The following is a 57,671-nucleotide window of genomic DNA, read 5'->3' as shown; positions in this document are numbered from 1 at the left end:
GTTTGTCATGGGGCTCGAATCCGGGCTTGAAATGGACTGCATCAATTGTCGAAATTGCGGGCACCCGCATCTTGATATTGGTGAGTTCGGGCGAAATCCTCACAGTAAGCATTTGTGCGGCAATTGTGGTCGAGACAACACTTGGAGCCGCGGCCCTATAGTTTCGACACCTCTCAAACCGCTTCACGATAGATCCAGTCACGAGACAGGCTTCATAGATGCCGCCGGAGTATTCAACCTTGACGATCAGGAGGGCTTTGATTTCGAGATCAGACCGACAGTACCGGCGATCGTGTGGACTGCGAGGCGACCGCAAGAACGTGGTGTGCATGTTCGGCTCTTCCATGGCAACGAGAGGATTATTGATAAAGTATTCAATGCAGTGATCTTTCGCGGTCGAATTCTTCAACGGGCCGCTTTACTGCATGAAATGGTATCTCGCACGATAGTCTAAGCTGGATCTCCTGCATCCACCGATAGATCCCGATATGTCGGGTCCATATTGCTGGTTTCGAGCCAGATGAGATGCTGAAACACTTTCCCGGAATCAGCCTGCTACTGATCATGCGCGCCCATAAGTCCCGCCTGAATGTAAGGCGGGTTCTGACGGACGAAACTGAGTCAGGGAAAGGCAGCTATGTTGGCGAGCGCCGCCGTTGCCTTATCGCGCGAGCGGCGGAAGCGCGTGGGATCGTCAATCGCGCTGCGGAAGCTGAGCGCGGCGATCGGGCCGATGCCCAGGATCGCCATGAAGCGGCGACACAGTTCGTCGCGCATCGCAATCTGGGTGACGAGCTTGTGCAGCATCAGGTATTCCGCCCACAGCGCCGCGCGTGCGCGCAGCATGCAGTCCATCAGCCCCGCGGTCATCGGATCGGCGGCGATCGCCTCGCGCACGGCCTTCTCCATCCCGCCCCGGCCGACCTTGCCGAGGCGGATGCCGAACACCTTCAAGGAATGCCGGATCGCGTTTTCGAGGTCGAGGAACTTGCGCTTCAAATTGCGCCGCTGGACCAGCAGCAAACGCAGCCGGTAGCAGTTTTCCGACTTGATATGTGCCTCGCGGAACCAGCCCGTGCGCATGATGTGCGCGATCCCCAGCGCGTCGGCGGCGTCGGTCTTGTTGCGCTGGGCCGACAGCGCCGCGCGCACATGGCGCGTTTCCAGGCATACCGCCGGAACGCCCAGTTCGCGCAGGCCGGGGTGCAGCCAGGGCGAGAGCGATGCCGCCTCGTGACCCACACGGCGCAACCGCCCGGCATAGCGCTCAAGCGCAGTGGCGATCGCGGCGGGATTGGTTTCCACGGCGGTTTCCAGCACCACCTTGCCGTCGTCACCGACCACGCAGATGGCGGTTTCCTCGATCGAGACGTCCAGGCCGGCAAAATACTCCATCACACGACTCCTGCGCTTGCGTTTGATGGAAGCGAGCGTCGCGCCGGATGCCGGCTCGCCGCAAGGCAGGGGATTTGCGTCAGCGGAACGCACCGCCGATGCAGGCCGCAAGTGCTCGCCAAATACAGCGGCACCTGATACCCAGCCCCATCCCAGCGACGACGGCACCGCCATTTCACCCGCAAAATCAACGCCATGACGCGCGAACGGCACCGCCTCACCCGAGGCAGTGCCGTCCAAAACGCCATAATACGATGTGCAGACAAGGGGTTATGGCAGCAGCGGTGCCATAGCTTCTATCTTGCTATTGCTTCGTTCGAGGACCGCTTGACCGACTATCTCTTGTTGTCACGTTGCGTCGCCGTTTAGCGAAAGCCCACGTCAGCAAAAACGATGCAGCTAAAGCAACGAAAAAATAAGCCACCCCAAACTGGCCTACATAAACGCAAAATGCCAATAATGCTAAGCTGAGCAGGAATCCTGGAGTCCTGCTCTCGGTTATTTTGGACATATAGGCCTCGATGAGCTGAGTAAGCGAGTGTCTGGTTTGCTGGCATAAGCACCAAGGCCAGGTCCCACCGCAGCAGTTCCGCCGCCTCCTCCAGAGTTCCCCGAAACACTCGCGCCTACTCGTTCAACACCAGTAGGCACTGAGACCCCATATGATGTCCCTAAGAAAGCACCCATGGAAGTATAAGCGCCGCCGGAAACGCCCACGAACCCGCCAGCGCCTATTGCCTTAGATGTTGAGATAACCCAACCGGAATCACCGGTAGACTCAATGTTGAAATGATACCAAGAAACACCACCGCCGAGACCAACAACGGCTTCCATGGACGGACCTTCGAAGGTCACAGGGCCGGCGGTAAGCGGAATGCAATCAGTTTTTTTCGCGGGCTGCTGCGTCTTTTGCGGCAACTATCCTTTATTTCCTCGTTTGGGCGGGGGTGATCTTCTTAAATAAACCCTCAATCCTACTAACAACGTCAATACCCAACAAAAGGCTGACACCGCGACGATTTGTTTGACCTTATCAGTGGGGGCGAATGCAAGAGACGCTGTCGCCGTCATAGAGATTACTGCCATTGCTATGGATTTCACGATTGCGCTTCTCATTGACAACCCTGCGTATGAGAGAGTTCTTGGCCGGTTGCTACGCCAGCACCACCCGCAGCCGATGCGGCTTGTACGACGGTCGTGCCCTCGCCAAATAGGCCGCCCGTCACACTGGAAAATGCTATAGTTGCCAAGTCCCAAAACGTGCCCGACCAGTCAATTTTCATCTTAGGGGGATTCCAAGCTGGGTTATTGATTGGGGCCGTAGAGAGTGGAGCTCCAGCCTTTCGAATGAATCTATTCTGTCCAGGGTCAGCTGAAACATAGCCCTTTGGAATTGGTAGGCTCGTTGGCTTCGTAGTTGGACAAATTGTCGGTTTATCTGGCTTCTTTTGTGGTTTATCGATCGCCTCTTTCGGGGCCGAGCCGCCACTGCCACCACATGGCGACATTGGAACGGAACCGCATCCTCCAGATCCGCCACCGTTTTGAGTATATTCTTGAAATTCCGTGTGTGAAATGCAGGTTCCGTTGACGAGTACATCGTCAAAATTGCGGCATGCGTCTACTTCGATTTCTTCAAGCCCGAGCGGATCGACGCCGTTGATGGGATCTGATCCGACATAGTTATACCAGTTCATGCCGTCGCCGTAGCCGATGGGATCGGTCTGCATAAACCGTCCCAGCGTGGGCGAATAGATGCGAGCCTTATAGTCGTACATGCCAAGCTCCGGCAGCCAGGTCTGGCCGGTATACTGGAACCGCCCGACATTGGTCGAGCCCGGAATGCCGTATTCGTCATAGGTGTTGATGCCGTTGGCGACGGGCGATCCGCTGGCGTTGGTCACCGCGATCACCGAACCGCGCTCGTCGGTGAGCAGCCAGCGCCGGTCGCCGGTGCCCGAGCCTTCATACCACACCACCGGTGCGCCCATGCCGGGGCCGGGAACATAGCGCCTCAGCAACGTGCCCGAACTGTTATATTCACCGATCAGATTGACCCCGTCATAGAGGAACCGTGTCGCGCTCGTACTGCTGCTCGACGTCTGGTAGAGCCGCAGCAGCGGATCGTAGCTCAGCGCAGCACCGCCGGGACCGGTTTTGAGCAGATTCTCCGAACTGTAGCTGTAGCTGTCGCTGCCTGAGGTGGTCAGGTTGCCGCGTGCATCATAGCCCAGCGCCGTGCTGCCCGAACTGGTATATTGATTGAGGGCATTGCGCGCATAGTTACGATTGACGCTCGCATAGCCTGTCCAGGCATAGGCATCGTTCGAACTCGTCCGGCTCTTGATCTGACCCGCCGGGTTATAGGTGAAACTGCGCGTCAGATCGTAGCTCGACCCGGCAAGGTTCTGCACCAGCTGCGACAGCCGCGAGACCGCGTCATAGCTGAGGCTGGTGGTGACCCCGTTGCCGCGCGTGATGCTGGCTTGCTGTCCCAGACTGTCATAGCCGTAGCTCGCCAGCACGCCGACGCCCGAGGTCGCACCGTTCTCGCGGATCTTCGACACCTCCCCGGTGACCAGATAATCGTAATCGACATAGAAGCCGTCGGGCCAGGTCATCTTCGTGCGGCGACCGGCGGCATCATAGCTGTTATGCACCGTACCCAGCGGGCTAGTCTGCGTCAGATTGCGCCCCAGCGCGTCATAGGTGAACGACAAGGCGTTCCCGCTCTGGCTCGCGCTCAGCATATTGCCGGTCAGGTCATAGCTGTAGCTGACATCCGGCTCGCTGCCCGGAAGGTTCTTCGCCGTCACCCGGTTGAGATGGTCATAGCTGTAATCAATCGTCTGCCCGTCGCGCAGCCGCCGGCTCGTCACATTGCCGTTATTGTCATAGCCGAGCTGCTCATAATCGCTCGTCGAGCTCGAACCCGATCCTACCGAACCGGTCGGATATTGCGTCTTCACCAGACGGTCGAACCCGTCATAGCTGTAGGTCGTCTTGTTGCCGCTGCCGTCGGTCAGCGAGGCAGTCTTTCCGTTCGGCGTATAGGTGGTATATTCAAATGTCGGTGCGCTGGTGCCGACCCCGCGCGTGATGCTGAACACATGGCCGGCCGGGTCGTATTGCGTCTTGGTAATCCGGTCGGGTCCGTCGCTGCCTGCCGACTGCGCGGTGCAAGCATCGGTTACCGTGCCCCAGGCGGAACTGTTCATCCGAACGGCGGTGCATTCCGGGCGGCCGTTCGCATCATAGCTATAGTCCGTAACGCCATAGGTGGTGCTGCCGCCCTTCAGCACGGTGCGCGACTTGCGGCCGCTGGCATCATAGCAGTCTATTTATCTTTTTTCTATAATTTCAAGCAATCCATACATGACAAGCAGTTCCAAGAAGCAGCCGATGAATGCAATAATTATCATTCCATGGATATGGTTATTCAGATGTACTCTATAAATCGCGAAGCATTGAATAACAAATGATAGAAATATAATAGCCCAACTCGCTATCGAATGCTTCTTTCCTCTTCGAAAATATATCACGCCAGCAAATGCATATGACAAAATATAGGCAAATGCACCCTTTTGAGGATTGGATATGGCTAATACTAATAGGAAAACGGGGAGCAGGGCGACGCCGATTATAAAATAAGTACGCTCTTCACCAGATGCGCGTGTCATATGCTCTTACTCGCCACGTCTACAGGCATTGTACGATCTAACGGTCATAATGCCGTCGTAAACAGAGGACACTAGCAAGGTACCAACGCTCGCAAATCTGGCAAATTTCCCAACCGTAGACCCTTCTTTGAGGAGGCGTCCCCCAACGTCTCCATAGTAGCCAGCCACTGCGAGACTTCCCGGGGCAAAGTCACCATGGGCTGCCGCATTACCCACTGCGGCAGTCCCGAGGATTCCCGCTGCCAAATTTGAAGCGGCAGAGGCCTCCGGCAGTGCAACTGTGGCTACAGCCGCTGACACATCGAGCAAATCTGAAACGCCATTCTCTTTAGCAGTGACAGCGAGGCAATGAAACACCGATTTGTTTTTCTTTTTTGAATCTCTCTTTGCGACGACAACAATGTCTGTGGAGGGGTCTGGTAATCTTGTATAAGCACCTTGATCAAAATTATGCTGGTATTGGCGAGTGAGATCGGAATAATCCAGCTCCACAAATAAGCGTGTTGAAACAACAAGCAAGTCGGCCACGGACAGCCCGAGCGGATCGACGCCGTTGATGGGATCTGATCCGACATAGTTATACCAGTTCATGCCGTCGCCGTAGCCGATGGGATCGGTCTGCATAAACCGTCCCAGCGTGGGCGAATAGATGCGAGCCTTATAGTCGTACATGCCAAGCTCCGGCAGCCAGGTCTGGCCGGTATACTGGAACCGCCCGACATTGGTCGAGCCCGGAATGCCGTATTCGTCATAGGTGTTGATGCCGTTGGCGACGGGCGATCCGCTGGCGTTGGTCACCGCGATCACCGAACCGCGCTCGTCGGTGAGCAGCCAGCGCCGGTCGCCGGTGCCCGAGCCTTCATACCACACCACCGGTGCGCCCATGCCGGGGCCGGGAACATAGCGCCTCAGCAACGTGCCCGAACTGTTATATTCACCGATCAGATTGACCCCGTCATAGAGGAACCGTGTCGCGCTCGTACTGCTGCTCGACGTCTGGTAGAGCCGCAGCAGCGGATCGTAGCTCAGCGCAGCACCGCCGGGACCGGTTTTGAGCAGATTCTCCGAACTGTAGCTGTAGCTGTCGCTGCCTGAGGTGGTCAGGTTGCCGCGTGCATCATAGCCCAGCGCCGTGCTGCCCGAACTGGTATATTGATTGAGGGCATTGCGCGCATAGTTACGATTGACGCTCGCATAGCCTGTCCAGGCATAGGCATCGTTCGAACTCGTCCGGCTCTTGATCTGACCCGCCGGGTTATAGGTGAAACTGCGCGTCAGATCGTAGCTCGACCCGGCAAGGTTCTGCACCAGCTGCGACAGCCGCGAGACCGCGTCATAGCTGAGGCTGGTGGTGACCCCGTTGCCGCGCGTGATGCTGGCTTGCTGTCCCAGACTGTCATAGCCGTAGCTCGCCAGCACGCCGACGCCCGAGGTCGCACCGTTCTCGCGGATCTTCGACACCTCCCCGGTGACCAGATAATCGTAATCGACATAGAAGCCGTCGGGCCAGGTCATCTTCGTGCGGCGACCGGCGGCATCATAGCTGTTATGCACCGTACCCAGCGGGCTAGTCTGCGTCAGATTGCGCCCCAGCGCGTCATAGGTGAACGACAAGGCGTTCCCGCTCTGGCTCGCGCTCAGCATATTGCCGGTCAGGTCATAGCTGTAGCTGACATCCGGCTCGCTGCCCGGAAGGTTCTTCGCCGTCACCCGGTTGAGATGGTCATAGCTGTAATCAATCGTCTGCCCGTCGCGCAGCCGCCGGCTCGTCACATTGCCGTTATTGTCATAGCCGAGCTGCTCATAATCGCTCGTCGAGCTCGAACCCGATCCTACCGAACCGGTCGGATATTGCGTCTTCACCAGACGGTCGAACCCGTCATAGCTGTAGGTCGTCTTGTTGCCGCTGCCGTCGGTCAGCGAGGCAGTCTTTCCGTTCGGCGTATAGGTGGTATATTCAAATGTCGGTGCGCTGGTGCCGACCCCGCGCGTGATGCTGAACACATGGCCGGCCGGGTCGTATTGCGTCTTGGTAATCCGGTCGGGTCCGTCGCTGCCTGCCGACTGCGCGGTGCAAGCATCGGTTACCGTGCCCCAGGCGGAACTGTTCATCCGAACGGCGGTGCATTCCGGGCGGCCGTTCGCATCATAGCTATAGTCCGTAACGCCATAGGTGGTGCTGCCGCCCTTCAGCACGGTGCGCGACTTGCGGCCGCTGGCATCATAGCTGATATCCTGGGACTGATCAGAGCTGAAGTTGGAAAAGGCAGTCGCGCTTTGCCCGGCGGTCGTTCCCAGTTCTACTTTGGTCACATGCCCGTCGCCATTATAGGTCAGGCGTGTTGCCCGGTTGGGAAGGCTGCCCGACCCGTCGGGATCGGGTGAGATCGTGCCAGTTACTTCGCGGTCGCCGTCATAGAACATCACGGTGGTGTCGGCAGTACCCGAAAGCGGGCCGTCGATACTGGTGACATTGCCGATAGCGTCATAGCCATAGCTGGTCGTCGCGCTGACCGATCCGTCACCCGCTTTTTTGGTAACGGATATAGGCAGCAAGTTGTTCGCCGTGCCGTTTTGCGGCCCGTAGCTGATCACCGTCTTGTCTTCGTTGGCACCGCCCGAACAGCTTGACCCCGAACGGCATTGCGAGATGGCGGTCAGCAGCGATACCGGCGTGCTCGACTTGACGACCGATCCCGACGCGTTCTTGTAATAGGCGTAAAGCGAGGAATAGGTGTAGCGGGTTTGTGGGCGAACGCCGCTGGTATCGGCGGGCTTGGTGACGCTTGAAAGCTCGCCGTTCGCCGAATTCCAGGCATAGTTGGTGACATTACCGTTCGCGTCGGTGGTGCTGGTGGGAAGGTTGCAGGTCACCGTATTGCTGCACGAGGAGGGGTAGCTTGCCGATGTGGTGAGCGTGGAGCCCGATGCGGTATGCTTGACCGTCGAGGTTCGATTGCCGCGCGCGTCGTAGGTGTAGGTGACGTAGTTTCCTGCCGGCAAGGTGGTTTTGGTCAGGCGCCCATAGCTGTCATAGCTGTAGGAGGTGACGTTGCCGTTTTCGTCGGTGACTTTGGTCGGCAGGCCGACATCGGTGTCGGAAACCACGGTGCGATGCGTGTTGTCGGGATTGGTGATCGTCACCGTCATTGTCGTGCCCGACTGCGAGAACTGATAGCTCCAGGTACGACCGTTCTTGTCGATGGATGCTACGCGATAATTGGAATCCAGAGTGATGACGGTGTCTGGAGAAGATGAGTCCGGACGGGTGATGTCAATCTTTGTAGGCGTCCCGGTGACATAGGTTATGGATGTATGTCTGCCAGCCGTGTCGGTATACCCGTCGCCTGTCCAACTGCCGTAAATGGTGGGCCAGCTTTGGCTATAGCTACAACTTAACGCCGTGGGATCGCAGGCTTCGTTTGCCATGTTCAGCAAGGTGACGGAATCAAGGGTATCCCATTTGTTCCCTTGCGTGTTAACCGTCATGTTATTCGACGCGTAGTTATACCGAATCTGGTACCCGTAATCGTTTGTGATGCTTTGCAGGCGCACCTTGGTGATGTATGTGCCATTATAGCAGTTATCGAGATTATTGCTGCAATAGGTACCGCTATTGTAATGTAATAGATCGTGCCGCCCGTCGGCGTATTGGATTTCGCTGAGCCTTGCGACGACGAAATAGCTGTCCGCCGTTGCTTTCGCGTTGTACCCATAAGTGTAAACGGAACCGTCTGATGTCGTAAGTGTGTACGTGCTGCCGTTCTGTACGAGACTTGCTCCGTCTCCCAGCGTGGATGTAAACGTCGACCCTGATTTGGTGAACTTTTCTGTAGTGCTTTTCGTGTCGGAAGGAACGACGACCGACCAGGTGCTGCCGGAGTAGGAAACGGTGGCGCCACGACGTTGTAAAGAACCACCGATTGCAATGAGCGACATTTTCCCCTGGCCGGCACCGATGGATCCCAGCAAATGCGTTTTTTGCCAATTGCCGGTCGCCAGGTTGACACTGTTCGAATCTAGAACATAGCGGGAAGGGGGCGGAGGCGCATCCTCGCTTTGAGCATGGGCACTCGAAAGTGCGCCGCTGGCTAACAACGCAGTGGCACTTGCGGCAAGCAGCGCACGTCGACGCTTGAGCATCCTGTTCATGGTTCCCCCAAAATTAAATATCAGATGATGTGAATGCTCAGTTGAGCGAACCGCCATCGACGCAGTTGGCAACGGTACCGGTGGATTGAACGGTCAATTGCCCGGTCGCGGTTTTTCCTGCGCTGTCGGCCACCGTGTAGGTGAAATAAGAATAGCCCTTGTCGAGCGCATTCACCTGAACCGAGGTGCTGCTGATCTTCGTCGCGGTGGATGAGCCGCTGGTGCGGGTGATCGACTGGAGCACCAGCGGTGTATTGCCAGCAGGGTCGCTGTCATTGGAAAGCAGATTGACATTGCTGCTGGTGTTGCAGGGAATACTGACCGAGTCGTCCTGCGTAACCGGTCCCTGACTGCTCGTCGGTGTCGGTGTTGGGGAGGGCGTCGGAGTTGGAGAGGGCGAAGGACTGGGGGAAGGCGTGGGCGCCGGAGCGACGCTTGGACAGCCTGGAGGCGTTCCCGATCCCATATAATAATTGGTCCGGTTGTCGGCATGATCGAAACAACTGCGGGATTTCCACCCGCTCGACGGTCCGCCCGAGACGGTGCTTTGCACCAGTCTTCCAAACGCATCATAGCTGTAGGTGGTGGTTTCCGAGGCCGGCAATGTCGTCGACATGCCGGCAATACCGACGACTGCAACGCCCGCCAGCAAACGCGTGGATAATCGCATGATGCGCCCCCGTTTTTCGGGGCTTGTGACTACCCCTTTATGGGTAGAAGCTGCGTGATGGTATAGCATCCTGTCAAGCCGAATTACGGGTTTCCACGCATTGGTCTTGAAGGAGATTGGGAGTGCGTTGTGCTATAACATCTTGAATTGAAATCACTTTTTAGCGCTGATTTAAAGTCATGCTCTCTCAGGGATTTTGTATCCATTCTGGAACTGAATTTAAGACAAGCCTGTTCCAGGCCTGCGATTGCAATTAAAATATGGCGCTATTTCATGATGTTGGCTTATGTCTGCTGATCGTCGTCACCAGTTCGTTCGAGGCAGGACTGCGGCAAAGCCCTTTACGGACGCCAAAAATGTGGCGTACCTATTTGGGGTGAGTCATTATCGCTGCCGGGGGGCATTGTGCATCGTTCAGGCGTAAATCAGGCAAGCCGCTACGCATCGGTGGCTGCCGCTTTTCTCTATTCCGCGGCAGCCCATGCCCAGGACCAGTTCGGCGATCCGGCGGGTTCGGGACCCATTGTAGCTGCCGTCCACTGGCTGCAGGGCACTTTGCTCGGCACGATTGCGACGGTCGTTGCGGTGATCGCGGTGGCGGCGGTCGGGTTTATGATGCTGACCGGGCGCATCAACTGGCGCTATGGCGCCACCGTCATTCTCGGCTGCTTCATTCTGTTCGGTGCCGCCAGCATCGTCGCCGGGATCCAGTCCACCGCTCAGCTCGGCGGCTGAGCGGTGAGTGTGGTCGAGCGCGATTCTCTGTTCGTGGCGCTGACACGCCCGCAAATGTTCGCAGGTGTGACCTATAGCTATTTCGTTGCCAACGCCGTGGTTGCTACCGAACTGTTCCTGATTTTCCGCAGCATCTGGGTGCTGGCGATCGCAGGTATCATCCACCTGGCGGGCATGGTGCTGTGCGTGCGCGAACCGCGTTTCTTCGATCTGTGGCTGACCCGGGTAGGGCGTTGTCCGCGCGTGAAAAACTATGCGATCTGGCAATGCAACTCCTACCGCCCGTAAGCACCGATCGAAAGACCGTCGCACGCGAACGTCCGGTCGGCACGCATCTTCCCTTTGCCCGACATGTAGACGGCCATACGATCGCAACGCGTGACGGCTTGCTGATGCAGATGATCCATCTGCGCGGCCTGTTGTTCGAAACCGCCGATACCGACGAGCTTAATTATCGCAAACGCCTGCGCGATGCGATGCTGCAGGCGATCGGCACCTCGCGTTTCGCACTCTACCATCACATCATCCGCAGGCGGATCGATGCGGATGTATCCGGCGATTTTCCCGATCGCTTCTCGCAGCGGCTCGATCGCGCCTGGCAGGCACGGCTTGCGAGCCGCAAGCTCTATATCAACGATCTCTATCTGACGCTGGTGCGCCGGCCGCTGCAGGGCAGGCTCGGCATGCTCGACCGGGTACGCGACTGGTTCGGCAAGAGCGGTGACACGCCGGATGCGATGCTTGGCCATGAGGTCCGGCAACTCGATGTCGCACGCGATGGCCTGCTCGCCGCACTCGGCAGTTATGCGCCGCGCTTGCTGTCGGTCTATGACAGTCCGCACGGGGTATGTTCCGAACCGCTCGAATTTCTCTCCAATCTCCTGAACGGCGAGATGCGTCCTGTCCTGTTGCCGACCCAGGATATCGGTGCTTATCTCCCCTACAGGCGGATCAGCTTCGGCCAGGAAACGGTCGAGCTTGGTCCGGCGGGACCGACGCCGCGCGGATTTCTGGCGCTGGTATCGATCAAGGATTATCCCGGCCAGACCAGTCCCGGCATGTTCGATGAGCTGCTCAGGCTGCCCTTCGAACTGGTGCTGTCGCAATCCTTCGGCTTTGTCGAACGTCAGGCGGCACTGGGGCGAATGAATCTGGCCCTGCGCCGGATGCGCTCGGCCGAAGACGAGGCGGTAAGCCTGCGCGCCGATCTGGTGCAGGCCAAGGACGACGTTGCGGCGGGCCGGGCAGGGTTCGGCGAGCATCACATGACCATCGGTGTGCGCGGCGATACGCCGGAGGAGGTGGATGCAGGCGCCGCGGAGGTGCAGGCGACGCTGGCGGATCTGGGCGTGATTTCGGTGCGCGAGGAAATTGCGTTGGAGCCGGCCTTCTGGGCGCAGTTTCCCGGTAACTTCAAATATATCGCCCGGCGCGGCATGGTTTCGACCGCCAATTTCGCAGGGCTGGCGAGCGGCCATAATTTCCCGATCGGCAAAGCCGCCGACAATCACTGGGGTGAGGCGGTAACGCTGCTCGAAACAACGGCGGCGGGCCCGTATTTCTTCAATTTCCATCAGGGCGATCTAGGCAACTTCACGGTGATCGGGCCATCGGGCTCGGGCAAGACGGTGGTGCTGAACTTCCTGCTCGCCCAGGCACGCAAATTCGATCCGCGCATTATCTTTTTCGACAAGGATCGCGGCGCCGAACTCTTCATTCGCGCAATCGGCGGCAGCTATGATGTGCTGCGTCCCGGCGAACCATCGGGCCTCAATCCGTTGCAGCTTGTCGATACGCCTGCCAATCGCCAGTTTCTCATCGACTGGCTGGCGCTGCTGGCGGACAGCAAGGATGTCGAGGAACTCGCTGCAATGCGCGATGCGGTCGATGCCAATTTCCAGCAGCCGCCCGAATATCGCCGCTTGCGCCATCTGGTCGAACTGTTCCGGGGAGAGCGTCGTCCCCGCGCCGATGATCTGTGGGCACGGCTGCGGCCCTGGTGGGGTGACGGCGAGCGGGCCTGGCTGTTCGACAATCCCACCGACCGTACCGATCTTGCCGCGCGTGCGGTCGGGTTCGACATGACCCAGATCCTCGACGATGCAGCGCTGCGCACGCCGGCGATGATGTATCTGTTCCATCGCGTCGAAGAGCGGCTCGACGGATCGCCCTCGATCATTGTCGTCGATGAAGGCTGGAAAGCGCTCGATGACGCAGTCTTTGTTCGCCGGATCAAGGACTGGGAAAAGACCATCCGCAAGCGCAACGGCATTGTCGGTTTTGCTACCCAAAGCGCGCAGGATGCGCTCGAAAGTCGGATTGCCAGCGCGATCATCGAACAGGCCGCCACCCAGATCTTTATGGCCAACCCAAAAGCGCGCGCTGCCGACTATATGGATGGCTTCGGGCTGACCGCGCATGAGTTCGAGCTGGTGCGCACGCTGCCCGACAGCGCGCATTGTTTCCTGGTCAAACATGGTGCCGAAAGCGTCGTGGCCCGGCTCAATCTGACCGGCGAACGCGATCTGCTGACGATTCTGTCGGGGCGCGAACATACGGTGCGGATGCTCGATGCGCTACGCGCGGAACATGGCGACGACCCCGAACACTGGCTCGAGCCCTTGCTGGAGCGGGCATGATGCAGATGCTTTGCAATGCGCCTGTCGATGTCGACCGGTTCGCACCCGGCGTGATCGGCTATCTCGATTGTCAGGCGCAAACGCTGGGTGCACAAGGCTATCAGGCGCTGGCGGCACCGGGATCGAGCGTATCGATCCTTTTGACCGGCCTGTTGACGCTGTTCATCGCCTTTATCGGCTATCGCATGCTGTTCGCACAGATGCCGACCGTCCGCGAAGGCGTTCTGGCATTCGTGAAGATCGGCATCGTGCTGGCCTTTGCCACAAGCTGGCCTGCCTATCAGCGCGTGCTTTACGACGTCACGCTACGCGAGCCTGCCAGTCTGGTTTCAGAAATCGGTGCGCCTGCGGGGCTGCCGGGTAGTAATGGCGGGCTGGTGGCGCATCTGGATTCAGTCGATGGCGCCTTTGCGGCACTTGCGGTCTATGGGGTGGGGCCGATCGGCGATGTGCGCGATCCGCGTCAGGTGGCACCGCCGATATTTGCGGGCTTTGACGCGTTTGCGATCGGCGGATCACGGGTATTGTTCCTGGCAAGCGCAATCGGCGCCTTTGCTCTCGTTCGGATTGCGGCGGGGCTGTTGCTGGCGCTGGGACCGTTGTTCCTGGCCTTTTTGCTGTTCGAAGGCACGCGCGGCTTGTTCGAAGGCTGGCTGCGGGGGCTGATCGCGGCCGCATTGGGGGCACTTGCAACCGCGATCGTGCTTGGTATCGAGCTGGCGCTGATCGAACCCTGGTTGTCGCAGCTTCTGGCGCAGCGCGCGGCAAATCTCGCAATCGGCGGGGCTCCGGCCCAGCTTCTCGCAACGACAGCGGTGTTCGCGGTCGTGCTGGCGGCGATGCTGCTGGTCATGGCGCGCATTGCGTTCAGCTGGAAATTGCCGGTTTCCTGGCCGCAGGCATTTGGCGGATCGGATCGGGAGGGCCGGGGGAGCGGGGCGGTTGTTCCGCACAACCGTCCTGCCGTGCCGATTGAAAACCGGTCGCGCGCTGCGGTCATCGCCGAGGCGGTATCGGCAAATGCACGGCGCGACGCTGCACCGCCGAACAGCGGCGCCACCGCGCCACCGCGTCTGCCTGCCGATGCCGGGCGAATGCGCGATCATGATCGGCCAATGGCTGCGTCGACGCCGCTTGGGCACCATTTTGCACGTCGGGTGGGATCGCGCGTTTCGGCGCGTGCCACCGCGCGGGATCGTCTTGCATGAAGAATGAATCGAAACAGGCGCTCGACGCCTATTATGCCGAAGCCGACAGCTGGGCGAAGGATCGTCAGGATGCGTTGCGCTCCTCACGCCGGATCGCCTGGATCGTTGCCGGAGCGGCTGCTGCGATTGCCTTGTTCGAGGCACTGGCGCTGGTGTTTCTGATGCCGCTGAAGACTGCGGTGCCCTATACGCTGATGGTCGATCGCCAGACGGGCTATGTGCAGGAACTGAGGCCGCTCGATCCGCAACTGGTATCGAGCCGCTCGGCGCTTACCCAATCCTTTCTCGTCCAATATGTGATTGCACGCGAAGGGTATAATGCCGACGCCTTGCAATCCGACTATCGCAAGGTTGCCTTATGGTCCGCAGGCCGTGCTCGGCAGCGCTATATCGCGTCGATGCAGGCCTCCAACCCGGCGAGCCCGCTGGCGCGTTATCCGCGCTCGAGTGTGGTCGGTGTGCAGGTGACCAGCGTGACGCCGATGGGCAACAATGTCGCGATGGTGCGCTTCCAGACCCGGCGGCACGACGCAGGCGGTCATATCGGCGCGCCGCGCACCTGGGTGGCGGTGATCCGCTATACCTTCTCGAACAAGCCGCTCAGCGTCGAGGATCGCTATTTCAACCCGCTCGGGTTTGAGGTCACCCGCTACAACCGCAGCGCCGAAACGCTGCCCAGACCGGATCCGCAAGGCGCTGCGCCTGAAGCTGGGCCTGCCGATACCAATGCGGCGGCGCCACAATGAGACAGTGGCTGGGTTTTGCGCTTGCTGCCGGGGTGGTGGCCATCTCTCCGCTGACAGCCCAGGTGATGCCGGGGCCCGGTAATGGCGATCCGCATATCCAGACGGTACGCTATCAGGCCGATCAGGTTGTTCAGCTTGAATCCGCACCCGGCTATCAGCTGACCGTCGCTCTGGCCGCAGACGATCATATCGAGAGCGTTGCGGTAGGAGACAGTTCGGCCTGGCAGGTGAGTTCCGGCCGTGCCGGCAACCACCTTTTTCTCAAGCCGCTCAGGGGCGGTGTGCGCACCAATATGACCGTGGTCACCAGCACCAGGGTCTATGCTTTCGATCTGGTGTCGCTGTCGTCTGCGTCGGCATCCATGCCCTATATGGTGCAGTTTCTGTATCCCGCGGCACAGGCGAAGGATGCAGACACGGATGCCTCAACCTCGCTCAACGCCGTGGTTGGTCGCTACAAGCTGCATGGCGATCACGCGCTTTATCCGTCCGCGATCAGCGATGACGGGACGCATGTCTACATTCGCTGGCCTGAAAAAGTTGCTTTGCCCGCGACCTATTTTCGCGACGACAAGGGTGCCGAAACGCTCGCCAACGGCCATATGCGAGACGGCTTGTATGTACTCGACAATGTGCATGACCGGCTGATCTTCCGGATCAACCATCATGATGCCCATGCTGACCGGTTCGTGCAGGGCGAGGCGCAGTGATGACCGGAACTGCCGAGGATCCGCGCACCGATCCTGCAATCGTTGCCGAACGCGATATCAGGCCGGTCGTCCAGCGTGCGCGTGGCGCTCCCTCCGGGCTCGTCATCGCGATCGGTTTGCTGGTCGCGGCGCTGCTGTTGTTCTGGATCCTCGACGCGCATCGGCGTGCGCTGACCGCGCCGGCGAGCCTGCCGCAACCGGGCGTTGCCGCTCAGGACACCACAGCACCGCCGCTCTATGTGCCGCCTGCACCGCCACCGTCACCGGCGGTCGTGCCGACGCCGCAACCGACGCCGACGCCCACACCAGCGCCGCCTCCGGCCCCTGCGCCGCAGCCGCAAATTGTCTATGTCCCGTCGTCCCCGGCAACGCCGCCAGCGCAGCCCGGGCCGCCGCGCAATCTCGCCGCTCCGGCGCTCGTCGTCGATAATGGCGCGCCGGTATCGAGCGCGGCATCTCCCACGCCGCCACCGTCGTCGAAAAAGACCGGGAACGACACAAAGGACGCGGTTGTCAGCAATACGGATCGTGCGCATGCTGCGATGTTCTCCGATCCGGCGACGACCGTGCCGCAAGGCACGCTCATTCCCGTCATTCTCGAAACCGCGCTCGATTCAAGTCATGCCGGCTTTGCCCGTGCGCTCGTCCAGCGCGATATTCGCGGGTTCGACGGATCGAAAATCCTGATCCCGCGCGGCAGCAGGCTGATCGGGCAATATTCCGGCGACGTGGCGCAGGGACAGAAACGCGCGCTCATCATCTGGTCGCGGCTGATCCGCCCTGATGGCGTCACCATCGCGCTTGGATCGCCTGCCGCCGATACGATGGGAAGAAGCGGCGTCAAGGCGCATGTGAATAGCCATTTTTTTGCACGCTTCTCGGGCGCCATCCTTCAATCGGTGCTCGATCTGGGCGTCAATCTCGCCTCCCGTTCGGCAGACTCGCCGGTGGTGGTTGCCTTGCCGGGATCGCTGCAGGGGATCCGGGGTTCGGTGACGCAACCGGATAAAATCACCCCGACACTCAAGGTCAAACCCGGCACCAGCGTCAGCGTGTTCGTCGCGCGCGATCTCGACTTTGCCGGAGCCGGGCCGACAGGGCAGATGCCGTGAGCGTCGCTGCGATCGGGGACTGGGTATATCTGCGCTCCTATCTGGAGCCTTTTGCCGGCGTGCTGGAGCGTGAGGATGTCACCGACATCTATGTCAATCGTCCCGGCGAACTCTGGGTCGAGACCGTCACCGGGCTTGTCGAACGACAGGATGCGCCGGAACTGACGTCGCTCAGCCTGGCGCGGCTTGCCCGACAGGTTGCAGCCCTTTCCAGCCAAGGCATCAATCGGGAACATCCGCTGTTATCGGCGGTCCTGCCCGATGGCGCGCGCATACAGGTGATCGCACCGCCGGCAACACGAGCACATCTCGCGATCGCGATCCGCAAACATGTCGCTTCCGATCTCTCACTTGCGGATTATGTGGCAGGCGGCGCCTTCGCTGAAACGCGCACCGGTGATGCAACCGGGCGATCCGATGTGGATCGCGAACTGGCGGAGCGGCTTGCTTCGGGCGATATTGCAGGCACTTTGTCGGCTGCGGTGCGGGCGCGGCGCAATATCCTGGTTTCCGGCGGAACCTCGACCGGCAAGACCACCTTTCTTAATGCCTTGCTGCACGAGATTCCTGCGGAAGAGCGACTGATCTTCATTGAGGATACGCCTGAACTGCGTATCCGCCATGACAATGCGATCGGGTTGCTGGCGGCGCGCAGCGCACTGGGGGAAGCCGATGTCTCTGCCGACGATCTGGTCTCTGCGTCGCTGCGCATGCGACCCGACCGGATCATCCTTGGCGAGTTGCGCGGCAGCGAGGCTTATGCCTTTTTACGTGCGGTCAATACCGGGCATCCCGGATCGATGACGACCATCCATGCTGACAGCACTGACGGCGCAGTCGAGCAACTGGTGTTGCTGGCACTGCAAAGCGGTACCAGGCTTAATCGTGACGATGTGGCGCATTATGTGCGCTCGACCATCGGGGTGTTCGTGCAACTTGCGCGCAGCGGCGGACGGCGCTTCGTCGCAGAAGTGGTACTCAAATGATCGTCCTGCTTTCGGGAGCTTATCTAAGCGATCCGTCGCGACCGTCGCCGCTTCTTGCGGCAATGGCGTGGGTGGAAGGAACGGTGCTGGGCACCGTTGCCACCACGGTCGCGATCCTGTGTGTGGCGATGGTCGGATTGCTGATGCTCGGCGGCAGGCTCGATATCCGCCGGGGACTCACGGTCGTGCTGGGATGTTTTGTGCTGTTCGGTGCGTCAACGATCGTTTCCGGGTTCAGAGGCGCGATCGGCAGCGTGCAACGTACCAGTATTCCCTCATCGCACGTTACTTCTGAACTGCCCGCGCCGATACCGTCCGCGTCGCCGCCTGCCTATGACCCCTATGCCGGAGCCTCGGTGATCCACAGATAAACATCCGGAATGGATGTGTTGTGAGAAATGCCTTGCCAGGCGGGAAGGGCTACCCCATCGTGGGTAGTACGTAATGCGTATTGGGGAATACGTATCAACGGGGGCCTTGATGAAAGTGAAACGACGTTTTGTGCGCCTTTTCGGCGTATCTCTGCTGGCGTTATCCGTTGGGGTGAGTTCGGCTTCGGAAACCACCAGCTACAGCTATGATGTGCTCGGACGACTGACCCAGAGCAGCATCTCGGGCGGGCCATCGAGCGGATGGAAAACGCGTAGCTGCTTCGACCATGCCGACAACCGGACCAACTATTATATGGGCTCGGGAACACCTCCGGCATGTTCGGCCGTTACGCCTTCGCCAAGTCCCACACCGGTGCCAAGTCCGTCGCCGTCACCTTCCCCCACGCCGACTCCAGCCCCGACACCTACGCCTACCTCCAATCAGGCGCCGGTCACCCAGAATGACTCCATTACACTGCCGTGTGGCAATGTCGGGCAGATCAATCTCATCGCCAATGACAGCGACCCCGATGGGAACACGCCGTTGACGTTGAAGTCGATTGTCAAAACGAGCGGCATTTCCACTGCGAGCGTCAGCAATAGCTCAACCGCGCAGGTTGTCGCTGGCAATAGCCAAAGCATTTCAAAGTTCACCTACACGGTCGCCGATAGTCTCGGCAAAACCGCCACAGGAACCCTGACCGTCACGGCAACCTGCTCGGGTGGAATCAATTTGAACTGAATAGAAATATTTCGCGTGTCAGCGAAAATTGAGCCGCATTTAATCAATAGGTTTAACGATATTATAGTCTGTTTTGAGATTCTCGGATGAGCGTTTCTGGCGACAAGGGATGGATGATGTTCATGGATAAGATTTTTTCTTATACCGCGGTAATAATAAAGAACGTATGCATGTTATTTATTGCTGTTAATATCATTTGGCCACACGCATCATTTGCGCAGGAAATTGACGTCACCAATGCGCGGTCAACTGACGTGGTAAGTCCACATGGTGTCAGCTATCTAATGGGATCTTTTGTTTACGATGTTCCCTTGTTTGAAATTGGTTATGGGGAATGGCCAAGCAAGATTACGGCTTCTCTCCATTATGATAGTTCATCCCAAGTGGACAATAAAACTGGATGGAGCTTTTCAACTAATTCTGGAAATGCGGGCATAGTCACTTATGCAGAATACGACGAAACCACGCAGTATGATGAGTGTAATTGCGCTCCTATTTATAAAAATTGGCAGTATGGCGCCTTCCTTTCTATTGGGGGGAATTTAAGCCTGTTCGAAATAAAAAATGCCAATCTCGATCTCGAGAAGTTTGAACCCTCGACTTTTAACGGCAGCACGTTGACGTGGGTTTCTGATCAGCCGGGAGGGTATAATGCGAATGCCGGATCTGATTCGCCGGGTACCTTTACATTGACGGAGCGCAGCGGAAACGTGCTTAAATTGGGGGCGTTAATCAATAACGGAGTTTTGAAGTTTTTGTCAGATTCGCAAATTTCGACAAGAAACGGCTTTCATGTAAACGAGCATATTCCGTTTCCTGAAGTCACAAACGCTTCTCATTCCGATACTTCTGCTGGATTTATGATTTTTCGTGAACCAGCATCTCAGGGAATCCAAAGAATATGCGCTTACAATCTAGTTTACGTTGATAAAAGTACAATAATTGATTGCTCAAAATCTAATGTTATCGCAACTATAACCTATAATCAGGGAGGTGAGTTGTCTTCTGTTACTTTGCCGGATGGACGGAGATATACATTCGGATATACAAGATACTCTGGCATACGAGGATATAATTACAATGATATGGGAAGTATTACTTCACCAATTGGTAGGGATCATCTCACGTGTGTGACCACTCCCGGTAACTTAGGATGCACAATTGCCAATACGTATGACGCCTGTGATGGATACAGGGGATGGGACGGGGCTAACGCATATGATGATGCTACCTGGAACGGCAGCCGTGATCGTGTAATCAAGCAGGTCCTTGCTGACGGGACCTCAGAGACTTTTTCATATTCGGACCCCAAAGTTGCTGGAGACCCCTGCCGTGACGTGCAGTCTGTCTCTTTAACTAGGCAATCCTCCATATATGCGTTTGAAATATCGCGTGCGGGTAATGAGCCGGTCAACAGAACTTATTTTATTAAAAACGCAGGTCATGTTTCCAGCGTAACCGATCCCTTGGGGAGGCGGAGTGAGTTCGTGTGGGGCGGTGCAAACGCCAATGCGTCGTATTTGAAACGTGATGATCTTTTGGAGCAGATCACGAACCCTGATGGCAGCATTGTCCAATACACATATGATGGTCGCGGAAATGTGACGAGCATGAGGATGAAGGCAAAGCCGGGGTCTGGTCTTTCGGATCTGGTTACGACGGCAACATTCCCGTCATCCTGTAGCAATATCAAAACATGCAATCGCCCAAACGCCGTTACGGATGCGGCTGGCCACGTAACAAACTACGAATATGATGGCGCGACGGGACTGGTAACCAAGGTTACGGAGCCTGCTGTCAATGGCGTGCGACCGCAAATGCGATATCACTACCAACAGCTATATGGCTGGTTCAAGAGCGGTAACGGCTATGCTCGCACGGATTCTCCGGTATGGCTTTTGGCTTCGGAAGAATATTGCAGGACGAGTTCTGCTGACGCCAACGGCAACTGCGCGGCGGGAACAGCTGATAAAGTCGTAAAGAGCTACCAATATCAACAGGGCAATGCATCGCATGGAAGCAATCTGCTGCTGACGGGTACGGCGACAACCGCCAACGGGCAGACGCTACGGACCTGTTACGTATATGATGAATTGGGCAACCGGATCAGCGAGACCAGTCCGCGTGCGGGGCTGGCGACATGTTCGTGAGGGGGCGAGCGATGGGGATGAGATGGTTTCCTGCACTGACAGGTGCTGCGGCTGCGGTGCCGATGCTGCTGGCAACGCCGGTTTCTGCTCAGACGTCGGACTATACGAAGCATAGCTATTATGATGCGATGCGCCGGGTGGTCGGTGCAGTCAGTTCGGACCCGGACGGGGCGGGCGCGCTGAGGCATCCGGCAGTGCGTAATACGTATGATGCTCGCGGCAATCTCATCAAGGTTGAAAAGGGGTATATTGCAACGGTACCTGCAGCGGGAAGTGCGCCATCGGGCTGGAGCCTCAGCGTCAACCAGACGCTGTCGATGACCTACGACGCAATGGGGCGCAAGCTTACTGAGACGGTTAAAAGCGGCAGCACCAGCTATCAGTTGAAGCAATACAGCTATGACAGCATGGGACGGCTTCAATGCACGGCCGTGCGGATGAATCCTTCGGCTTATGGCTCGCTGCCGGCTAGTGCATGCACGCTGGGAACGCAGGGCAGCAACGGCCCCGACCGGATCACGAAGAATGTCTATGATGCCGCCGGGCAACTGACCCAGGTCCGTAAGGGTGTCGGGACGAGCCTCGAACAGGCCTATGCGACCTATACGTACAGCGCCAACGGCAAGCGGACGAGCGTCATCGATGCCAATGGCAACAAGGCGAGCATGACCTATGACGGGTTCGACCGTCAGACCAAATGGAACTTCCCGTCGAAGACGAGTCCGGGAAGCGTATCGTCAAGCGATTATGAGCAATATGGCTATGACGCCAATGGCAACCGGACGTCGCTGAGAAAGCGCGACGGAAGAACGATAACCTACAACTATGACGCGTTGAACCGGCTGGTTTCGAAATACATCCCCAACGGGTGCGCGCCGATCCAGGTAGGGGCGTGCTCACCTTCAGGGACAACGCGTAACGTTTATTACGGCTATGACCTGCAAGGTCATCAGACCTACACCCGGTTCAACGACCCGACAACAGGTCAGGGGCTGACCAATGTCTATGACGGGTTTGGGCGGCTGACTTCGGCCACCACCAATCAGGCTGGCCATACGCGCACGCTGAGCTATCAATATGATGCAGACGGCAATCGTACGCGGCTGACCTTTCCCGATAATGTTTACTTCACCTATGTCTATGACGGTCTCGACAGGCTGACCGCGATCAAACAGAGCGGTTCGACCACCGTTGCGACGGTCAGCTACGACAATCAGGGTAGGGTTTCAGGCGATACGCGTGGTGCGGTCAGCAGCAGCTATGGCTATGACGGCATCTCGCGGCTCGCGAGCCTGAACGACAATCTGGCGGGCACCGCAAAGGATGTCACCAGCACCTTCGGCTATAATCCGGCCAGCCAGATCATCAGCCGCACACGCAGCAACGATGCTTATGCCTTTCCGGGCTATGTGAGCGTCAACCGCAATTACACGACGAACGGGCTGAACCAGTATACCGCCGCCGGATCGGCAAGCTTCAGCTATGATGCCAATGGCAATCTGATCAATGACGGCTCGACTGCCTATGTCTACGATGCCGAGAACCGATTGGTGGCGGCAAGCGGAGCGACGACGGCGACCCTGGTCTATGATCCGAACGGGCGGCTGTTCCAGACTTCGGGCAGTCAGGAAGGGATTATTCAATATCTCTATGACGGCGATCAACTGGTGGCCGAGTATAACAGCGCGGGCACCATGGTGGCGCGCTATATTCATGGCCCGAACGATGACGATCCGCTGGTTTGGTACAACGGCTCGGGCCTGTCGGACCGGCGCAGCCTGCAGGTGGATCATCAAGGCTCTGTGGTCTCGATCGCCGACAGCAGCGGTAATGCGATCGCGATCAACAGCTATGATGAATATGGCATTCCGCGCAACAGCACGACGACGAGTATCAAGCCCTATGGACGGTTCGCCTATACCGGGCAGACCTGGCTGAAGAATCTCGGCATGTATTATTACAAAGCCCGGATCTACTCGCCCACTCTCGGCCGATTCCTCCAGACCGATCCCGTCGGCTACAAGGATCAGGTCAACCTCTATGCCTATGTCAATAACGATCCGGTGAACGGCACAGACCCGACGGGGATGGATACGATCGTTCAACTCCAGTATTATCCAATTAGCGGCGGCATGGGTTTCGAACATCAATATATCGTGATCCGTGACACCGAAACGGGCGTCACAATGGTCTCCCGTGGCGGGCCAAACCCAGAATATAAGGGTGGGTTTTCCGGCGCTGCGAGCGACCGGGCTGCGCCAATCTCTCCTAACAGCTCTCAGAATTCCAAATTGGTCACAACATTCGGACCAGCTTCAAAGTCCTATGACACTAAGCAACCCGGAGGCGCGGTTGTTGAGGGAAGTCGCGTTGTCGTTCCTGGCAAATTTTCAGATACCCAGAGTAAGCTGACCAACTTCAACAAGGCCGTTGATGACGCAAAGCTCGACTACACGCCTCGCTCTGATAATTCTAACGCTTACGCTGGAACAGCTTACAACGTAATCACTGGTGACAAAGCTCCTACGAGCGTCCTTCGCCCCGGATCAGGCAACGATCTGAAGCCCAAAATTCCCACATGTCAAAGCAGCCCTGAAGTGTGTGGAGGGTCGAAATGATGAGGATTTTTCACGCTCTCTGCCTAGTTCTTCTGACAGCTTGCGGCCCAACGCATAATTCGGATGCCGGGCAAATTGACCGGGGAAATAGCATGATTATTGCCAACGACGGGGAGGTTCCCTTCGACAAGCAATACAATCTATCGATTAAGCTCCCCATGCGAGAAGATGCTTTCCTCGGACTGTTGAAGAAGCTGCACCTAGATTACACCCTTTCCGGTGACCTAACTAAAGGTTTGGAAATCCCTAAACCCCGTTTGTCGAACCGAATAAAAGAGGGCGATATTGTTCGCATGTATCAAGTCTATGGCGGAGTTGACAAAGCGAACCGTTTTGGACGCATTTACAGGGTCTTCGTCGATAAGTCAGGCGATGTAGTCTATATCGAAAATGCATTTGAGTATCCGGGAATGTGATGGTGGTGTGCCGTAGGAAAATAGCAAGATAAAAGGACTGGCTCCCCCTGTGGGTTAAGCCATTGTCTGCACATCGTTTTTTAGGGAGACAGACGGCACTGGTGGGGAGACTCACGGTGCCGTAGCCGCTTGCCCTTGCGCGCGTCCGCGCGCATGATGCCACCTGATCTTTGAAGGCCGCTCGCGCGGTCATGAAAAACCGCCTCAAGGGCGAATCCGGCCTCCCGCCCGATCCGCGTCCCGCGTGTGCGCGTAAACCGCTGCACCGCCTCGGGAAAACCGCACCGCTATGGCAGCGCCGCCTCAAGCGGATCAGTTGTCGCAAACGATCCCGTCAATGGAAAAGACCCCACTGGGATGTCTTGCACCAAAAACGGTGAGGGCGCGTATTCCTGTCAAATCGATCGTGTTGCTTACAAGGACGAAAACAACAAAGTTCAATATCGTGCTGCGACGGCAGACGATCATAAGGATTATGCTAAGGCGGAAAGCGCAATGACTAACGCCGCGAACGCTGCCGCCCAAGCGGGTGACACAAAATTCCAAGTCAAGGTTGATGGTGTTGAACCATTCAATGTTACTGGAAACGAGATCGCATCGAATCTTGCTAGCGCGACGGCGACAGTAGACCCAAATAACGTCAGCTTAGATTCTCGGATAGGCGATGCGAAAATGAGTATGAATCCTGGCGATCTTCGCATTTATGCGGGAGCTCTTGATTCTCGGCCTGGCTTGGGAACGATGGATCAAATGACGGTTGAGTTCCTTCACGAGGGTATTCATCAGACACCAGGAGAAATCAGAGCGCTTGGTGGAATCCCCTTGAGTCCGTCAGCCCATCAAAATCCTTATAATGGGGTTGCGCTAAAGATATTTGGGCGGAGGTACCGATGATTTTTGAAAATATTCTATTCGTTGCCATGGGATTGGCAGGTGCCATACAAAGCGATTCTCCAAAGTTTGACAGTATGGCTGATGTTAAAGGAGATATCGTTTATGCAGATAGAGAATATCCCTACTTCTTTGTCATAATAGGTGATAAGTTTTATATTGGGCACCCCGCTGAGCAAGGCCCGCATCCTTCACAGGATGTGGCCTATACGTAGGGGAATATTGTAGATTGCTCTATCCCTAAACTCAGTTGTATTCAAGCAGGGGCGCAAGTTTTTGTGCGCTCAAAAAATGCTCTCCGAGCTGCGTCTTATTCTGACAAGACAGTGGTCAATGCCTGGGCTGATAAATGTGGAGGGTGGTGGGGAGCGGGAACCCGAAGTGCTTATCCTTCGACCGGAATGAACGATCCTTATCTTCCAAATTTAACATATCAGTATAAAACCGATGATACTGGTAAAATCACTGAGATTCTAGTAAGCTATTGGAGGTTGGGAGGTGATGTTCCTGTCACTCATAATCTCGTCTTGGAAAGCAAAAACGGCCTTCAGCTTTAATGTTTATTGAATAACAAGGGCGTAATTCGTGTTTGACTTCTTCCTCAATTACCGGAGCTACGCCTCGTCCCTTAATGAGGTGGTCCCGCCTTCTTGGACAGTTTGGCGGCTAAGTTAAGCTAATCCCGGTTGTCATTTATGCCGCCTGTTTGATCATCAGACCATGGGGGGCATGCCCCCCATGGTCTGATTGTCCGATCCGCCGATAGGCCTCGCCGGGGGTGCGCCCGGCAAGGCCCGAGTGCGGACGGTGATGATTGTAATAGGTGATCCACCGACCAAGGCCAGCGCGCAACTCCGATCCAGTCTCGAAGGCGTGCAGATACACGCACTCGTATTTGAGGGAGCGCCAAAGGCGCTCGATGAACACATTGTCCATCCACCGGCCCCGGCCATCCATGCTGATCCGCACCTCGGCATCACGCAGCACGCTGGTGAAGGCCTGCGACGTAAATGGGCTGCCCTGGTCGGTGTTGAAGATTTCCGGCCTGCCGTAGCGGGCCAGAGCCTCCTCCAGCGCCGCAACGCAGAAGCCGGCATCCATCGTGTTCGACAGCCGCCAGGCCAGCACCTTGCGCGTCGCCCAGTCCATGATGGCAACCAGGTAAAGGAAGCCGCGCCGCATCGGGATGTAGGTCACGTCCGCGCACCAGACATGGTTGGGCCGGTCGATCACCAGTTTGCGCAGCAGATACGGATAGACGCGGTGTTGCGGGTGGGGATCGCTGGTTCGCGGCCGCTGGTAGATCGGCGTCAGCCCCATCTTCGCCATCAGCCGCCGCGCCCGGCGCCGACCGACCGCGTGGCCTGCTCGCTGCAGGTGCCGCGCCATCTGGCGGCTGCCATACCAAGGGCACTCCATGAAGGTCTCGTCGATCATTGTCATCAGCGCCAGCGTTTCCTCGCTCTCCGGCACCGGGGCGTAGTAATAGGACGAGCGGCTTATCTGGAGCAGGCGACATTGCGCCGAAATCGACAGGCGGTGGTGAGCAGGTTCGATCATAGACCGCCTCCGCGCCACGCTCATCGACCGGAGGCTTTCGCTAAAAAATCGCGTTCCACGAGCAGTTGCCCGATCTTGGCGTGCAGCTTTTCAACCTCGCTCTCACTGGCCGCCCTCGCAGCGTCGCTCGCCCCAGAAAACGTGCCCGCCATCCCGCCGATGGCTTGCCGCTTCCATGCCGCGATCATCGTATGGTGGACACCGTGCTTCGCGGCCAACTCCGCCAGCGTCAGGTCACCTCGGATCGCTTCCAGCGCCACCTTCGCCTTAAAATCCGCGCTGTAGCGCTTCCTTGTCGTTTTCATTTCCGTGCCATTCCATCAGGTCGGGATTAGCTTAGCATCCTGTCCAGAAAACCGGCACCACCTCAGTAAACCCGGTGGAAAAGGCATTGCTTCGTCGGGAGGCATCGGTGCAGAAATCAACGAATTGCGATTTTCGGCAAAGGAGGAATTCATGTCGCTTTTGGTAACGCTCTTGCTGCCCGCGGCGTTGGCTGCAGGACAGGAGACTAAAAATTATGAGTATGATGCGTTGGGGCGTCTCACGGCCGTATCGCTGAACGGCGGCAGGTGCGCTGGTGCGCAGATGGAGTATAGCTATGATAAAGCGGGAAATCGCGACACGGTGAAGTCTTCTGCGTCTTGTGCGCCTAAAATTGTTGTGGTTCCTCTCAACGGTTTTACAATTATCCCATTGAGCTGATCGAGTTTGAGGGCGCGTGCGTGTAGTCAGCCCTCTTTTTGTGTCCGATTTGCTTGCTTTTGCTGCTCTGCGGAAGACATTGAGTTCCCCGAAGGGTTCTGCTCGGGATGTAAAAGATCGGGAATGGACGAGAAATTGTCATTATAGCTTGTGCTGGATCGGTCGTGGCGATCTAATGGCATATTGTTTCAGTCGGGAAAGCTGCGACGAAGGGGGGCAATGTGATAATGCGCATGGTAATGGCGAGCGCTCTGGCGATCGCGCTGGCGAACGTGAGTTCGGCATTTGCGGCAGAGACGGTGACCTATACCTATGATGCCCAAGGGCGGTTGGTGGTGGTCGAGCATAGCGGCGCGGTCAACAACAATGTGAAGACCGAGTATAGCCACGACAAGGCCGACAACCGCACCAACGTGAAAATCACCGGCGTTTCAAGCACTAGTGGTGGCGGATCGGGTTCTGGTGGTGGATCTTTGCCGCCAGGCGGTGGCCCTGGCCTGGATCCCGGTACTCCGGGAACCGGCGGTAACTGCACGCAAACCGAACTGGGAATGGTTTGTCCGCGGTAAGTGGCCTTATCGTGAATGGCGCTGCGTTAACTCTGTTTGCAAAGGTGGAGTCTTCTCGAGTTCTGTTGGCCTTCCAGCAGTGCACTACTGTATCATTCTCCATGTCAAAATATTAAGGCGTTTTACCAGCGCTGCCGCAAAATTAGGTTGTAATGTACTTTCGCAGCGGCAGGCTGCGTAATTCGAGAAGACTTATCGTCAAAAATAATTATGCAAAACATTGAAGACGAATGCCTTGTATTATTTTGTATAATCGAGTTTTGAAAAAAGTAACGGATATTGAGGGGCGGGGTAATGTTAGCAGAAGAATTGTTTCGGACTTTCTATTTGGTCTTTGTTCAGAGAAGGTGGTTTGCGGGCGTTCCGGTGTTCGCTGCTCTCGTGCCCTCGGGGGCAGTCGCGCAGCATCTGCCACCGCCAATCGAGCATCCTGTTTTGGGTAAATTCGGCGTAGAGCTGCACTCCGGTCGCTACGGTGGCCTGTCGGTTCCTTTGATTTCTATCGGCGGGGCGGGGGATTCCGCTCTCTCCCGCACTTATGCTCCGCAAAACGGCGTAGAGCTTGTTCCGCAGGCGTCTTTTGGAGTGCGATCTCGATCGCAAGTTCGAGATCCGCAATATGTCTACAGATTCTACGATTATGTGACATACTGGTATCCCGGTGGCAGCATGACATTTCGACGGCTCTCCGGCTCGTCGGATCCATACGAGGCTGAATTCAATACCGGTGCGACGCTTACGCAATCGGCAAATGGGCTCGTATTTACCAATAAATACGGATTAAAAATTGAGAACAACAAGCTAATTTACCCGGACGGCAGGGAAGTATGGGGCTGGGCCTCGGAGGTTGGAGTGGATCCGGGGAATTCTCCAATACCTATTATGCGAAATAATTTCGGTTTCCTTTTGAGGACGTCTGGGAATATTACGCAAGCAATTAATTTGGCCCGAGACTATTGTGACAGCGACACGTCGCATTTATGCCAAAACCTGGAGGAAAGCCGATCTGCTTCGGTGGCCGGGTCTTCGCAAGATGAAATGATTTTGCGCAATGCTGCCGGCGAGACAACTTCAGTTGACTTTACAGGTATCACTGCTTTCGATGGTGAGCCTGCCTGCGTTTACAATCCGACGCCCGGAACGCCCAAGTGCAACGGTCCATCCTGGACCTACTACTACCCAAGACGGATAAGCGGTGCTGCTGTAAAGGGAACGATAGAAATATCCTATTCCCGATATGGTACGCCGGACTCGGTTTCTCATGATGAGATTTTGGTCAGCCAGATCAAGACCAATGACCTCACGGTTAACTACATCAATTCGTATAATCCCAACGGCTCTTGGGGGGGCGCTGCTGGGCATAGTGTCAGGATACAATCCATAGTCGATGGTCAGCCCATACAATTGGCGTACTCCAGCAGTTTGGGGCCTATGTGGCCGTCTGCCAGTCTAAACCTTCATTATGTTGAGGACCCTCTTTCAAGGGTTACCGAATTTTCACAGAACGACAGGGGCGATATTTCAGGCGTCACATACCCTGAAGGTAATCGGGTCGAATACAAGTTCGACACTAGGTATAACGTTACTTATGTAATTAAACATTCTAAGTCGGGCATTGAAGAAGATGACTTGATAACGCAGTATATTTACCCCTCTTCATGTAGCCAATCGACCCAAGCGACCTGCAATCTGCCGCAAGCTGTGATCGATCCGAAGGGCTACCGAACTGACTTCACCTATAACTCGCGAGGTCAGGTGGTGACCGAAACCGGGCCCGCGTCTTCTACTGGGGCGGTGCGACCAGTTACGACATATACGTACACAATGAGGACGGCCTACGTGCTGGACTCGTCCGGTAATCCGGTTGCTGCTGGATCTCCAATTTCGTTGTTAACAAGAACGTCCACCTGCCGCACCTACGTGCCTTGTACGAACACTGGGGATGAGATCCGAACCGACTATGATTACGGTCCGAGCTCCGGTCCTAACAATCTCTTGCTGCGTGGGGTCGGTAGGCGAGCAGCCGATGGAACAGGACAAATTCGGACTCTCTGGACCTGTTACCAATATAACTATTTCGGAGATCGGATATCAGAAACAAGCGCAAGCGCAGGTTTGAACGGCTGCAGTTGATTCGTTGGACGACTTAAAAAGTCGAGATGGAACGCGCTTGAATAGCGCTTTGATAGACCGGGGGGCGCGATGCGAAATACAGCTACAGTTCGATTTCTTCTGGGAACAGTCGGAATGGTGGGGCCGCTGCTGACTGCGGTGCCTGTAATGGCGCAGACGCAGGATTACACGACGCACACATATTATGATGCGGCGCGTCGGGTGACGGGTGTTGTGAGCCCGGACCCGGATGGATCGGGACCGCTGCCGCATCCTGCGGTGCGCAACACCTATGACGCTGCCGGTAATCTGACGAAGGTTGAGACCGGCAGTATAGCCACGGTGCCGACGTCCGATGATGTGAAGGATTGGGGGAGCCAGTTTACGGCCAACACGATCCTCGACACCAGCTATGACGCGATGGACCGCAAGCTGACCGATATGGTCAGCGGCAAGGTCGGGACCGTGGTCAGTAAGACCGGTCTTACCCAGTACAGCTATGATACGGTAGGGCGCTTACAGTGTACCGCGGTACGGATGAACCCGGCGGCGTTCAACTCGCTGCCGACGAACGCCTGCACGCTTGGGACGGCGGGGAGCCAGGGCCCCGATCGCATCACGAAGAACATCTATGATGCTGCAGGCCAGTTGCTGCAGGTGCGGAAGGCGGTAGGCACCTCGGTCGAGGTTGCGGATGTGACCTACAGCTATACGGCCAACGGCCAGATCGCTCAGGTGGTCGATGCCAACGGCAATCGCGCGGAGAAGCGCTATGACGGGTTCGACCGACAGAGCCGCTGGGTGTTCCCGGCCAAGGCGCGTCCAAGCGCGTTCAACGACGCTACGCCCGCCAGTGCCATGCAGACCGCCGGCGCGCTTAACGAGAGCGATTACGAACAATATGGCTATGACGCCAACGGCAACCGGACTTCCTTGAGGAAACGCGACAATCAGACGATCGCGTATCAATATGACACGCTCAACCGGATGACGCTGAAGAACGTGCCAGGCAGTGCGAGCGATGTTTATTATGGCTATGACCTGCAGGGGCATCAGACCTATGCGCGGTTCGGCTCGACGTCGGGGCAGGGGCTGACCAACGCCTATGACGGGTTTGGGCGGCTGACCTCGGCAACGACGAATCAGGGCGGCACGAGCCGGACGCTGAGCTATCAATATGACGCGGACGGTAACCGGACGCGCGTGACGCATCCGGACAGCACCTATTTCGTCTATGGCTATGACGGGCTAGACCGGCTGACGAGCATCAAGCAGAACGGCAGCATGACGATCGCGACGATCGCCTATGACAATGCGAGCCGCCGTTCGGGCGATACGCGCGGGGCGGTGGGCTCGACCTATGGCTATGACGCGATCTCGCGGCTGTCGAGCCTTGCGGATAACCTTGCCGGCACCGCGAACGATGTCACGACGGGCTTCACTTACAATCCCGCCAGCCAGATCGCCTCGACCACGCGAAGCAACGATGCTTATGCTTATACCGGCTATGTCAATGCGAACCCCAACTATACGACCAACGGACTGAACCAATATACGAACATCGGGTCGGCAGCGTTCGGCTATGACCTGAACGGCAATCTGACTTCGGACGGATCGAGCAGCTATACCTATGATGTCGAGAACCGGCTGCTCACCGCAACGGGTGCGGCCAGGGTGACGCTGACCTATGATCCGACGGGGCGGCTGTTCCAGGCGAGCGGCCCTTCGGGCACCACGCAGTTCCTGTATGACGGCAACGAACTGGTCGCTGAATATGCTACCAACGGCACGCTGCTGAGCCGTTATGTTCACGGGCCGGGCGATGACGATCCGATGCTCTGGTATGAAGGCGCAGGACTCACCGATCGGCGCAGCCTGCAGGTCAACCATCAGGGTTCGATCGTCTCGGTGGCCGACAGCGCGGGCACTAAAATCGCGATCAACAGCTATGACGAATATGGCATTCCGCGCAACAGCGAGACGACCGGTAGGGAGCCTTACGGACGGTTCGCTTATACCGGCCAGGTCTGGCTCGATGATCTGGGCATGTATTATTACAAGGCCCGCATCTACTCACCCACCCTCGGCAGGTTCCTCCAGACCGACCCGGTTGGGTATGAGGACCAGTTCAACCTCTATGCTTATGTCGCAAACGATCCGGTGAATATGTTGGATGCAACCGGAAGGCGGGCAACCTGGGTGAAGGATAAGAACGGAAACGTGACGATTCAGGTCATGGTTGCGTTTTCGGGTCCAGATGCTGGAAACACGGCAGCGCAGAATGATATCATTAGCACCTTGGGCAATCTCGCCACGCCGAACAGGGAAGCCATCGAGGTCATTGTGGTGGACAGTTCAATGATCGGAAACAAGGGCGTAACAGAAGTGCAACTAAGCACAACCGGCTTCCAGTCGAGTGTTTGCGGTACAGATTCGTCATGCGCCAGCAGTATTGGTGGCAACAAGGCCTACGTCCAAACGGGAACGACTGACCAAGGTGGAGTTGGCGCTCATGAAATCGGACATACGATGGGCGCCCGCGATGGTTATGAGGGATCAACTGGGACGGCCCCCAACAGGACGCCACCTACCAGCTATAATCGACCCCAGTCAGACATAATGTCTGCAAGAACCGGCACTCAATTGGGGACCCAATCGCTAGGCGAGATCAGGAGCGACGCTATTCAAAAAACCGACCGGGCCAACGCCAACGTCTGTCGTTCAAAACCAGATTATCAAGGCTGCTAATATGAACATTCTTCTTCAAGTGGTGTCGTTACTTCTCACAGCTTCCAGTTCGGCACCTCCACACGCTCCCAATTTCTGCGGCCAGACATTCTGCCTTGAGTTACAGCCCATGTTGCATTCGGAGCGTCGGGGCTTTGTGCCAATCGAACGAGATTCGGTAGAACTCGGCGGGCGCACATGGATGAGACTTCGATATGCGGATCTTGGCACAGTGTCGGTAGTCGGACCCTTTGCTAGCTCATCCATGGCGACAGTCGCCACGATCGATGAGCAAACGGATGAGATTACGGTCAACTCATGCATGGTGGCCGACGATCCTGAAACATGCGGTCGATATCTAATCTCGATTTCGGATAATGGGGTTGCGAATAAGCCGCTGGTTTGCAGCGTCGTCAGCTTTTGGGTCGCACGGCCAGAAGAGAACTCCCCGGGCGTTCGCATGGGACAGCGCGTCGATATTGGGCAACAGCTAGCAAAGCGCTGCCTCTGACCTGCTGATTTGAGATAGCCTCCTATAACGCCCCGGCTCCATCACCGGATCGGCGGTGGTGCCCCGGGCGCTGTGGATCGTGCGCACCCATCCGTGCCGTCGTCGGCATCGACCCAATCGACCCGGTAGGCGCGGCCCCGGCTGAGCCGCTGTTCGCGGTCGCCCTTGCCGAACGTGACGACGGCGCCGGGGGGTATAGATGGCGGCAGCGGCCTTGGCTTTGGTCAATCCGCACGGTTCGAGCACGCTGGCGACCACGGCATCCTCGCAGAGCGTGCCGTCGTGCAGGAGCGCGAGCCGGATCGCATCGGTGAGCCGCCGGCGGTCGTCGCGGGTGCGATCGAGCACGAGCGTTGCCGCGCGCTCCTCAGCCGACAGCGTGGCGAAATTCCGCGCGATATAGGCGTGGCGGATATCGTCTTCGGCATGCTCGACGATACGCCCACTCCCGGCACAATGGCGTCGAACGCGCTCGCGGCCTTGCCGGCGAGGATCGCTTCGACGGCTTCGCGAGTGTGCTCATTGGTCTGGCGGACGATCTGGTCGAGGACGTGGGTCTCCATGCCGGACTCCTGGAGCTGGACGAATGTACAGTACGCGCGACCGGGCCCGAAAATGCGCATGGCGCTTTTCGGGCCTCTGCAGGCATGGCTTCTGTTTGCGATCATTGCCGCTCCACACCTGACCCGGGCGCCTCCGGTGCCCAAGGAGCCGATATGGACGACGACACGGCAGCGAAAAGACCGCGCCCGTTTCTCAACACGCCCCAGGCGGGCCATTATCTGGGGCTGACGGCGCGCCATCTCGAGCGCCTGCGATCGCAGGGTGCCGGGCCGGTCTATCGGCGCCACTGCCGCTATGTCGTCTATCATATCGACGATCTCGATGCCTGGTCGCGCGCACATAGCAGTAAGGCGATGGCCGGTGACTGACCGCGAACGACACGTGATTCGCCAGATCGGCGATGCCATGCGGCACCACCGGGTACGGCGCAGAAGACTGCGCAGGAGGGGCGTTATTCCGGTGCTGCTGGCAGCCGGGCTTGGCCTGACCGTGGCGGTGCCGCCACGACCGCTGCTGGTCTGGAATGCTTCAGCCAGCGTCCCGGTCGGTCTGTACGCTATCACGGCCGCCAACGATCCTGCCGTCCATGACATGGTGCTTGCACGCCTGCCGGCCCGCTGGCGCGCCTTTGCCGATGCCCGGCGCTATGTGCCGACGGGCGTTCCGCTGGTGAAGCGCATTGCCGCAACCTCCGGCGATACTGTTTGCGCCATGGGCAAGACCATTACCATCAACGGCCGCCGACGGGCCGAGCGTCGCCTGCGTGATGGTCAGCATCGCCGCATGCCATGGTGGCGCGGCTGTATCGTCCTGCGGCACGGCGCGGTGTTCCTGCTCACCGGCAATCCCGCCTCGTTCGACGGACGCTATTTCGGGCCGGTCGGGCGCGATGCCATCATCGGACGGGCGCATCTGCTATGGGCGCGCTGAAGGCGACGCTCGCTGCGCTGGCCCTGTTGACCGCACTGCCGGCCCATGCCGATCCGGTCGACCGGTGGATGCCGCTGATCAGCGAGGCGGCGAGGCGGTTCGGGCTTCCCCCCGCCTGGATCGAGACGGTCATGCGCGCCGAAAGTGGCGGCCATCCATTGCTCGCCGGCCGCCCGGTCACCAGCCGCGCCGGCGCCATGGGGCTCATGCAACTGATGCCGGCAACCTGGGCCTCGATGCGTGCGCGTCTGGGACTGGGCATGAACCCCTATGATCCGCAGGACAATATCCTGGCAGGCGCCTTCTATCTGCGGTTGATGTACGACCGGTTCGGCTATCCCGGCCTGTTCGGTGCCTATAATGCCGGCCCCGAACGCTATGCCGCAACACTCTCCGGACGTTCGGCCCTGCCTGCCGAGACCCGCACCTATCTTGCCCGGGTCACGGGCCATAGGGTTCGGGCCGCAACGACCATGGCGGCTGCTCCCGCCGTAATGCCGGCAAACGCGCTGTTCGTCGTGCGGCGCGGCACCGACGAGGCGAAGTCCGTACCGCGGGCACTCCCGGCCTTGTTCGCGGTGCGTCGAACCGCGAACGACACCGGCGACCATGGCGACACTGTCGCAACGACGGATATCGCCTATCCGGACCGGCCTTCCCGAAAGCGCTGACCTCGCTGCTGTGCGGGGGCACGGCCCCTCGCGCCTGGGGCGCGACCGCGCTCTGCTCCGCGCGCACTCTGTGCGCTCGCTCCGTCGGGCCGCGCGTGCCGCGCGTCCCGCCCGTCCGGCAACGATCGCTGGGGCAGGGGCCGGTCTGACGCCCGGCCGATGGTCGCCGCGCGGGAGCACCGCGCGGCGGCGTTGTTGGTGGCCTTCCCTCGGTCGTGGGTGCGGGCGGCACGCCCCTTTGGGCACGGCCCGGCGGTCCGCAAGCCGGCTAAGGCCGGCTCCTTCGCTTCGCTGCGGCCTTGACGGTGCGGGCCGCCTCCCTGGCCGCGCCCGGTGGGTCGCGGTTCGCCGCCCGCCCCCACGTCCGGGGGAGGCCATGCGGGTTTTGGGCGGTATTTGGAGGTGAGCCATGCGCCAGAACAACCAACGCCGCGCAGCGGGAAAGGGCGGGGAGCAGTCCACCCCGCCGCGCGCCAATCTCTATGACGCGGTGACAGACCGGATCCTGTCCGAACTCGAAGGCGGCCGCATTCCGTGGGTCCAGCCCTGGGGGACGCCCGATGGAAAAGGAACCGGCGCAACGCCGGGACTGCCGCGCAACGCAGTGACCGGGCGCACCTATTCGGGTGTCAATGTGCTGATCTTGTGGGGCGCTCTGTTCGAGCATGGCTATCCTTCGCAAGGCTGGCTGACCTTTCGTCAGGCCCGCGATGCCGGAGGCTGCGTCCGCAAGGGCGAACATGGCGTGACCGTGGTCTATGCCGACCGCTTCACCCCCGAAGCCGAAAAGCAGCGCGCGCAACAGGAGGGCGGCGAAGCGCGCAGCGTCTCCTTCCTGAAACGCTTTACCGTGTTCAATCTCGCCCAGTGCGAAGGACTGCGTCCCGGCCTTGCGCCCGATCCCGAACCGCTCCCCGAACGGCAGATCGTACCCGTTGCCGAAGCCCTCATCGCCGCGTCGGGCGTCGATTTTCGTATCGGCGGCGACCGGGCTTTCTATGCGCCCGCCCATGATTTCGTGCAGGTGCCGCCGCAACCGGCATTTTACGAGCAGATCAATTTCTACAGGACCGCGCTGCATGAACTGACCCATGCGACCGGCCATGCCTCGCGATTGGCGCGCAACATCGTCAACGCGTTCGGCAGCAAGGACTATGCCCGCGAGGAACTGGTGGCAGAGATGGGCAGCGCCTTTCTGTGTGCGGCGCTCGGTATCGTGCCGACCGTGCGCCACGCCGATTACATCGCGTCATGGCTGGAAGTCCTGCGCGAGGACAATCGCGCGATCTTCCGCGCGGCGAGCGCCGCCACCAAAGCCGCCGAATGGCTGCTGGCCCGCCGCGACGAAGCGCGCGACGAGATGGAAAGGGCGGCGGCATGATCCTCCTGACCCCCGAACTGCGCTGCATGCTGCGCGCCAACGCCATCAACCGCCGCGCCGCCCTGCGCGACGAACGCCTCGAACCCGACCCCGTGCCGGTGCTCAAATGGTTCAATCCCACAGGCGCGGCGACATGGCTTGCGACCGAACTGGACGCGGACGGCGACACGCTGTTCGGTCTCGCCGATCTTGGCTTCGGATGCCCCGAACTCGGCAGCTTCAGCCTGTCCGAAATTGCTTCGGTGCGTCTGCCCTTGGGGTTGGGGATCGAGCGCGACATCGCGTTCGAGAGCGTCCATCCGATTTCCGTCTGGGCCGCCACCGCGCGCCGCGCCGGGTCCATCTCTTTTGCCGAAACCTTGCTGCGCCGTGCCGCAGTATCCGACCTTCCGTCAGAAGACGGATGAGGGCTTCCCATCAAAATACTATTTTGATGGGACCCGGCGCGGGCGGCGCGTTTCGCCGCCAGACGAAAGCCGGTCCGCATGTCGAGCGAAGAAACACGGACCGGCACCTTATAAAAGGTAGCTATCATGGAACTCCAGTTTATCGAGCTTGGCAAGCTGGTCGTGAGCAAGACCAATATGCGCTATCGCAGACAAGCGCCCGATGTGGCCGACATCCTGCCGACCGTGCGCAAGCGCGGCGTCATTGTGCCGGTGCTGGTGCGCCGCGTTCCTGCCCCTGACGGGGGTATGGGGGGCAGTCCCGAAACATTCGAGATTGTCGCGGGCGCGCGGCGCTTCACAGCGGCGAGCATCGTTGCCGATGAACGCCGCGAAGCAGGGCAGGACGTGGAGCCCATGCCCTGCGCGATCCTGTCCGACAGCGACGATGCCGATGCCATCGAAGCTTCATTGATCGAGAATGTTGCGCGGTTGGACGCCGACGAAGTGACCCAATGGGAAACCTTCACCCGTCTGGTCAAGGAAGGCCGCGACGTGGCCGACCTTTCTGCCACCTTCGGCATTCCCGAACTTGGCGTGAAGCGCATCCTCGCGCTCGGCAATCTCATGCCGCGCATCCGCACCCTCTATCGTAGCGGCGAAATCGATCCCGCCACCGTTCGCCACCTGACGATGGCGAGCAAGAGCCAGCAACGTGCTTGGCTGGCGCTGTTCGATGACGCGGAAGCCTATGTCCCGACCGGCCATCAATTGAAGGCATGGCTGTTCGGCGGCCAGTCGATCCCGGTCAAACACGCCCTGTTCGATTGCGAAGGCATGAACGGGATCGTCTCCGATCTGTTCGGAGAGGACCGCTATTTTGCCGATGCCGATACTTTCTGGACCGCGCAGTCCGAAGCCATCCAAGCCCGCCGCGGAGACTATCTCGATGCGGGCTGGCCCGATGTCGTGATCGTGCCGCAGCATGAATATTTTTCGACCTGGGAATATGAAAAGGCCCCCAAGCGCAAGGGCGGGCGTGTCTATATCGACGTGCGGTCGAGCGGCGAAGTGACCTTTCACGAAGGCTATATTACGAGGCTGGAAGCGCGCCGGTTGGCGAAGGGGGAGGCCATCGATACCGGCCGCAAGCCCCCGCGCCCGGAAGTGACCGGCACCATGTTGACCTATATCGACCTGCACCGCCATGCCGCCGTGCGCGCCGCACTGACCGCGCGGCCCAACGTCGCATTGCGGCTGATGGTGGCCCACGCCATCGTGGGATCGCCTCTGTGGACTGTGAAACCCGAACCGCAATGGACGCGCAACGATTGGGTCCGCGAGAGTATCGAAACTTGCAAGGCCGAAACCGACTTCGACGAAAAGCGCCGCGCGGTGCTGGCCGTGCTCGGCTTTTCACCCGACGAACCGACCGTCACCGGCGGCAACGGCGACGGGGTAGGGCTGGTATCGGTATTTCTGCGTCTGCTCGAATTGCCCGACCTCGTGGTCATGGACGTGATCGCCCTTGTCATGGGCGAAACGCTCAGCCTTGGCAGCGCCGCCGTTGAGGCGGTCGGGCAGGAAATCGGCGTCGACATGGCACGCTACTGGCAGGCCGACGACGCCTTTCTAGAACTGCTGCGTGACAAGGAAGTGCTGACCCGGATCGTCGCCGATGTGGCAGGCGAGACGGTCGCTTCCGCCAATGCGGGCGAAAAGACCAAGACACTCAAAGCCATCATCCGCAACCATCTTGCCGGGACCGAAGGCCGTACACGGATCGAGGGCTGGGTGCCCAAATGGATGACCTTCCCGCCCGATGCCTACACGTCGCGCGGCGGCGTCGGCACGGTCGAAAAGGCGGCATCGGTTGCGGCAGCGCGCAACCCCGACGATCCCGATCCTGCTGATCCGGGCACTGTCGCGGGCCTGCTCGAACCCCAAAGCGAAGCCGCGCCGGAGCGCGAGGCCGCGTAATATGCGCGGGGATGGCGGCGCACCCGCCATCTCCGTTTTTCGATTTGGTATCTGAAAATCGCGCCGCGCCGCTCGGGCCGCCAAGCGGTCCTCGCGGCGCGGATTAGTCAGGGAGGGCCGTCATGGTCGATCGTGTCCGACCGCATTGCCGCGCGCGTGCATCCCGTGTGTCCACCGAGCGCGCGCGTCACCACTTCGGCCTGATCGCCAAGCGACAGGTTCAGTCGGTCCCCGGCCCACGCTTCGCAGACCGCAGCCGCCTGATGAGGGTTTCGATCCTCCTGGAAATGGTCACATGCTGCGCATGCGCGGGTGAAGCCAGAGCGATGCCGTGCTGCCGGAAAGGGCCTATTCTGCTGCTCCGGATGAATGCCTTTCGCTAGGGGTGGCGTTCTCCGGCAGGGCATTCGGGCTCTTGCATCGGGTCGGCAAACCCGTTCCCCGGCTCGACGGGCATTGACCTGGAATGGCCGCGCCGGCGCGAAACCATCGCGGACGAGCTGATTTCCCCGCTTGGCTTCGCCAAGCTCCTCGCGGGTCGCTGCGCTGCAAATCAGCTCGGCCAGCTCCGGTCCGCCGCTACCGCTTCGGCCCTTGCGGGTTCGCGCCGCCGCTCATGCCATTCCCACGGTCTGCCCATCGCCAGCGAACGGTTCGCCCGGCGATTTTGAAGGAGACCGAAAATGCCAGCAATCGGATATGTCACCAAGAGCGAAGACAGCTTCAAGGGCCAGCTTCGCACCCTCTCGATCCGCACCGACATCGAGATCGTTCCCAACCGCTCCAAAGCGCATGAGAGCCATCCCGACTACCGGGTCTATGCCTCGGGTTCCGAGGTCGGTGGAGGCTGGATCAAGACCGGTGAGCGTTCGGGCAAGGACTATGTGTCGCTCAGCCTCGCCGCCCCGGAGTTCGGGCCACGCAAGCTCTATGCGAACCTGGGCCGTGCCGCAGGGCAGGACGATGACGACACCTTCGCCATCATCTGGAACCCGGCTGATTGATCGCGAAACGTCCCGCGCCGGTACCGGTGCGGGGCTTTCATCGCATGCAAATCGAGGCGGAGGGCGATCCAGAATCGTCCTCCGTTTTGCGGGTTGGCGATCGTGGAGAGGGCAGAACTTCTGCTCGGCATTGCTCATGATCCGGCAGCGCGCGGGCCGCTTCAAGGACGACGGCCCCTCCAATTTTGCTGCGCAAAATCGGTTCCTCCCTCGCCGCTGACGCGGCCGCTTCGCGGTCCCTGACCCGGCCCGCGCGCTACCGGGCGCGACCTCCTGTCTTGCGACAGAGGAGGAGAGTATCATGGCATTGGAACAACAAATCGAAGAGCTTCGCGCCGAGTTCTCGGCGTGCGTCGATGCAGCCGAAAGGAAGCAGATCGAGAAGGAATTGAATTACGTGAAGGCGCTTCTTGCTACACGTAAAGCGATGATCGAAGCGCAGACCGCATAGCAAATCGGGAAAATTTCGCGAGCTTCCGGCGGCGTTGAACGGACGTCGTCGGCGGCTCTTTTTGCGTGCTCGCTGTGATCGGCTCGACCTGGCTGATGGAGGTGTGAGGAAGGCGAAACGGGCAGGAACGAGGGGAGGGCGCGTAAGGCAAGATAGAGAAGCTATGGCACTGTCCCCTGCGTCGACAGGCCATAAGCCATTGTCTGCACGTCGTTTTATTTGGAAGGGAAACGGCACTGTCCGTGATTCGACAGTGTCGTTGTGCCTGAAAGCGGCGCTTTTCCGCCATTTTGGGCGGCACCGGTTTTCACACGTGGATGGGGTGCGCATGGTCGGGCTTTTCCGGCACGGATGACGCCCGATCATGGCAGACGATGAGGATTTCGAACCCCGGCTTGGCCGCATGCGTGCAGGCGGCAGGGGGAAACGCGCGCGCAAGTTCCTGCACCGCGTGCTGGCGGCTGCAAACCTCGCGCGCGGCGGTGTGCCATTCACCTCGCGCAAAAGCGGATTTACCGGCAGCCGTATTGGCCGCGGCGCCGGTGTCGGACGCGTTCTTTCCGCGCGCGATCGCTATGCCGCCTTCCGCCGGCGCCGGGTCATCGTCAAGGCGCGGACCGTCCGCTTGAAAGGCAAGGGGCTGCAGGCCGCCCAAGCGCATCTGCGCTATGTCGAGCGGGACGGCACGACCCGCGAGGGTGGACGCGGCCAGCTCTACGGTGCCGAGGCAGACAGGGTGGACCGCGCGGAGTGGATCGAGCGCGCGAAAGACGATCGCCATCAGTTCCGCTTCATCGTCAGTCCCGAAGACGGCGCCGACTACGAGGATCTCAAACCGCTCACGCGAAGGCTGATGAGCCGACTTGAAGAGGATCTCGGAACCAGGCTCGATTGGGTCGCGGTCGACCATTTCAATACCGGCCATCCGCACACCCATATTATCGTGCGCGGCAAGGATGATCGGGATGAAGATCTGATCATCGCGCGCGACTATATCAGCCACGGCCTGCGCGAGCGCGCCTGCGAGCTGGTCGATCTCGATCTGGGACCGCGCAGCGACCAGGCAATCGAACAGCGGCTGCGCGCCGAGGTCGGGCAGGAGCGTCTCACCAGCATCGACCGCTCGCTGATCCGGGAGGCCGAGGGCAATGTGCTTGCCAGCACAACCGCACGCGGCGCCTTCGATCAGTCGATCCGCATGGGAAGATTGAAAACGCTCGAGCGGCTCGGCCTCGCCCGTCAGATAGGGGCGTCGCACTGGCGTCTGTCGCCGGACCTTGCCGATACGCTCCGCGGCATGGGTGAGCGCGGCGACATCATACGTACGATGCAGCGTGCCTATGCGGCGCGGGAAAACACCCCTGCGCTCGCGGATCAGGTGATCTATGATCCCGGCGCGCCCGATGCCCGGCCCCTGGTCGGGCGGATCGTCGAGCGTGGCCTCGCCGACGAGATCAACGATCGCCATTATCTGATCGTCGAGGCGACCGATGGCCGCTCGCATTACGTTGCGATCGGCCGCGGCGAAAATCTTGCCGCGACAAACGCCGGCGCGATCGTTCGGATTGCACCTGCCGCACATGGTGTTCGCCAAGCCGACCGAACCGTTACCGAAGTCGCTGCCGCCAACGAGGGGCGCTATACGATCGATGCTCATTTGAAGCACGATCCTTCGGCAACGCAAGGCTTTGCTGAAACCCATGTGCGACGTCTGGAAGCGATGCGGCGGCTCGCCCGCAATGTCGAGCGGGAACCCGATGGAAGCTGGATCATCGCACCCGATCATCTCGATAAGGTCGCCGCCTATGAGGCAGCGCGTGCGAAGGACCGTCCCGTCGCAATCGATATGCTGTCCTCTCTGCCGCTGGAAAAGCTGGTCGATGCCGAGGCTGCCACCTGGATAGATCGCGAACTGGTTGCGACCCCACCCGAACCGCTGCGTGATGCCGGGTTCGGGCGCGACGTTCGCGCGACGCAGATCCAGCGACGGCAATGGCTGATCGAACAGGATCTGGCCGAGGAGAGGGCAGGGCGGATCAGCTATCGCAGCGACCTGATCGCCGCATTGCAGCGGCGCGAGCTGTTGCGGGTTGCCGGTCAGCTCTCCGAGGAGCTGGGCATGCCGTTCGTAGAAGCGGGGCAGGGCGAGCGGATCGACGGCCGGCTTGGCCGCATGGTCGAGATGACCAGCGGGCGTTATGCGCTGATTGAAAAATCGCGTGAGTTCACATTGGTGCCGTGGCGGTCGGTGCTGGAACGCCAGATCGGCAAGCCGGTTGCCGGGATCATGCGCGGCGACGGTATCAGCTGGACCATCGGGCGTGGGCGCAGCGGACCATCGATTTCGTGAGAAAAAGGAGCAGGGATTTGGGCCACAGTCGATCATCTGTATGTCGCCATCGTGGGCAGAGGTGATGGCATCCATCATCTGATCCCACACCCCAGCTTTTCGCCAGCGTGCGAAGCGGTTGTAGCAGGTGGTGCGCGGCCCGTAACGCTCGGGCAGATCCCGCCACGGCGCACCGGAACGCAGCACCCAGAAGATGCCGTTCAGCACGCGCCGGTCATCGACGCGCGGCACACCGCGGGGCTTGTTCGGTAGAAGCGGCTCAATCACGCGCCACTCGAAGTCAGTCAGGTCATATCGGCTCATGCGGGGGCCTGAATCACAATATGATGCGGCTTGAAAGGCTGAATTCTGTCACCGTTTACGAACATCCTGTGATGTTGGTATGCTTGCAGCATGCAAGCGAGCCGCCTCCTTTCCGACGAAGAGTTTAACGCATGTTTCGCGCAACCGATGCGCGATGTTACGAAAATGCCCGAGCCGGTCTTGGACATCTGGCCATACGTCGACAGCCTTGATCTCGACACTTTGGGAGTGCCTAGCCTGCACGACGTGTACTATGTTTATCGGGATGCCTGCGAGCGCTTCGATCAAGTCCTGATCGGAACTGGACGCTTCAACGTGTTATTGGTCATCGTGGTAGATCGGCACCTCCGGTCCATCCTTGGCCACCGCTTGCTCGATCTAAACCAGGAATATGGCCGAGATGGTGCTCATCTTAGTCCGGTGCGCTGATCTAAATTTGGCAGTCCTATTTATGGGTTCACGACCTAGAGACGGGTGACGGATAGATCCGGCTGGGCAGGGTCGAACCATGACGGCAAAGTTGGACAGTCCGGTAAGTCCGCTTCTGGATTGGGAATAGGCTGAATCGGACATTCGTTCATGACATGCGGCGCGTCAGCTTCGCGCCCCAATATTGGTCGTACGTTGACTTTCGACAGCGCTCCGAAAGCGGACAGAGACAAGACGCGGGTAGATCGACTGCTGAGGTGGACGTTTCGGAATGTCCGCTGCCCAGAGCATCACTGAGGCCCGCCATGGTCGGCGGGCCTTTTTCACCTTCAAACCCACTTCCGCGCGATGAGCTGTTCGCGTCGGACCGCGATCGCGCCCGTCACGGCCCGCAACACTTCTTATACTTGCATCCACTTCCGCAGAAACACGGATCGTTGCGACCGATCTTGCGCCGCGTTCGGGTGCGCTGAAAGCCCTCCAGTATTTTTGGAATGCGCGACCGGGCATCCGGCGGCAAATCGCGCGCGAGCTCCGCGCGAAGCGGGTCGTATTCCCATGTAAACGTCAGCGCGAGGCCGACCAGGGGCAAGCCATCTGCCGGGTCGACGAACAGCCCGAACCAACGGTCCGCCTTGCAGGCATATTTGCGCGCTTCCACATGGGCTTCCAGCCGGTCACGAACCTGCCGTGGCGACTCATAGCTGCTATGGACGGTCAACCCTTCGCCGCCCATTGCGAAGCTGAAGTCGTGCTGCCGCATGTCGGCGACCGTCTGAGCTGTGATCAGGCCGACGCCCTCATTATAGGCCTTAATCGAGATACCGCTTGCTTCGAGCATATAGAGCGCCAAGTCGACCAGCGGCGGTTCGGGGCGCTCCTCGATGCGTTTCAGCATACCGTCGAATGCGGTCCCGGCGAAGGCCGTGAGCGGCCCCTTCGGTGTCTTCTCTCCGGAGATGCCACGCCGCCTGGCGAGCATGGCGATCTCGATCGACCCGGTGATGTTATCGTCGAGCATCATCCCGCCGATGTCCTCGCTGATCCAGAGATTCTGCCGGACATGACAGGCGAGCAGCACCAGTTCGTGGGAATAGATCAGTCGTTCTCCGAACCGGTCGCGCAGCTCGCAATAGCCGAGGAACCGCAATGGACGATCGAGCAGTTCTGAAATGGCATCGAGGGCGAAAATATCGGTGACGATGGGCTGGGCGACGCCGTCGATGTCTCGCTTCCTCAGGAAGCGATCGGTCTGGAAAACCAGCGAGGGATAATGGTCAGAGACAAGGCAGATCGGGTAGATTTTCTGCGGCGGGTGCTGAAGTGCTACGGTAGTGCCATCGGCGCGTTTTATTGACGTGGTTGGATCAAACAGCGCCTCAGCGCAGATCTGGGCCTGATCATACGCATCCTGGACCGCGCCTTGGAAGTCGCGCCGCAAACTGCGCTCGTTGCCCCTCCGTGCCTCGATCGTCAGCCGCTTCGACTTGGCCTGAACCAGCAGGAGCCGGCCGCCGAATTCGACAAGGATGTCGATCTCGCCGATCCGGTCGCCTTTCGCGCGGTCGAGATTGAGACCGCGATGCACGTTCGCCTGGCCGAAGACATCGATCAGCCGCTGATGGGTGAAAGCTTCGGTGAAGTCGCCCCGATGTGTTGCTGCGGTCGCCCGATACGCCTTGTCCGCAAACATCCAGTACATCGGGGCTTCGTAGAGCGCCTCGACCGGCGCATAATGTTGCAAGACCGCGTAGTGGTCATCATCGAGCGCGATCAACGGCGCCGAGACGGCACGATTATAGTCGTTGAGCGCGATGAACTCAGCGTTGTCGCCAAGCGGGGTCGAGAATGCCGCAATGATTGCTGCAGCCTGCTTTTCGGCCACTCCGCTGCGCGCGATCAGATCGGCTTTCGAGACGATAAAACCGGGAAGAAGCGACCATGTTGATGGGTCATCACGGTCCGCTGCCTTCCATCGCGCGGTAACCTGTTCCTCGGTGAGAGCGAGGCACGCATCGACGATCGCCGCCGCGTCCTCGATCGCAAAACCGCGATTGGATTCGAGCCAAGGGTTGTCTGCCCTATATTTGTCGACCGCGAAGTCGCGATACTGGAAGTTGAACGCGGATTCGCCGCCATAGAAGATCGGTTCGCGAAGCGTTTCGGCCTCCTCGCGGGCGGCTAGAAAATTCTCGAGCCCATCGCCGAACATAGACCAGCTCAGCCGGCGGTGGAGCTCCTCGATCAACGCCTCCACCCTCGCGAGGAGCGCCGTCGGATCATCAGGCAGAGGGTCGAAGACCTCCACCCCGCCCTGGATCATGTATCCGATCAGAGTCGCGACTTCGGTACGAATTAGCCGCTTGAAGCCAAAGAGATGCGCCATATCCTCCGGCTTCATCTCGTCCTCGTAGAAAACGAAATTGTCGCGGACGATGACGTGTGCGACCACATGGGCGAAGCCGGGCGTCCGGCAGAGCTGCCGCATCTCCGTGAGAATGTCCGCCTCTTCGCGAGGCGGCGTCGCTGGCGGGGCCGGCGCGCGCGCCTGGCGATGTTTGTCGCGTTGCGACTTGAGCCGGCGGCGTCCACCCTCCGCCATCTTCGACTCTACCCGCCTGCGGCAAAGGACACCACGCCGTGACCGTAGTGGTGATCCTGGTATTGGAGCCGGAGAGAGGTTCTCATTGGCTAACCGTACACCGAGGCTTGGCGCACCCGGCGTAGGAAATCTGCGATCATGGTCTCGTCATCGACGAACGAAACGATCTGCGGCCGGAGCGTGCGAACGGTGTTGGTGTTCCGAAACCAGGCACCGAAGTTCTCGGTCTCCTCGAGTGATTGCAAGGCCAGGGTAACAGCGAATGGCCCTTCGATCTCCTGTTCCGTGAGGAACTCGGAGAGTTCCTTTAGGTAGCGTTTGACGGTCAGTTCGAACTCGTGAAGCGCGAGCCGTCCTTCGCCACTCGTCTGATAGAGGGCAAACGAGGCGTGCGCGTGGATGAACCAGTCGTCACGAACGAACAGCCGTTCGATCCCCCGCTGGTTGAAGTCATGATTGAGGACTTGATGTCCATCTTCGCAAACTTTGAACCAGCCTGGCGCGCCCTCACTGAAGCTCGGCGCCGACGATCGGACATGGTCTTCCTGTGTGAAAGGCCGCCGCAAATGGTCGAAGTGGTCGCGGGGGAGAATGCCGATGCGAAGTGCTCGTCCGGGTGCGACTACGTTGTTGGCTGCCAGCCGTGCATCTTCTTCCGCGGTCAGTTCGTCGAGGGTACGCAGCCAAAGCTGTTCGTCGACGAACCGGCTGCGCAGCATCCCCGGATCGATAGGCAGATTCCTTGCTCCCGATCGGATCAGATATCCTCCGGTCATCCGGTTCATGAACGGCCCGGTCGGGTGGCGGGGTATCCGAATGTCGAGAATGAACCCGTCATCCATGTGAAGCGGAACCACTTCGACATCAGCAGGGGTCGGGGTGATGCCGTCCTGGATCAAAGTCTGAACCCGAAGCGCAAACTTGTCGGCGTTGGCGGTCATCGGGCGGAAGCCGTCGAAACGGCCAACCCGTTCTTCGACCCCAACAATTATGCGCGACGGACCACGGTTTAGGAAGGCGACGACGTCATCGAGCAAGCGCGTCTTGGTTTCTGGTTTATCGAAGTCGATCCGCCGTTTGAAATCAAGATCCTGCCCTTCCTGAAGGTCTCCACCTTCGATCTCCGAGATGCTCAAAGGGGCGATAACATTGCGACGACGCAGCGGTTCATTCAGACCTTCAACGGTGGTAATCGTAATCACGAGACTGGGAGCTCCTCCAGTAATCGAGCCTTCGCTGCCAGCACGTCGCCGGGTTAAGACCTTTCGATATCGATATACTCCATCTCGATCGAGAATTTGCCCTCAATGACGGGCTGGAAGAAATGCCACTGATCGGTCGCCGTGTCAGCCAGAAAGACATAGTCGGGCCAGTCGTCTCGGTCTGCGAGAGCCGCTTCGAGCGCCTCAGCAATTAAGATGTGATTGCTGAGTGCAATATCTGACCATTCGAGGATCAGGAAGGTCGTGTCTCCCTCCTGAGCACAGTCGTGGAGCTTGGGCAGCTTTTTCCTGAGTGCCGTCCGCATTCGCTCAAGGCGCAGATTCTCGACATCTTCTCCGACTGTTCGTGAAAGGAATAGTGCGCCATCGTGACGCCCGGATTCATTCCAGTGCACCCGCAGCGTCAGCTTAATGGGAATCCCTTCGATCTCGTCAGAACGCGATCCGTGATATCCATGCGGGCAGTGGTGTCGGTCCTTCCGTTCCGGGCACTCGTCATGCAGCTGCTTGCCTGCCTCCACGATCCAAGCCGAAAGTCTCTCGCGCAGTTCGGCGTGCGTTCGCCGGTGCTTCCCCAAGGTTGGGTGAACAGGAAAAAGTAGCACGTACGTGCCCGGCTTTGGCATGTTGCCGTTGAGATTGGCTTCGATCTCCGCCGTCAGTTCGCCAAACTCTTTCCCCGTCTGAATCGCGAGAGGGAATGGCTCGACTAGCGTGTGCTCAATGGCAATGCGCCGGTCGCCCAATCGCAAACGCATCTCGACCGGCGGACCCGATCCGTCCTTTTCCGGGTAGGTCACATCGGACCGCGTCACCTTGAACTCGTGCTCAAGCAGCCAGATCAGCGCTTCGCATAGCGCTTCTTCATTATCCATGCGGCCAGCTAGCATGTCGCCGGCGCAATCCCTATGAAAGTTAGCTTCGCGCGCGACGAGGTCGATCGTCGTCATCATTTCCAGATCGATCGCGCGTCCGAACGCGGCGGCAAAGCGCAACCCGATTTGTCCGACGTGCGCTTGCCCAATCGCGTCGACCTGACGCTTTTCACCGATGCGTGCTTCCTGCACGATGGCAAGTTCCGCGTCAAAGCCGTGAGCGCGGCCCTCCCATCGCTGGCGACCAGATGCTAACGGGCGATGGTGCCATCCTCTCGAGTTGAAAGAATCCGCCCGCCGTGACCAATCCCGAAAACCTCTCGCCCCGGCTCGCCGGGCTCAAGGCCGATCTCGCCGCCCGCATCCCGACCCGGAACCAGACGGCGCAGACCGAGCTTGCGGCCAAGTCGCTGTCTGAGGTGATCATCCGTTACCTGTCCTGGCAGGCTCGGCTTATCCGCCCGCGCCCGCGCGACGTGGTGATCTGGCCCGAGGTCACGGCCTCCAGTCATTATCCGGCCTACGCCGCCGAAATCGCGAACATCGAAGCCGCCTTCCGCGCCGGCGACGATATGAATCCCTATCTCTCGACCCAGGTTCGGACGCACGCCTATGCGGCCGAACTGCCACCGCCCACGGCGGCGTTGTCGAACGACGAATGGGTGAAACGAAACTGGCGCGGCAAGGACCGGATGCGGGTCACCGTCGATGCTCACCATTTGCATCTCGGCGGCAAGCAGGCCGATGGCAGTGTGGCCCGTTCGGGGCCATTGCTGTTCGCTGGCATCACGCCCGATCAAGCATTCTTCCTGACAATCGGAGACCACGACAGTTTCGACGACGGCACTGTCTCGGGCATCATGCACGACAAACTCGACGCTTATCTCGCATCGCAAGGGGGCGGTGCGATGCTCGGAGGCCCTATGATCACGCTCGGCGGCACGCAAGTGAAGGACGTCAGGCGCGCGGACAGCATCATGAAGACGCTCCGCAAGCTCGACGACGCACTCGACAATCATGCCGAGTCGGACGTGAATGCCAGCGTCATCCGGCTTGAATGGGATGATATTGTGGCGACGAACGACACGAGCGGGCAAGAGTTCACGCGGATTAAAGGCCAGCTCTAGTCGCGGCGCTGCGCCGCTCGCGAATCAGCTCGTCTCGAGTCCGGCGAACAGTGCGTCAAGCAATGCCGCGCGTGCGGTGCGCCAGCGCGCCGCTACGGCATCATACGCTGCAACGGGAAGTTGCTGCACGCGGGTTAATTCGGCAACCAGCACCCCCACGCGCGAACGGCTGTCCGCGTCGAAAGTCCCCGCCGCCGCGAGGTAGCGGGCCGCGCTGGCACTGATGCTCGGATCGATAGCGGTCTCGATCCATCCCTTGAATAGGGCGACGACATCGGTGTCCCGGGCCAACCGCTCTTCGACGGCGATATTGGCGATGGCCTGCGCGTCGAATTGCGATCGCCACCGCCTGGCGATCATCGCTTGGACAAGTGTACCGAACGTCGTCGCGTCGGCACGACGGCCGGCGATCTGAAGCCCCAGCGCCCAGTCGGCGAGTTCATGCCCGAAATGCTCTGGATCAAAACTCTGCGGGAGGGCTGGGGCGTCCGGATCGAACACCGCTAACGCTGCGACGCTGTTCGCCGACGGACTTTTTTTGAAGCGCTCGGTCAACCGGTCGCGCACTTCCTCATTCCCGGGAAACTCGGTGCGCAGAATTAGCCCGATTTCGGCTTCGGCGGCGGTGCGGGCGTTGGAATGCTCCTGGGCGTCGAGCGCCGCGAGGCAGCGATCGAGCAGCAGTCTGCTGGCCGGCGCTTCCGCGGCGAGCGCGCGCAATGCCTGCGGGGTTGGCGGAAGCGCATCGGCATCGGCGTAGTCGAGGAAGGCGCGCCGCGCGGCAGCCGAGGCGCCGGGCGCGCGGGCGAGGATTTCGGCCAGACGATTTTTGTCACCGAAGGTCTGAAAACGTTCGGCAAGATTGTCACCAAACGCTTGCTGCAGGACTTCGAACCGTTCGCAGATGAGCTGTTCGAGCGAGGGGATGCGGTTGAAATACCCTCCGGTCTGGAGTTCGATGGGCTTATCGCGATCTTTCAGTGCCGCAAGCGCTTCGAGGCCGCCGGTCATGATCAGACCAGCGAATGCCGTCGCGCGCTGCGTTTCAAATTCGGGACCGACCTGCAGCGAGCCCGCCAGGAGCGCCGGCCATGCCTGATCGTCAGCGGTCGCGCCGTCACGCTTGTCGAAATGGGCGATAACCATGCGCGTGCGAAGTTCAGCATCACTTTCGAGCCGCCAGCGCGCGAGCACGTCTTCGAGTACGGTGCCGGCCGCACCGGCGGACGCGAACTCGACGATCTGCGCGCGCAGTTCCGACGGCAACGGGGCAGCCGCGGCCTGCAAGGTGTTGGCGATCGGGGGATCGTCAGCATAGCCCGCGGCCAGATCGGTAAGCGGCGGATCGGCGGCATCGAGCCGCTCGATCGCCAACGCTCTGACGCGCGGATGTTGGGCGAAAGTACGAAAGAGCGTCGCGGCGGGATCGAAGATACCCAGCGCTCTGTGGCCGTATCGCAGAATGGCGGTGACCGCCGCGTCGTCACGGCCGTCGCAGCCGCATGCCGCGAACCCCGCTGCCAGAAGATCGCGCCGCACGTCTTCCAGGGCGCCAAGCCGCAGCAGCCGCTCGCGGGCGCTGGCGGGGTCGGGATCGAGACGTGGCACGAGGGCCACTAGATCAATGAGGGCGTCGTCCGGTCCGGTGATGAGCTGGTCGAGACAAGCCTTGACGAGGGGGTGGTCGCGGCCCCAACCGGTGAGCATCGCCAGAACTATCCAGTGACGGTCCATCCGCTTGGCGTCGGGCAACAGGTCCACGAGCAGCGCGGCCATCGTATCATCCGCGGCATTCGCGACATAGCCGTGCAGGAAATGAAGGTGAATGAGGCGATGCTTCGGTTCGCGCCAATAGGCGTTTACCGCCGCGCGAATGTCAGGATCGGCAGCGGCAAAGCGGCCGACTTGTGTCCACGCGCCATTATGGGTCGCCATGTTGAACGGGAATTCGGTCGCAAGCTGGCTCAGAATCCACGCGCGAACGTCCGTCCGTTCGACCGGCGTGCGCAGCAGATACGAGGTTGCCAGGCCGGGATCCCAAGCGCTGTCGAAGTTGCCGGCGGCGCGCACCAGCGCGCCTTTGACCAGCGCGTCGTCATTGGGCCAATATTTGAGGAGCATCGCTCCCGCCAGTCCTTGGTACGGGGAGGAAGCGTCACTCCAGAAATAATGGCTGGCCAGCACGATGTTCTTAGCCTGGTCATCGACCTCGCCATTCTCCGCCAGGCCGAGCAACCCGACCAGACGCAGTTCGACGTTTGACGATTGCGCGGCAGCTTCGAAGAGTGGCCGCGCATCGGCGTGCGCTGGCCATCCCAGCGCCAGGCTCTCGAGCATCGCGATCGCGGCGGTCAGGCTCCGCGTGCGAGTGAGGCCGTCGACCAGGCGCTGGCGGACGTCGTCCGATGCGGCGAACATGACGGCAAAGGTGCCCGCTGCCGCGCGCTGCACGCCGCGGTCCTCATCATGGAGCGCCTGCCACAAGGTTGCGCGCAACGCGTCGGTCGGCGGCCAGTCGGCGAGCGCGGTCACAAGCGAAGCGCGGTAGGTTGCGCGGGCGGGAAGCCAGCGCTCGATCGCCGCATCCGTATCCGGGCGCAACGCGGGATCGCTGAGCGCCTTGAGAGCAGTGGCAAGCGCATCGCGACGCGCCGGCATCCAGTCGCCATTCTCCACGCGATCGATCGTCGCGAACCCCAACCGTCGCGCCGTTGCCGGCGCCCGCGCCGCCGCCCCGACGCCGATCTCCCCGAGTAGGCTGGTCCTCGCGAACGCAGCGAGCTCGTCGATGCACGGTTCTTCGATGATGGTGATCAACCGATCGAGCTCGTCCCGTCGCTGAATCCCCGCGACGAGATTGACGAGCACATTGCGCCAACGGCTGTCGCCGGCGTGGTTGCGAGCAAACTCCTCGATCAGCGGGAACGGCCAACCGCCGATATGTTCAGCACAGAGGAATTCCTCAAAACTGGCGTGGACGAAACCGACCTCGCTGGGAGACTTCTCAATGATCAACCCCTGGGTTTCGGCGTTGACGGCAAGGATCTCGTTGGCTGCCGCTGTGGCTTCCTGCTCGCTCATCGCATAGCCGGCCGGGTCGCGCAGGTGCGCGCGCAAGAGGTCGCGCGCCCGTTGCAGCGGCAGCGCAGCGCCCGAGCCGTCGTGCCGGATTGCAAAGGCTAGCCGGGCGATGGCGTTACGACGCTGATCGGCGTCTTGCGCAAACCGAAAGCGCGACTGGGTATCGCCGGCCGACGTCGCCCGGCTCACGGGATGGACTTCGAGCAAGACCCGGATCAACTGGTCGAAGATGGTCGGTCGCGTGCGCGGCAAGATTTGGCCGCGCAGCGCGAGTGTGATCAAGCCGACGAGCAGGAGCGGAACCGTGGCGAAGGTTGCGAGGCTCGGTTCCCGGGCAAGCTCCGCCATGAAACGCTGGGTGCGCAATCGGCCCGCGGAGACGGTATCGTCGCGCGGCGCGTCGTCAGTGTAGCGCTCGAACCAGCGCGCGGCGATCTCGGCTTGCTGGGCGCGTGACAGCGGCGCGATGGCGCTGCGCTTCCACGACGCGGGAAGCGTGCCGATCTGGTCAAGGCCGCGTGGTCGACCCGAGACGATGGCGGGTATCGTGTGACCCTCGGCGGTCGTCACCAGCATGCTCAGGGTCGCGCGGGCGGCTTGTTCCTCGCTCCATTCGTCGAGGCCATCCACCAGCAAAAGAACCCGCCGTTCATCGATGGCACGGTCGAGCAGATCAACGAGGCAGGCGGTAAGCAATGGTTGCAGCGTGAGGCGTATGATCTCTTTGAGGCCGATCGCGCCGCCGGCGCGGGCGGTTTCCGCTGCCCAGCGAGCAAACGGGATGTAAAGCGGGATCAGGCCGCCCCAGCGTTCGGCCAATTCGGGGAACTTCGCCTGGCCGTGAAGCAGATCGAGCGCAATGACCCGCAACAATGTGCTTTTGCCCGAGCCGGCGTCGCCCACCACGGCAAGGCGATCGCCGCCGCTGGTCCATGTCGCTGCATTGACGCGACGCGAGCGATTGGTGGTGAGGCCTGGGCTGGAGCGGGTCGTGTCCGCCAGGGGAGAGAGGCTATTGGCCAACGCCAGACCGTCAACTTGGCGATCGGCGGGCGCCCTGTCGACGACGTCCGCCGGCGATACCACCTCGCGCACGATGAAGTCCGGCGTGACGAAGCGTTCGAGCAGGGTGAGTGCGGCGCGACCTTCATCCTCGCCGACCGAGCCGAAGCTACCTGGATCGATGAAGTGGAAGTGGACCGGATAGATCCGCGCCAGCTGCGCTCGAATATCGGCGAACAGGCGGCCATCGAGCCGCGGTCCAAGCGAACTCGCTATGTCGTCGCCGAGCAGCGCCGCGACCCAGGCGCGTCCGAAGAAGTCGTCGACCAGGGTCGGGTGCGACCGCAACCGTTCGGTGAGCTGCTCGCCGTCGAGGGTCGATAGCGCGATGCCTTGCTTGCGCAATCGCGTTGCCTGGCGTTCGATCTCCAGCTGCACCGCGGCCGATTGTAGGCTTGACTGCACCGCGAGCGTGAAACGATCAGCGCGACTTGCCCAATCACCGGTAAGGAAGAGTGTCACCGCCTCGCGGATTTTGGCCGGCCCGAAGTTGCTGTGGCGTTTGACCTGGAGGCAATGATAGCGACCGTCGGGATAGCGGGCGTAAATGTCGATGCCGGCCTGCGCGTCCCCCTGTCTCCCATGACGGGCGCAATGTTCGACATTTCCGTCAAGCGCTGCGAGGCGGTGACATAGTCGCTCAAAATTCTCCCAACTCAATTCGGCAAACGGCAGCAGCTGCGCACGCGTCTGTGTCGGTGGCGACGGCGGCACACCGTCGGGTGGACCGAACAGACCGGTGATGGCGGAGGGTACCTCGGATCTCATGCTGGGCATTGTGGACCGGTATCTTGCAGCAGGCCAGACGCGGGTTGAAGTGCTCAGCGCGACCTCTCAATCATGGTTCGAGACTTGCCCATAAATCGCGCGAGCGTTTTCCTAGCTAAATGGAATGAGATGCCCGATATTGAGCGATGGTGATCTGCCTCCATGACCGAGAGATGATCATTCCCAAAGATGCGCGCCTTTTGGCCAGCTTCTCGAAAACGCAGACTTGTAGCTGCCAGTCGGCAAGGGAGGCGTCATAGTCCGCCGTGTGAACGAACGGCCGTTTTCGGCGGCCGAGTTGGAACCCGTAAACGTCGCCTATGTTCGCGGCACTTGCCCCCTCATCCACCGTGTTCAATGAGCAGTAGCGACCAATTAAGACGTGTCCCGACCCGCGCCCAAACGGCTGATCTCGCCAAGACCCGCCATTCTGCTGCCAATCGCTTACCCATCTGCACTGCGCGCCAGGCACCAACAATGTTGGTGCCCTTAAAATTCTGTTGCAAAGAACGGGGATCGTAGAACATAGGGTAAATATGAATTGCAGCTGGCGCTTTGGCCTTTTGTCAGATGTTTGTGACTTTGCCGATCGCTTGGCTTGTCCCTTCGTCGTTCTGGACTACGCGCGCCTGTGACAGGGAAAGTGCCGGATCCTGACGCGCTGGCAGAAATGATTGGCAGTTTGCGAGACTGTTTTTCCGGCCCTTCAAGTCGTCTGGCAGATGACCTGCCGAACCTGTTCCACGCCCTCCGAGGCTCTTCTTTGATCGGTGCCATGCATACAGCACCGACTCAGGTTCAAACGCCTGCAGTCGGCGCAATGATCGATTTTCTCGATAGCATGCGCAGCCCTCTGCAGGGCGTCGATGCCTCCGGCTCGCTAAGCGATCCTTGGGCAGCGTCAGGACTCCGCCGCGACGAGGTACGCAATGCGTCCGTCCTGCGTTGGTTTCTGGATCCGCACGCTGGTCATGGCTGCGCCGACCCCCTCCTTACAGACCTGCTCGAGCAAGCTAATAAAATTGCGCCAAGTGATTTTCCGAGTCGCCCGTCCTCCGCTTGCAACGTATCGGTCGAAGAGTGTCCTGACGGTGACAGGGCGAGCCGCGTAGACATTCAGGTCAACGATCCGAAATTCTTCTTGGTCATAGAAGTGAAATTAGACGCGCAGGAGCAACCGGGCCAGATCGCAAGGTATTGCGAAATCGCGGCTGGGCGTGCGACAGTCATGCGGCCTTGGGCTGTGATATTCCTAACGCTTTCGGGGCGAACTCCTTCGACCGCCGGCAACTGGGCTGACCGCGTTATTTCGATTTCCTGGAAGCAGCTTGCGCGTAGTCTGCGAAAGGCGGCACGCGATATGGCGCCTGTGCCGCGTTTCCTGGCTTCCTCATTTGCTACTCATATTTCCAACTTCTAGGTTAATCCCATGGCCGATGACGACTTCATTCGAGCGGGCGCGATTATCCTTCGGGACTTCGCCCTACTGAACAAGGCCACTATATTTTATGAAGAGCAAGTCGCGCCGATAATCACGAACGCTGTGGAGACGCTCATCAAAGATTGGACCCAGGAGAAATTCTGGAAGGGCGAAATCGACGCGCCGGATACCTTCACGACTATCTGGGTCTGCCCTGGGACTTGGCAGGACGATCCCGAGGAGGAGCCGGTTGCGCGTTTCAAACTAGGTCATCGGAACGAGGAGGCTACCAGCTCGTACGAGATCGCCGACTTGCTGAATCTTGGTCAGACAGACTTCGGTTTTTGGTTCGAACCGGAATACAGCTGGTTTGGTGGGAAGAGCAAATGGAATGCTTTTTCAAAGACCATCGGGGATATAGCCGAGGAACTGGGGAAGAAGGGCTGGATTAACGAAGGCAAGGGCACCTTCTTTCGCCCCATCGCGCTTGCGGCCGATCTCAGGGTTTCGGCATGGGAGAATGACGATTGGAGCGAGGTTCTCGCCCCGCTCCGCGTCGCGCTGGATGATCTTGAGGCTGATCAAAAGATATTCGACAGAATTCTGATGAGAGGCAATCCGAAGCAGGGATAGCTCCGCACGCGGCAAACGGATTACCAGCAGTTGGCACTGGCGACCCACCTCAAATAGGTGTCGCACGAGCGCTATCCGCTGTGTGCGTGTCTTGCGCGTCGATACAGCTCTATTTCTGTCGTGTGCGATGCTGGGCTAGGCAACCGCTGCAAGTCGGCTCAAAATCGCTTTGGAACGGCGGGATTTTCCTAATGGCGGTCGATCGCTATGCCGCAACAGCTTGATGAACGACGGCTAGTTTTAGGGATACGTTTCGAGGGGGCGAATGTCCGCTATGTTCGCGGTTTCTGACAGAATTGCTGCGTATCGGATGCCAGCGTTCTCAGTTGCTGACCCAAAATCCCGTAAGGCTGCGCGCGGCCCTATAAGGGAAAATCGGTCGGATTAGCGAATGTCCGCGATCTGCAGCCACGACAAGTCAAAGCGCGCGAGATATTTACGCAAGCGGTCGGCGTCGTTCGTCGAGGCGCGGCGCTTGAGCGACGCTGAAAACAAACTTCTTCCGGCTTCGGAAAGGCTCCGGCTGCGTCGGCACACGTCGATCGCATGAGCCAGTTGGACGCGGTCGAACGGATCAAGATCGTCAATCGCTTCCGCTGACATCACTGCGGCGAGGCCGTCATTGGTGTCCCCCTCGGCTGCCCAGAGACGCCGCAGCCGCGAAACTTCAGCCTGAACGGAATCGACATCGATGCGCCCCTTTGGGCTCAGCGTGGCCATGCGCGTGACACTGGCGGCAAGGTCGCGGAAGTTGCCGGCCCAGCGTGCGTCCGGCGCGGTGGCGAAAGCGAGGTAGCGCTCGCGGGCTTCCTTGTTGAACGTCACGCGTGTGCCCTCACGCTCGGCAAAACGATCGAGTTCGTAATCGAGATTGGGTTCGATATCCTCGCGGCGCTCACCAAGTCCCGGCAGCGTGAAAGTCCATAGGTTGAGCCGCGCGAACAAATCCTCGCGGAATACTCCCTCGGTAACGGCGCGGGCGAGATCGCGGTTGGTGCCGGCAATCAGATGGAAGTCGCTCGCCGC

43 protein-coding genes and 2 pseudogenes (1 of these 45 running past the window's edge) are annotated in these 57,671 nt (G+C 59.5%); 33 read left to right on the top strand and 12 right to left on the bottom strand.

From position 1 onward, the window contains the following. On the top strand, positions 1-454 hold the 3' end of the coding sequence (locus FHR23_RS15710) for a hypothetical protein (RefSeq protein ID WP_184005896.1). 677 nt of this gene lie to the left of the window's left edge; only the last 454 of its 1,131 coding nucleotides appear in the window; its start codon lies beyond the left edge, outside the window; the stop codon is at positions 452-454. 203 nt (positions 455-657) lie between these two features. Here FHR23_RS15710 and FHR23_RS15705 read toward each other — a convergent pair. From FHR23_RS15705 to FHR23_RS15690, 4 genes and pseudogenes are all read right to left on the bottom strand, one after another. Then, a pseudogene (locus FHR23_RS15705) lies at positions 658-1,395 on the bottom strand (IS110 family transposase); the annotation flags it as partial. A 1,112-nt stretch (positions 1,396-2,507) separates the two neighbouring features. Further along, positions 2,508-4,697 (bottom strand): RHS repeat-associated core domain-containing protein, encoded by a 2,190-nt coding sequence (locus FHR23_RS15700; protein WP_184005894.1) that lies wholly within the window; start codon positions 4,695-4,697, stop codon positions 2,508-2,510. Between the two features lie 384 nt (positions 4,698-5,081). Further along, positions 5,082-8,504, bottom strand: a complete 3,423-nt coding sequence (locus FHR23_RS15695; RefSeq protein ID WP_184005891.1) for an RHS repeat domain-containing protein — start codon at positions 8,502-8,504, stop codon at positions 5,082-5,084. Between the two features lie 760 nt (positions 8,505-9,264). Then, positions 9,265-9,897: an RHS repeat domain-containing protein gene (locus FHR23_RS15690; protein WP_184005889.1), complete on the bottom strand. Its 633-nt coding sequence runs from the start codon at positions 9,895-9,897 to the stop codon at positions 9,265-9,267. 405 nt (positions 9,898-10,302) lie between these two features. On the opposite strand from FHR23_RS15690, the gene FHR23_RS15685 reads away from it, so the two are divergent. From FHR23_RS15685 to FHR23_RS15615, 15 genes are all read left to right on the top strand, one after another. Continuing rightward, complete coding sequence (locus FHR23_RS15685; RefSeq protein WP_184005887.1) at positions 10,303-10,632, top strand: TrbC/VirB2 family protein; 330 nt, start codon at positions 10,303-10,305, stop codon at positions 10,630-10,632. A 3-nt stretch (positions 10,633-10,635) separates the two neighbouring features. After that, positions 10,636-10,920 carry a VirB3 family type IV secretion system protein gene (locus FHR23_RS15680; protein WP_184005885.1) on the top strand — a complete coding sequence of 95 codons (285 nt, stop codon included), beginning with the start codon at positions 10,636-10,638 and terminating at the stop codon, positions 10,918-10,920. Further along, a complete protein-coding gene (locus tag FHR23_RS15675; protein WP_184005883.1) occupies positions 10,899-13,271 on the top strand; it encodes a VirB4 family type IV secretion/conjugal transfer ATPase in 2,373 nt (790 codons plus the stop codon). Before FHR23_RS15680 ends, FHR23_RS15675 begins: the two co-directional genes overlap by 22 nt. Then, complete coding sequence (locus FHR23_RS15670; RefSeq protein WP_184005881.1) at positions 13,268-14,479, top strand: TrbL/VirB6 family protein; 1,212 nt, start codon at positions 13,268-13,270, stop codon at positions 14,477-14,479. Before FHR23_RS15675 ends, FHR23_RS15670 begins: the two co-directional genes overlap by 4 nt. Beyond that, positions 14,476-15,225 carry a VirB8 family type IV secretion system protein gene (locus tag FHR23_RS15665; RefSeq protein ID WP_184005879.1) on the top strand — a complete coding sequence of 250 codons (750 nt, stop codon included), beginning with the start codon at positions 14,476-14,478 and terminating at the stop codon, positions 15,223-15,225. The genes FHR23_RS15670 and FHR23_RS15665 overlap by 4 nt, the downstream gene beginning before the upstream one ends. Continuing rightward, positions 15,222-15,935, top strand: a complete 714-nt coding sequence (locus FHR23_RS15660; RefSeq protein WP_184005877.1) for a TrbG/VirB9 family P-type conjugative transfer protein — start codon at positions 15,222-15,224, stop codon at positions 15,933-15,935. Before FHR23_RS15665 ends, FHR23_RS15660 begins: the two co-directional genes overlap by 4 nt. Continuing rightward, positions 15,935-17,047 (top strand): TrbI/VirB10 family protein, encoded by a 1,113-nt coding sequence (locus FHR23_RS15655; protein ID WP_184005875.1) that lies wholly within the window; start codon positions 15,935-15,937, stop codon positions 17,045-17,047. The genes FHR23_RS15660 and FHR23_RS15655 overlap by 1 nt, the downstream gene beginning before the upstream one ends. Further along, entirely contained in the window at positions 17,044-18,033 is a 990-nt protein-coding gene (gene virB11, locus FHR23_RS15650) for a P-type DNA transfer ATPase VirB11 (protein WP_343043200.1), read from the top strand. Before FHR23_RS15655 ends, virB11 begins: the two co-directional genes overlap by 4 nt. Further along, entirely contained in the window at positions 18,030-18,404 is a 375-nt protein-coding gene (locus tag FHR23_RS15645; protein WP_184005873.1) for a TrbC/VirB2 family protein, read from the top strand. The genes virB11 and FHR23_RS15645 overlap by 4 nt, the downstream gene beginning before the upstream one ends. Positions 18,405-18,513: 109 nt before the next feature. Continuing rightward, entirely contained in the window at positions 18,514-19,146 is a 633-nt protein-coding gene (locus tag FHR23_RS15640) for an Ig-like domain-containing protein (RefSeq protein ID WP_184005871.1), read from the top strand. Between the two features lie 86 nt (positions 19,147-19,232). Beyond that, positions 19,233-21,296, top strand: a complete 2,064-nt coding sequence (locus FHR23_RS15635) for an RHS repeat domain-containing protein (RefSeq protein ID WP_221227581.1) — start codon at positions 19,233-19,235, stop codon at positions 21,294-21,296. 17 nt (positions 21,297-21,313) lie between these two features. Continuing rightward, entirely contained in the window at positions 21,314-23,914 is a 2,601-nt protein-coding gene (locus tag FHR23_RS15630) for an RHS repeat domain-containing protein (protein ID WP_184005867.1), read from the top strand. 92 nt (positions 23,915-24,006) lie between these two features. After that, on the top strand, positions 24,007-24,330 hold the full coding sequence (locus FHR23_RS15625) for a hypothetical protein (protein WP_184005865.1): 324 nt from the start codon (positions 24,007-24,009) through the stop codon (positions 24,328-24,330). Positions 24,331-24,687: 357 nt separating this feature from the next. Beyond that, positions 24,688-25,224, top strand: a complete 537-nt coding sequence (locus tag FHR23_RS15620) for a hypothetical protein (RefSeq protein ID WP_184005863.1) — start codon at positions 24,688-24,690, stop codon at positions 25,222-25,224. Beyond that, positions 25,221-25,436, top strand: a complete 216-nt coding sequence (locus FHR23_RS15615) for a hypothetical protein (RefSeq protein WP_184005861.1) — start codon at positions 25,221-25,223, stop codon at positions 25,434-25,436. The genes FHR23_RS15620 and FHR23_RS15615 overlap by 4 nt, the downstream gene beginning before the upstream one ends. 478 nt (positions 25,437-25,914) lie before the next feature. Here the strand turns inward: FHR23_RS15615 and FHR23_RS15610 are convergent. After that, positions 25,915-27,086, bottom strand: a protein-coding gene (locus FHR23_RS15610; RefSeq protein WP_184005859.1) for an IS3 family transposase whose coding sequence is annotated in 2 segments (ribosomal slippage) — positions 25,915-26,822 and positions 26,822-27,086 — 1,173 coding nt in all. Because the reading frame shifts where the segments join, the coding sequence is not laid out codon by codon here. A gap of 151 nt (positions 27,087-27,237) precedes the next feature. Here FHR23_RS15610 and FHR23_RS15605 point away from each other — a divergent pair. From FHR23_RS15605 to FHR23_RS15590, 4 genes are all read left to right on the top strand, one after another. After that, the gene (locus FHR23_RS15605; RefSeq protein WP_184005857.1) at positions 27,238-27,486 is read left to right on the top strand and encodes an RHS repeat domain-containing protein; all 249 of its coding nucleotides are present in this window, start codon (positions 27,238-27,240) and stop codon (positions 27,484-27,486) included. A gap of 227 nt (positions 27,487-27,713) precedes the next feature. Beyond that, positions 27,714-28,055, top strand: coding sequence for a hypothetical protein (locus tag FHR23_RS15600; RefSeq protein WP_246359948.1), 342 nt, complete (start codon positions 27,714-27,716; stop codon positions 28,053-28,055). Between the two features lie 294 nt (positions 28,056-28,349). Next, positions 28,350-30,188, top strand: a complete 1,839-nt coding sequence (locus tag FHR23_RS15595; protein WP_184005855.1) for a hypothetical protein — start codon at positions 28,350-28,352, stop codon at positions 30,186-30,188. A 114-nt stretch (positions 30,189-30,302) separates the two neighbouring features. Then, a complete protein-coding gene (locus FHR23_RS15590; protein WP_184005853.1) occupies positions 30,303-32,915 on the top strand; it encodes an RHS repeat-associated core domain-containing protein in 2,613 nt (870 codons plus the stop codon). Positions 32,916-33,629: 714 nt separating this feature from the next. Here FHR23_RS15590 and FHR23_RS15580 read toward each other — a convergent pair. Beyond that, complete coding sequence (locus FHR23_RS15580) at positions 33,630-33,968, bottom strand: hypothetical protein (protein ID WP_184005850.1); 339 nt, start codon at positions 33,966-33,968, stop codon at positions 33,630-33,632. 153 nt (positions 33,969-34,121) lie between these two features. On the opposite strand from FHR23_RS15580, the gene FHR23_RS15575 reads away from it, so the two are divergent. From FHR23_RS15575 to rlxS, 9 genes are all read left to right on the top strand, one after another. Continuing rightward, entirely contained in the window at positions 34,122-34,337 is a 216-nt protein-coding gene (locus FHR23_RS15575) for a MerR family transcriptional regulator (RefSeq protein WP_184005848.1), read from the top strand. Then, a complete protein-coding gene (locus FHR23_RS15570; RefSeq protein WP_343043199.1) occupies positions 34,330-34,899 on the top strand; it encodes a S26 family signal peptidase in 570 nt (189 codons plus the stop codon). Before FHR23_RS15575 ends, FHR23_RS15570 begins: the two co-directional genes overlap by 8 nt. Next, the gene (locus FHR23_RS15565; RefSeq protein ID WP_184005844.1) at positions 34,887-35,570 is read left to right on the top strand and encodes a lytic transglycosylase domain-containing protein; all 684 of its coding nucleotides are present in this window, start codon (positions 34,887-34,889) and stop codon (positions 35,568-35,570) included. Before FHR23_RS15570 ends, FHR23_RS15565 begins: the two co-directional genes overlap by 13 nt. A gap of 409 nt (positions 35,571-35,979) precedes the next feature. Next, positions 35,980-36,951 (top strand): ArdC family protein, encoded by a 972-nt coding sequence (locus FHR23_RS15560; RefSeq protein WP_184005842.1) that lies wholly within the window; start codon positions 35,980-35,982, stop codon positions 36,949-36,951. Next, positions 36,948-37,358, top strand: coding sequence for a DUF2958 domain-containing protein (locus FHR23_RS15555; RefSeq protein WP_184005840.1), 411 nt, complete (start codon positions 36,948-36,950; stop codon positions 37,356-37,358). The genes FHR23_RS15560 and FHR23_RS15555 overlap by 4 nt, the downstream gene beginning before the upstream one ends. 126 nt (positions 37,359-37,484) lie before the next feature. After that, the gene (locus FHR23_RS15550) at positions 37,485-39,317 is read left to right on the top strand and encodes a ParB/RepB/Spo0J family partition protein (protein WP_184005838.1); all 1,833 of its coding nucleotides are present in this window, start codon (positions 37,485-37,487) and stop codon (positions 39,315-39,317) included. Positions 39,318-40,000: 683 nt separating this feature from the next. Continuing rightward, entirely contained in the window at positions 40,001-40,321 is a 321-nt protein-coding gene (locus FHR23_RS15545; RefSeq protein WP_184005836.1) for a DUF736 domain-containing protein, read from the top strand. Between the two features lie 301 nt (positions 40,322-40,622). Beyond that, positions 40,623-40,772: a hypothetical protein gene (locus FHR23_RS15540; RefSeq protein WP_184005834.1), complete on the top strand. Its 150-nt coding sequence runs from the start codon at positions 40,623-40,625 to the stop codon at positions 40,770-40,772. Positions 40,773-41,136: 364 nt separating this feature from the next. Further along, positions 41,137-43,122, top strand: a complete 1,986-nt coding sequence (rlxS, locus tag FHR23_RS15535; RefSeq protein ID WP_184005832.1) for a relaxase/mobilization nuclease RlxS — start codon at positions 41,137-41,139, stop codon at positions 43,120-43,122. Positions 43,123-43,149: 27 nt separating this feature from the next. Here rlxS and FHR23_RS15530 read toward each other — a convergent pair. Next, positions 43,150-43,425: pseudogene (locus FHR23_RS15530) on the bottom strand (IS5 family transposase); the annotation flags it as partial. Positions 43,426-43,515: 90 nt separating this feature from the next. Between FHR23_RS15530 and FHR23_RS15525 the strand changes: the two are divergent. Further along, on the top strand, positions 43,516-43,854 hold the full coding sequence (locus FHR23_RS15525; RefSeq protein ID WP_221227580.1) for a hypothetical protein: 339 nt from the start codon (positions 43,516-43,518) through the stop codon (positions 43,852-43,854). 382 nt (positions 43,855-44,236) lie between these two features. Here the strand turns inward: FHR23_RS15525 and FHR23_RS16660 are convergent, their stop codons facing one another. The 3 genes from FHR23_RS16660 to FHR23_RS15510 form a co-directional block, all read right to left on the bottom strand. After that, positions 44,237-46,456 (bottom strand): YecA family protein, encoded by a 2,220-nt coding sequence (locus FHR23_RS16660; protein WP_184005827.1) that lies wholly within the window; start codon positions 46,454-46,456, stop codon positions 44,237-44,239. Positions 46,457-46,545: 89 nt separating this feature from the next. Beyond that, positions 46,546-47,658, bottom strand: coding sequence for an RNA-binding domain-containing protein (locus tag FHR23_RS15515; protein ID WP_184005825.1), 1,113 nt, complete (start codon positions 47,656-47,658; stop codon positions 46,546-46,548). 53 nt (positions 47,659-47,711) lie between these two features. Beyond that, the gene (locus FHR23_RS15510; protein ID WP_184005823.1) at positions 47,712-48,746 is read right to left on the bottom strand and encodes a hypothetical protein; all 1,035 of its coding nucleotides are present in this window, start codon (positions 48,744-48,746) and stop codon (positions 47,712-47,714) included. Between the two features lie 107 nt (positions 48,747-48,853). On the opposite strand from FHR23_RS15510, the gene FHR23_RS15505 reads away from it, so the two are divergent. Next, the gene (locus tag FHR23_RS15505) at positions 48,854-49,681 is read left to right on the top strand and encodes a hypothetical protein (protein WP_184005821.1); all 828 of its coding nucleotides are present in this window, start codon (positions 48,854-48,856) and stop codon (positions 49,679-49,681) included. A gap of 24 nt (positions 49,682-49,705) precedes the next feature. Here the strand turns inward: FHR23_RS15505 and FHR23_RS15500 are convergent, their stop codons facing one another. Further along, complete coding sequence (locus FHR23_RS15500; RefSeq protein WP_184005819.1) at positions 49,706-54,592, bottom strand: NACHT domain-containing protein; 4,887 nt, start codon at positions 54,590-54,592, stop codon at positions 49,706-49,708. 643 nt (positions 54,593-55,235) lie between these two features. Between FHR23_RS15500 and FHR23_RS15495 the strand changes: the two genes are divergently transcribed. Both FHR23_RS15495 and FHR23_RS15490 read left to right on the top strand, forming a co-directional pair. Further along, positions 55,236-56,012, top strand: a complete 777-nt coding sequence (locus tag FHR23_RS15495; RefSeq protein WP_184005817.1) for a PD-(D/E)XK nuclease family protein — start codon at positions 55,236-55,238, stop codon at positions 56,010-56,012. 9 nt (positions 56,013-56,021) lie between these two features. Then, a complete protein-coding gene (locus FHR23_RS15490) occupies positions 56,022-56,645 on the top strand; it encodes a hypothetical protein (protein WP_184005815.1) in 624 nt (207 codons plus the stop codon). Positions 56,646-57,029: 384 nt separating this feature from the next. Here FHR23_RS15490 and FHR23_RS15485 read toward each other — a convergent pair. Further along, positions 57,030-57,671: AAA-type ATPase lid domain-containing protein (locus FHR23_RS15485; protein WP_184005813.1), on the bottom strand; the 642-nt coding region annotated here is incomplete at its 5' end.

The organism is Stakelama sediminis (assembly GCF_014199335.1).
GTDB lineage: Bacteria > Pseudomonadota > Alphaproteobacteria > Sphingomonadales > Sphingomonadaceae > Sphingomonas > Sphingomonas sediminis.
This window is presented reverse-complemented; position numbering and strand designations above follow the sequence as displayed.

Excerpts from the sequence above, each read along its gene's own strand:
- FHR23_RS15695 (WP_184005891.1), bottom strand. The coding sequence starts at position 8,504 with ATGGCAAACGAAGCCTGCGATCCCACGGCGTTAAGTTGTAGCTATAGC.
- FHR23_RS15690 (WP_184005889.1), bottom strand. The coding sequence starts at position 9,897 with ATGCGATTATCCACGCGTTTGCTGGCGGGCGTTGCAGTCGTCGGTATT.
- FHR23_RS15675 (WP_184005883.1), top strand. The coding sequence starts at position 10,899 with ATGCAACTCCTACCGCCCGTAAGCACCGATCGAAAGACCGTCGCACGC.
- FHR23_RS15670 (WP_184005881.1), top strand. The coding sequence starts at position 13,268 with ATGATGCAGATGCTTTGCAATGCGCCTGTCGATGTCGACCGGTTCGCA.
- FHR23_RS15665 (WP_184005879.1), top strand. The coding sequence starts at position 14,476 with ATGAAGAATGAATCGAAACAGGCGCTCGACGCCTATTATGCCGAAGCC.
- FHR23_RS15660 (WP_184005877.1), top strand. The coding sequence starts at position 15,222 with ATGAGACAGTGGCTGGGTTTTGCGCTTGCTGCCGGGGTGGTGGCCATC.
- FHR23_RS15655 (WP_184005875.1), top strand. The coding sequence starts at position 15,935 with ATGACCGGAACTGCCGAGGATCCGCGCACCGATCCTGCAATCGTTGCC.
- FHR23_RS15645 (WP_184005873.1), top strand. The coding sequence starts at position 18,030 with ATGATCGTCCTGCTTTCGGGAGCTTATCTAAGCGATCCGTCGCGACCG.
- FHR23_RS15640 (WP_184005871.1), top strand. The coding sequence starts at position 18,514 with ATGAAAGTGAAACGACGTTTTGTGCGCCTTTTCGGCGTATCTCTGCTG.
- FHR23_RS15635 (WP_221227581.1), top strand. The coding sequence starts at position 19,233 with ATGAGCGTTTCTGGCGACAAGGGATGGATGATGTTCATGGATAAGATT.
- FHR23_RS15630 (WP_184005867.1), top strand. The coding sequence starts at position 21,314 with ATGAGATGGTTTCCTGCACTGACAGGTGCTGCGGCTGCGGTGCCGATG.
- FHR23_RS15625 (WP_184005865.1), top strand. The coding sequence starts at position 24,007 with ATGATTATTGCCAACGACGGGGAGGTTCCCTTCGACAAGCAATACAAT.
- FHR23_RS15620 (WP_184005863.1), top strand. The coding sequence starts at position 24,688 with ATGTCTTGCACCAAAAACGGTGAGGGCGCGTATTCCTGTCAAATCGAT.
- FHR23_RS15615 (WP_184005861.1), top strand. The coding sequence starts at position 25,221 with ATGATTTTTGAAAATATTCTATTCGTTGCCATGGGATTGGCAGGTGCC.
- FHR23_RS15605 (WP_184005857.1), top strand. The coding sequence starts at position 27,238 with ATGTCGCTTTTGGTAACGCTCTTGCTGCCCGCGGCGTTGGCTGCAGGA.
- FHR23_RS15600 (WP_246359948.1), top strand. The coding sequence starts at position 27,714 with ATGCGCATGGTAATGGCGAGCGCTCTGGCGATCGCGCTGGCGAACGTG.
- FHR23_RS15595 (WP_184005855.1), top strand. The coding sequence starts at position 28,350 with ATGTTAGCAGAAGAATTGTTTCGGACTTTCTATTTGGTCTTTGTTCAG.
- FHR23_RS15590 (WP_184005853.1), top strand. The coding sequence starts at position 30,303 with ATGGTGGGGCCGCTGCTGACTGCGGTGCCTGTAATGGCGCAGACGCAG.
- FHR23_RS15580 (WP_184005850.1), bottom strand. The coding sequence starts at position 33,968 with ATGGAGACCCACGTCCTCGACCAGATCGTCCGCCAGACCAATGAGCAC.
- FHR23_RS15575 (WP_184005848.1), top strand. The coding sequence starts at position 34,122 with ATGGACGACGACACGGCAGCGAAAAGACCGCGCCCGTTTCTCAACACG.
- FHR23_RS15565 (WP_184005844.1), top strand. The coding sequence starts at position 34,887 with ATGGGCGCGCTGAAGGCGACGCTCGCTGCGCTGGCCCTGTTGACCGCA.
- FHR23_RS15560 (WP_184005842.1), top strand. The coding sequence starts at position 35,980 with ATGCGCCAGAACAACCAACGCCGCGCAGCGGGAAAGGGCGGGGAGCAG.
- FHR23_RS15555 (WP_184005840.1), top strand. The coding sequence starts at position 36,948 with ATGATCCTCCTGACCCCCGAACTGCGCTGCATGCTGCGCGCCAACGCC.
- FHR23_RS15550 (WP_184005838.1), top strand. The coding sequence starts at position 37,485 with ATGGAACTCCAGTTTATCGAGCTTGGCAAGCTGGTCGTGAGCAAGACC.
- FHR23_RS15545 (WP_184005836.1), top strand. The coding sequence starts at position 40,001 with ATGCCAGCAATCGGATATGTCACCAAGAGCGAAGACAGCTTCAAGGGC.
- FHR23_RS15540 (WP_184005834.1), top strand. The coding sequence starts at position 40,623 with ATGGCATTGGAACAACAAATCGAAGAGCTTCGCGCCGAGTTCTCGGCG.
- rlxS (WP_184005832.1), top strand. The coding sequence starts at position 41,137 with ATGGCAGACGATGAGGATTTCGAACCCCGGCTTGGCCGCATGCGTGCA.
- FHR23_RS15525 (WP_221227580.1), top strand. The coding sequence starts at position 43,516 with ATGCAAGCGAGCCGCCTCCTTTCCGACGAAGAGTTTAACGCATGTTTC.
- FHR23_RS16660 (WP_184005827.1), bottom strand. The coding sequence starts at position 46,456 with ATGGCGGAGGGTGGACGCCGCCGGCTCAAGTCGCAACGCGACAAACAT.
- FHR23_RS15500 (WP_184005819.1), bottom strand. The coding sequence starts at position 54,592 with ATGAGATCCGAGGTACCCTCCGCCATCACCGGTCTGTTCGGTCCACCC.
- FHR23_RS15490 (WP_184005815.1), top strand. The coding sequence starts at position 56,022 with ATGGCCGATGACGACTTCATTCGAGCGGGCGCGATTATCCTTCGGGAC.